Source organism: Crocosphaera chwakensis CCY0110 (genome assembly GCF_000169335.1).
Classification (GTDB): domain Bacteria; phylum Cyanobacteriota; class Cyanobacteriia; order Cyanobacteriales; family Microcystaceae; genus Crocosphaera; species Crocosphaera chwakensis.
Genome location: NZ_AAXW01000015.1, coordinates 57,672 through 115,342, shown reverse-complemented (window position 1 = coordinate 115,342; position 57,671 = coordinate 57,672). Strand labels below are relative to the sequence as shown.

The 57,671-nt window shown below is 36.1% G+C and carries 50 protein-coding genes and 1 pseudogene (2 of these 51 cut by a window edge); 25 read left to right on the top strand and 26 right to left on the bottom strand.

The annotated features are described in order from the left end of the window. Window positions 1-1,174 carry the 3' portion of a class I SAM-dependent methyltransferase gene (locus CY0110_RS27970; protein ID WP_008275703.1) on the top strand. 1,022 nt of this gene lie to the left of the window's left edge, so 1,174 of the gene's 2,196 nt are visible here — the last part of the coding sequence; its start codon lies beyond the left edge, outside the window; its stop codon occupies window positions 1,172-1,174. Here the strand turns inward: CY0110_RS27970 and CY0110_RS11975 are convergent. The 4 genes from CY0110_RS11975 to CY0110_RS11960 form a co-directional block, all read right to left on the bottom strand. Continuing rightward, complete coding sequence (locus tag CY0110_RS11975) at window positions 1,122-2,759, bottom strand: hypothetical protein (RefSeq protein WP_157464570.1); 1,638 nt, start codon at window positions 2,757-2,759, stop codon at window positions 1,122-1,124. The genes CY0110_RS27970 and CY0110_RS11975 overlap by 53 nt on opposite strands. A gap of 301 nt (window positions 2,760-3,060) precedes the next feature. Then, on the bottom strand, window positions 3,061-3,837 hold the full coding sequence (locus tag CY0110_RS11970; RefSeq protein ID WP_008275701.1) for a class I SAM-dependent methyltransferase: 777 nt from the start codon (window positions 3,835-3,837) through the stop codon (window positions 3,061-3,063). Window positions 3,838-3,929: 92 nt separating this feature from the next. Beyond that, complete coding sequence (locus tag CY0110_RS11965) at window positions 3,930-4,523, bottom strand: class I SAM-dependent methyltransferase (RefSeq protein WP_198139150.1); 594 nt, start codon at window positions 4,521-4,523, stop codon at window positions 3,930-3,932. A 110-nt stretch (window positions 4,524-4,633) separates the two neighbouring features. Continuing rightward, window positions 4,634-5,620, bottom strand: a complete 987-nt coding sequence (locus tag CY0110_RS11960) for a glycosyltransferase family 2 protein (RefSeq protein ID WP_008275699.1) — start codon at window positions 5,618-5,620, stop codon at window positions 4,634-4,636. Window positions 5,621-5,931: 311 nt separating this feature from the next. Here CY0110_RS11960 and CY0110_RS11955 point away from each other — a divergent pair, with 311 nt between their 5' ends. The 5 genes from CY0110_RS11955 (at window position 5,932) to CY0110_RS11935 (ending at window position 17,525) form a co-directional block, all read left to right on the top strand. Continuing rightward, window positions 5,932-9,522, top strand: coding sequence for a glycosyltransferase (locus tag CY0110_RS11955; RefSeq protein ID WP_008275698.1), 3,591 nt, complete (start codon window positions 5,932-5,934; stop codon window positions 9,520-9,522). Between the two features lie 352 nt (window positions 9,523-9,874). Then, entirely contained in the window at window positions 9,875-12,886 is a 3,012-nt protein-coding gene (locus CY0110_RS11950; protein WP_008275696.1) for a glycosyltransferase, read from the top strand. Beyond that, window positions 12,883-14,043 carry an FkbM family methyltransferase gene (locus CY0110_RS11945; protein WP_008275695.1) on the top strand — a complete coding sequence of 387 codons (1,161 nt, stop codon included), beginning with the start codon at window positions 12,883-12,885 and terminating at the stop codon, window positions 14,041-14,043. Before CY0110_RS11950 ends, CY0110_RS11945 begins: the two co-directional genes overlap by 4 nt. A 38-nt stretch (window positions 14,044-14,081) precedes the next feature. Further along, window positions 14,082-15,893 carry a hypothetical protein gene (locus CY0110_RS11940; protein ID WP_008275694.1) on the top strand — a complete coding sequence of 604 codons (1,812 nt, stop codon included), beginning with the start codon at window positions 14,082-14,084 and terminating at the stop codon, window positions 15,891-15,893. Between the two features lie 72 nt (window positions 15,894-15,965). Beyond that, window positions 15,966-17,525, top strand: coding sequence for an ArnT family glycosyltransferase (locus CY0110_RS11935; protein WP_008275693.1), 1,560 nt, complete (start codon window positions 15,966-15,968; stop codon window positions 17,523-17,525). Here the strand turns inward: CY0110_RS11935 and CY0110_RS11930 are convergent. Continuing rightward, window positions 17,492-18,377 (bottom strand): annotated as a pseudogene (locus tag CY0110_RS11930) (alpha/beta fold hydrolase). The gene CY0110_RS11935 and the pseudogene CY0110_RS11930 overlap by 34 nt on opposite strands. Before the next feature lie 96 nt (window positions 18,378-18,473). On the opposite strand from CY0110_RS11930, the gene CY0110_RS11925 reads away from it, so the two are divergent. Further along, window positions 18,474-18,941: a CYTH domain-containing protein gene (locus CY0110_RS11925; protein ID WP_008275690.1), complete on the top strand. Its 468-nt coding sequence runs from the start codon at window positions 18,474-18,476 to the stop codon at window positions 18,939-18,941. A gap of 107 nt (window positions 18,942-19,048) precedes the next feature. Here the strand turns inward: CY0110_RS11925 and CY0110_RS11920 are convergent, their stop codons facing one another. The 3 genes from CY0110_RS11920 to CY0110_RS11910 form a co-directional block, all read right to left on the bottom strand. Continuing rightward, a complete protein-coding gene (locus CY0110_RS11920) occupies window positions 19,049-20,242 on the bottom strand; it encodes a GNAT family N-acetyltransferase (protein ID WP_008275689.1) in 1,194 nt (397 codons plus the stop codon). A gap of 130 nt (window positions 20,243-20,372) precedes the next feature. Then, complete coding sequence (locus CY0110_RS11915; protein WP_008275688.1) at window positions 20,373-21,074, bottom strand: Crp/Fnr family transcriptional regulator; 702 nt, start codon at window positions 21,072-21,074, stop codon at window positions 20,373-20,375. Between the two features lie 65 nt (window positions 21,075-21,139). Then, window positions 21,140-21,403 carry a hypothetical protein gene (locus CY0110_RS11910; protein ID WP_035799257.1) on the bottom strand — a complete coding sequence of 88 codons (264 nt, stop codon included), beginning with the start codon at window positions 21,401-21,403 and terminating at the stop codon, window positions 21,140-21,142. Between the two features lie 153 nt (window positions 21,404-21,556). On the opposite strand from CY0110_RS11910, the gene CY0110_RS11905 reads away from it, so the two are divergent. Both CY0110_RS11905 and CY0110_RS11900 read left to right on the top strand, forming a co-directional pair. Continuing rightward, the gene (locus CY0110_RS11905; RefSeq protein WP_008275686.1) at window positions 21,557-22,426 is read left to right on the top strand and encodes a helix-turn-helix transcriptional regulator; all 870 of its coding nucleotides are present in this window, start codon (window positions 21,557-21,559) and stop codon (window positions 22,424-22,426) included. A gap of 137 nt (window positions 22,427-22,563) precedes the next feature. Continuing rightward, the gene (locus tag CY0110_RS11900) at window positions 22,564-23,265 is read left to right on the top strand and encodes a DUF4336 domain-containing protein (RefSeq protein WP_008275685.1); all 702 of its coding nucleotides are present in this window, start codon (window positions 22,564-22,566) and stop codon (window positions 23,263-23,265) included. Between the two features lie 20 nt (window positions 23,266-23,285). On the opposite strand, the gene CY0110_RS11895 is transcribed toward CY0110_RS11900, so the two are convergent. Both CY0110_RS11895 and CY0110_RS11890 read right to left on the bottom strand, forming a co-directional pair. Continuing rightward, entirely contained in the window at window positions 23,286-23,966 is a 681-nt protein-coding gene (locus CY0110_RS11895) for a RibD family protein (RefSeq protein ID WP_008275684.1), read from the bottom strand. 13 nt (window positions 23,967-23,979) lie between these two features. Beyond that, complete coding sequence (locus tag CY0110_RS11890) at window positions 23,980-24,246, bottom strand: (2Fe-2S) ferredoxin domain-containing protein (protein WP_008275683.1); 267 nt, start codon at window positions 24,244-24,246, stop codon at window positions 23,980-23,982. A gap of 119 nt (window positions 24,247-24,365) precedes the next feature. On the opposite strand from CY0110_RS11890, the gene CY0110_RS11885 reads away from it, so the two are divergent. After that, window positions 24,366-24,830 carry a globin family protein gene (locus CY0110_RS11885; protein WP_008275682.1) on the top strand — a complete coding sequence of 155 codons (465 nt, stop codon included), beginning with the start codon at window positions 24,366-24,368 and terminating at the stop codon, window positions 24,828-24,830. Window positions 24,831-24,834: 4 nt separating this feature from the next. Here the strand turns inward: CY0110_RS11885 and CY0110_RS11880 are convergent, their stop codons facing one another. Next, entirely contained in the window at window positions 24,835-25,809 is a 975-nt protein-coding gene (locus CY0110_RS11880) for a cysteine synthase A (RefSeq protein ID WP_008275681.1), read from the bottom strand. Window positions 25,810-26,272: 463 nt separating this feature from the next. Here CY0110_RS11880 and CY0110_RS11875 point away from each other — a divergent pair, with 463 nt between their 5' ends. The 4 genes from CY0110_RS11875 to CY0110_RS11860 all read left to right on the top strand — a co-directional run bounded on the left by CY0110_RS11875 (window position 26,273) and on the right by CY0110_RS11860 (window position 31,287). Further along, window positions 26,273-27,955, top strand: coding sequence for a mechanosensitive ion channel family protein (locus tag CY0110_RS11875; protein WP_232285714.1), 1,683 nt, complete (start codon window positions 26,273-26,275; stop codon window positions 27,953-27,955). Then, window positions 27,933-28,973 carry a tRNA (adenosine(37)-N6)-threonylcarbamoyltransferase complex transferase subunit TsaD gene (gene tsaD / locus CY0110_RS11870; protein ID WP_008275679.1) on the top strand — a complete coding sequence of 347 codons (1,041 nt, stop codon included), beginning with the start codon at window positions 27,933-27,935 and terminating at the stop codon, window positions 28,971-28,973. Before CY0110_RS11875 ends, tsaD begins: the two co-directional genes overlap by 23 nt. A gap of 202 nt (window positions 28,974-29,175) precedes the next feature. Beyond that, complete coding sequence (locus CY0110_RS11865; RefSeq protein ID WP_198139149.1) at window positions 29,176-31,029, top strand: bifunctional metallophosphatase/5'-nucleotidase; 1,854 nt, start codon at window positions 29,176-29,178, stop codon at window positions 31,027-31,029. 18 nt (window positions 31,030-31,047) lie between these two features. Next, on the top strand, window positions 31,048-31,287 hold the full coding sequence (locus CY0110_RS11860) for a response regulator (protein WP_008275677.1): 240 nt from the start codon (window positions 31,048-31,050) through the stop codon (window positions 31,285-31,287). 31 nt (window positions 31,288-31,318) lie between these two features. Here CY0110_RS11860 and CY0110_RS11855 read toward each other — a convergent pair whose 3' ends face one another. Next, window positions 31,319-31,780 carry an SRPBCC family protein gene (locus tag CY0110_RS11855; protein WP_008275676.1) on the bottom strand — a complete coding sequence of 154 codons (462 nt, stop codon included), beginning with the start codon at window positions 31,778-31,780 and terminating at the stop codon, window positions 31,319-31,321. 106 nt (window positions 31,781-31,886) lie between these two features. Here CY0110_RS11855 and CY0110_RS11850 point away from each other — a divergent pair, with 106 nt between their 5' ends. Then, window positions 31,887-32,843: an MDR/zinc-dependent alcohol dehydrogenase-like family protein gene (locus CY0110_RS11850; protein WP_008275675.1), complete on the top strand. Its 957-nt coding sequence runs from the start codon at window positions 31,887-31,889 to the stop codon at window positions 32,841-32,843. Window positions 32,844-32,849: 6 nt separating this feature from the next. Here CY0110_RS11850 and CY0110_RS11845 read toward each other — a convergent pair whose 3' ends face one another. After that, window positions 32,850-33,353 (bottom strand): hypothetical protein, encoded by a 504-nt coding sequence (locus CY0110_RS11845; protein ID WP_008275674.1) that lies wholly within the window; start codon window positions 33,351-33,353, stop codon window positions 32,850-32,852. A 574-nt stretch (window positions 33,354-33,927) separates the two neighbouring features. Here CY0110_RS11845 and CY0110_RS11840 point away from each other — a divergent pair. The 3 genes from CY0110_RS11840 (at window position 33,928) to CY0110_RS11830 (ending at window position 37,393) form a co-directional block, all read left to right on the top strand. Further along, a complete protein-coding gene (locus CY0110_RS11840) occupies window positions 33,928-34,308 on the top strand; it encodes a DUF7682 family zinc-binding protein (protein ID WP_008275673.1) in 381 nt (126 codons plus the stop codon). An 89-nt stretch (window positions 34,309-34,397) separates the two neighbouring features. After that, window positions 34,398-35,576, top strand: coding sequence for a cysteine desulfurase family protein (locus tag CY0110_RS11835; protein ID WP_008275672.1), 1,179 nt, complete (start codon window positions 34,398-34,400; stop codon window positions 35,574-35,576). A 149-nt stretch (window positions 35,577-35,725) separates the two neighbouring features. Next, window positions 35,726-37,393, top strand: a complete 1,668-nt coding sequence (locus CY0110_RS11830) for a choice-of-anchor I family protein (RefSeq protein ID WP_008275671.1) — start codon at window positions 35,726-35,728, stop codon at window positions 37,391-37,393. A gap of 16 nt (window positions 37,394-37,409) precedes the next feature. On the opposite strand, the gene dusA is transcribed toward CY0110_RS11830, so the two are convergent. After that, a complete protein-coding gene (dusA, locus tag CY0110_RS11825) occupies window positions 37,410-38,435 on the bottom strand; it encodes a tRNA dihydrouridine(20/20a) synthase DusA (protein WP_008275670.1) in 1,026 nt (341 codons plus the stop codon). Between the two features lie 53 nt (window positions 38,436-38,488). Between dusA and CY0110_RS11820 the strand changes: the two genes are divergently transcribed. Further along, window positions 38,489-38,941 (top strand): universal stress protein, encoded by a 453-nt coding sequence (locus CY0110_RS11820; RefSeq protein WP_008275669.1) that lies wholly within the window; start codon window positions 38,489-38,491, stop codon window positions 38,939-38,941. A gap of 72 nt (window positions 38,942-39,013) precedes the next feature. Here CY0110_RS11820 and CY0110_RS28580 read toward each other — a convergent pair whose 3' ends face one another. From CY0110_RS28580 to CY0110_RS11805, 3 genes are all read right to left on the bottom strand, one after another. After that, window positions 39,014-39,313 (bottom strand): ChaB family protein, encoded by a 300-nt coding sequence (locus tag CY0110_RS28580; RefSeq protein ID WP_008275668.1) that lies wholly within the window; start codon window positions 39,311-39,313, stop codon window positions 39,014-39,016. Window positions 39,314-39,600: 287 nt separating this feature from the next. Beyond that, a complete protein-coding gene (locus CY0110_RS11810; protein ID WP_008275667.1) occupies window positions 39,601-42,726 on the bottom strand; it encodes an efflux RND transporter permease subunit in 3,126 nt (1,041 codons plus the stop codon). A 56-nt stretch (window positions 42,727-42,782) separates the two neighbouring features. Beyond that, the gene (locus CY0110_RS11805; RefSeq protein ID WP_008275666.1) at window positions 42,783-44,255 is read right to left on the bottom strand and encodes an efflux RND transporter periplasmic adaptor subunit; all 1,473 of its coding nucleotides are present in this window, start codon (window positions 44,253-44,255) and stop codon (window positions 42,783-42,785) included. A 314-nt stretch (window positions 44,256-44,569) separates the two neighbouring features. Here CY0110_RS11805 and CY0110_RS11800 point away from each other — a divergent pair, with 314 nt between their 5' ends. After that, a complete protein-coding gene (locus CY0110_RS11800) occupies window positions 44,570-45,520 on the top strand; it encodes a glycosyltransferase family 2 protein (protein ID WP_008275665.1) in 951 nt (316 codons plus the stop codon). A gap of 4 nt (window positions 45,521-45,524) precedes the next feature. Further along, window positions 45,525-46,118 carry a hormogonium polysaccharide biosynthesis acetyltransferase HpsU gene (gene hpsU, locus CY0110_RS11795; protein ID WP_008275664.1) on the top strand — a complete coding sequence of 198 codons (594 nt, stop codon included), beginning with the start codon at window positions 45,525-45,527 and terminating at the stop codon, window positions 46,116-46,118. 98 nt (window positions 46,119-46,216) lie between these two features. On the opposite strand, the gene CY0110_RS11790 is transcribed toward hpsU, so the two are convergent. After that, window positions 46,217-47,713, bottom strand: a complete 1,497-nt coding sequence (locus CY0110_RS11790; protein WP_008275662.1) for a site-2 protease family protein — start codon at window positions 47,711-47,713, stop codon at window positions 46,217-46,219. Between the two features lie 111 nt (window positions 47,714-47,824). Between CY0110_RS11790 and CY0110_RS11785 the strand changes: the two genes are divergently transcribed. From CY0110_RS11785 to CY0110_RS11770, 4 genes are all read left to right on the top strand, one after another. Further along, window positions 47,825-48,472 carry an MBL fold metallo-hydrolase gene (locus CY0110_RS11785; protein ID WP_008275661.1) on the top strand — a complete coding sequence of 216 codons (648 nt, stop codon included), beginning with the start codon at window positions 47,825-47,827 and terminating at the stop codon, window positions 48,470-48,472. Between the two features lie 101 nt (window positions 48,473-48,573). Beyond that, window positions 48,574-48,942 carry a hypothetical protein gene (locus tag CY0110_RS11780; RefSeq protein ID WP_008275660.1) on the top strand — a complete coding sequence of 123 codons (369 nt, stop codon included), beginning with the start codon at window positions 48,574-48,576 and terminating at the stop codon, window positions 48,940-48,942. A gap of 605 nt (window positions 48,943-49,547) precedes the next feature. Then, window positions 49,548-52,637 (top strand): peptidase domain-containing ABC transporter, encoded by a 3,090-nt coding sequence (locus tag CY0110_RS11775; RefSeq protein WP_008275659.1) that lies wholly within the window; start codon window positions 49,548-49,550, stop codon window positions 52,635-52,637. A 344-nt stretch (window positions 52,638-52,981) separates the two neighbouring features. Then, the gene (locus CY0110_RS11770) at window positions 52,982-53,860 is read left to right on the top strand and encodes a hypothetical protein (protein WP_035799241.1); all 879 of its coding nucleotides are present in this window, start codon (window positions 52,982-52,984) and stop codon (window positions 53,858-53,860) included. Here CY0110_RS11770 and CY0110_RS11765 read toward each other — a convergent pair. From CY0110_RS11765 to CY0110_RS11735, 8 genes are all read right to left on the bottom strand, one after another. Continuing rightward, on the bottom strand, window positions 53,780-54,553 hold the full coding sequence (locus CY0110_RS11765) for a peptidylprolyl isomerase (RefSeq protein ID WP_008275657.1): 774 nt from the start codon (window positions 54,551-54,553) through the stop codon (window positions 53,780-53,782). The genes CY0110_RS11770 and CY0110_RS11765 overlap by 81 nt on opposite strands. Window positions 54,554-54,881: 328 nt before the next feature. Further along, complete coding sequence (locus tag CY0110_RS11760; protein ID WP_008275656.1) at window positions 54,882-55,148, bottom strand: hypothetical protein; 267 nt, start codon at window positions 55,146-55,148, stop codon at window positions 54,882-54,884. Between the two features lie 39 nt (window positions 55,149-55,187). After that, window positions 55,188-55,349 carry a hypothetical protein gene (locus CY0110_RS30410; RefSeq protein ID WP_008275655.1) on the bottom strand — a complete coding sequence of 54 codons (162 nt, stop codon included), beginning with the start codon at window positions 55,347-55,349 and terminating at the stop codon, window positions 55,188-55,190. A 43-nt stretch (window positions 55,350-55,392) separates the two neighbouring features. Next, a complete protein-coding gene (locus CY0110_RS11755; protein WP_008275654.1) occupies window positions 55,393-55,680 on the bottom strand; it encodes a hypothetical protein in 288 nt (95 codons plus the stop codon). A 236-nt stretch (window positions 55,681-55,916) separates the two neighbouring features. Then, the gene (locus CY0110_RS11750; protein WP_008275653.1) at window positions 55,917-56,189 is read right to left on the bottom strand and encodes a hypothetical protein; all 273 of its coding nucleotides are present in this window, start codon (window positions 56,187-56,189) and stop codon (window positions 55,917-55,919) included. Window positions 56,190-56,410: 221 nt separating this feature from the next. After that, window positions 56,411-56,647, bottom strand: a complete 237-nt coding sequence (locus CY0110_RS11745; RefSeq protein WP_008275652.1) for a hypothetical protein — start codon at window positions 56,645-56,647, stop codon at window positions 56,411-56,413. Between the two features lie 283 nt (window positions 56,648-56,930). Next, the gene (locus tag CY0110_RS11740; protein WP_008275651.1) at window positions 56,931-57,320 is read right to left on the bottom strand and encodes a HetP family heterocyst commitment protein; all 390 of its coding nucleotides are present in this window, start codon (window positions 57,318-57,320) and stop codon (window positions 56,931-56,933) included. Between the two features lie 192 nt (window positions 57,321-57,512). Continuing rightward, on the bottom strand, window positions 57,513-57,671 hold the final stretch of the coding sequence (locus CY0110_RS11735; protein ID WP_008275650.1) for an HlyD family efflux transporter periplasmic adaptor subunit. Its footprint extends 1,500 nt past the window's final position; only the last 159 of its 1,659 coding nucleotides appear in the window; its start codon lies beyond the right edge, outside the window — the gene reads right to left on this strand; it ends in the stop codon at window positions 57,513-57,515.

The window sequence follows — 57,671 nt, the reverse complement described above, 5'->3', positions numbered from 1 at the left end:
CTACACTTATGGAGAAAATTTAGTAGAACAAAGTAAAGCAATCAGTTGGATTGTTAATTATATACCTCAGAAATATCTAAATCTGTCAGTTTGCGATCCTTCTTATCCAAAGTTTAGATTAATGAATGGATGGAAAATCCAAGAAGACAATAATAATCAGCGTTGTGTCTATAAAAGAGGAAGGCTATTTTTTAGTAGAGATAAAATAGCTAATCAATTTATTGATATTGAATGTTTGGTTCCTTATTTATCATCTTTTGATTGTCCAAAAATAGACATTAGAATTAATGGAATTTCGGTTGATTCTAAAGAGGTTATTAGGGGAGTTTGGAACAGTTGGCAAATTTCAATTGAAGAAATAAGTACAAATATATTTATTGGAAAAGCTTTTTATCTAGAAATTACTTTAATTACCGATAATAGTCTCACAGAAGGACAAATTTTCTGGGTAAGAAAGATTGATTTTTCAAACGAACAAAAAGGTGCTACCTCAGAAGATGATGAATTATCTTTTTTTGGTATTGAAACATTAGCTTTAACTATCTTTAAAGATTATTTGGAACTTAACTTACTCATTTCTCCAGATTTTTCTCAAGGGATTAAGATAATCAATAGATTGAAAAAGTTTAATATGAAACTTAACTTAGTGATTCCTCAAGGACAAATAAAATTTTATAGTTGGTTACCTAATTGTTTTATTGTTGATACTTACGAGATCAATCCACTAGATGATGGAAACTATATACTCAAAGACGGAAACATATTAGTAGATATTGTGATTGCTTCTAATTTAGACAAATTCTTGTCTGTTTTGAAATTTATTCATAATAATAATAATGTATTTTATGTTATTGATGAAGATGGAACTGCTAACTTATTGGAGTTTCCTCTTGTCAACTTGCCCTCTACCCCTTCTGAAACTTCATCTTTTGAACATCAACAACAACCTATAGAAAACACTCATCCAAAGGAGGTTGAACTAGATATAATTAAAGAATATGATAAACAACTTCAAACATTGTTAGAAGAAATCGAAGCGATGAAAACCAGTAAATTCTGGAAATTGCGATCGCTTTGGTTTAAACTTAAGAATCGCAGACTGAAGTCCAATTCTACAGATACTAATTTTTTTGATAAAAACAAAATATATCTTTATAAGAGAAAACAAAACTAATTTTTCTGTTGTCGATGTTTTTAATAGGACACTTCATATAGCTAAATAGTAAATATCCAACATCCGAATCTTGAATAGCCAACTCCATGCTACTTTTTTGTGTTACTGGGTTAGGGTGAGACAAAGCGTAATACCTATATTTATCTTCCAACTCAGGAATATAACCTAAGAACTGATAATCTGTTGCTATAAATTTTTCAGATTGATTAAGACTTTTATTGGCTACAAAAAAATCCAAGAGTTTTAAATTTAATTCATAATTACCTCGATATAATTTAGCTTGTCCTTGTTGCTTTAAATAGAAATCATTAGTATGGCTAAGGCCGATTTTAAAATATAAAGAGATGAGAATACCTAAAATAAGAAAACCCAGCAAATATTTTTGCTTAAATTTTTTATAAATATTAGTGATAATGTTAACCGTAAAATCATGGCTTTTATTCACCTTAATCAAAAAATAACTGCTGACATTAGCATAGCTTAATATCCTGTTAGTTTTTTTAGAAATTATAGCAAGTAATTGCGCTACGATAAAATATAAATTGGTTCCTGCGGCTAATCCTAGAATACTGTAAATTGGCATTATATTTCTATTATCATAACTATAAAAAGCTGACCATATTAAAGACCAAGGAATAACATAAAACCACATCATTTGATTTAGGCATCTCATTTTTCCACGCCGAGGAATCAAAGATAAAACTACTGACGTTATCAGCAAAGGAGAAGAAAAATCTCTAATAAATGCGGTCAGCATTCTTTTAGGAATAAAAGGTTCTGGATGCAGATATGTAGCTGAAACTAACTGCACCGCAACAGATGAAAAATCTTTGATTATTAAGTATTTAAAAAAATACCACATTCCACCAATTACAATGGCGGGTAAGATCAAGTAGATTAGAGCTTTTACAATAGTATCTTTACTACTTTTGTAAATCTTTAAATAAAAAATTACAACTAAAGAAATAAAAATAAATGCTCCAGTTTGTTTGGTTGCGATTGCCCCCCCTCCTATCACCCCAAGAAGTATTATTTTATTCCTTTCTTCTAAAATAGTGTTTTTTTGAAAAAGGTCTAGGCTAAAGTAACAAGAAAATAAAATTGCACCCAGAATAGAAACAGGAACATCTGCATAACCAGTTCCTGTCCAAATAGAAGATTTTAATAAATAAGCTGAGAATGCTGCACCAAATAGGAGTTCTAATTTGGCCATTGCCAAGCTCGATCCTATAAAGGAAATAACTCCAAATAAGGGAAATAGATTCATTAAGAATCTAGCAACAAACTCAATTTTATTAGTCCCCAAAATTAGATAAGTTATTGACCAATTAGCGGGTAATAATTGAGGATATTCCCACGTTAGAGTAGGGAATTGATTCATTGACCAATCTATTGCCCAACGATTCCAACTTATTACTGGGTCTACACCATAAAAAATCTGAAAGAATCCCCAGATTGGATGCTCAAAACTGTTAGCTAATCTGAGCGTACCAGATATAACGAATATGAGAGCAATAAACAATATATATATCTTGTATTTATGAGGTTGAATTATTAATCTTAATTCTTCTTGTGTAACTGCCAAGACTTTTTTAAGATTATCCAATATGAGATTGGAGCAAATAAAAAAATAGACAATTTCTGCTAAGATAAGAAATAAATAAATGTCTCGTCGAAATATACCAAAAGCTGTTAATAATAAAACCAAGATATAATTGGCGATTAAACTGAGTACAAATATCAGAGATGTATAGAGAAAGATATTCACCCTAAAGTGCCATCTTGAAAAGATAATTATGCCTGGAAGAAAGCAAACTTGTAAGAGAGCGATTGGAGCTAGTAAACCTATACTGTATTCATTTAAAAAATTTATCATTGATTTGTTTTTAATCTAAGCGAAACATTTGTAAACTGATATCAGAAGGTAAAATTTGCAGTAAAGGATTGAGTAATAATAAACTTAACCAGATAATAGCTGAGCTAAAAAGTGAGGTTGTGCGATCATAACGCAATCGTTCCCAAAGTCCTTGAGTTTCAAAGGAAGGTAAGGAAGAACGATGCACCTCAGTAAAGCCAAATTGTCCAGCGAGTTGACATAATTGGGCGGGGGTGAAATAGGCAAGATGGGGAGAAGCAAATTGCTTCTGCCACATTCTCTCCAATGGCGCAGAGAATCCGATTATATCGAGTAGAGTCGCCAGTTGATAGAAAATACCTTTACTGCAAGGTAGGTTGATGACTAAAATACCTCCAGTTTTGAGAAGTTTTTGACAAGAACTCATAGCTTCGGATACATCAGGAAGATGTTCAAAAACATCATTAAAGACAATGACATCAAATTGTTTGCCCTGAGGAATATCTTCAGGAAAAAAGCCATGCCACACAGTCTGGCCCCGTGAGGCTGCCAAAATACTCATGTCTTTATCGGGTTCTAAGCCAAAAACTGTAAAATTCCTCTGAGCAGCTAATTGCAAAAACCAACCATGAGCGCAGCCCACATCCAGTAGGTCTTGATTCAGAGGAGATAGTAGAGTTTCAAGTCGCTCTAGGATCCGTTCAAAATTAGCAATTCTTAGGTGTTTGAGGGCAGTTTCGCGTTTAGCTTCATTGATACTCTCACGAGCTATTTCATTTTGGATATTGGGTTTAAGAGTTGATTGCAAAAAACCACAACGACTACAGCGGAAAAGCCAGGGCTTATTAGTACCCCTGAAGGAGCTATGGCAAATGGGACAAGGTTTCAACATTCGATTATTTATTTGTGAACATTACAAATATAAAAAAGATTGGTATCCATTGAAGGAATGCGGCTAGGATACCATAATGTTTCTACTCGCTCGAAATAATACTCAATAAAAACTTTCAGGTTATTGAATGGGTTGACGTGTTCTCTCGCCATCCAGTAGTCATAAGAAATTCCCTTTTGGTGCGCTTGTGACCGAGGTCCTAACATCCTACCCAAGCGCCACAATAAACCAGGATCGCAGGGCAAAACGATTGATAATACCCCCCCTGAGCGCACGACTCTATCCCATTCTCGTAGGACTTGATGCGGATAGTAGAGATGTTCTAGCACATGGGTAGCAATCAGGCGGTCAAAACTCTCTGAGTCAAATCTCAGTTTGTAAGCATCAGAACTGCAAATTGTAATTCGCTCTCTTAAAGAACTTGGATAGTTACTTTTTGCCTGTTCTAACATAGCCGTACTTTGATCTGTCATGACGTACTCACGGAATTGATGTCTGACATATCTTAGGTGTTGACCAGACCCTGCCCCTATTTCTAAGATACGTTCAAAATAGTTTTTAGAAGTAAAGGGTGCTTCAATTAATTGGTGGCTTTTACGCATAAAGAAAGCTGAAAGGGACTTACCATAATTGAAATCTTCATAATTTTCCGCTAAAAGTTGATGGTAAGCGTTAAAATCAGGATCAGGCTTCATATTTTTCTGCTTTAAGATTATAAAAGAGTTTTAGTGTGTTTATTATAGGCTTTCAGAGATTCTAGCTGAGTGAGTCTTTGCTGTAAAGGAAATTGAGGTAAGGACTGCATATCATAGCTAAAGAAAGCCAGAAGTAACTGGAAACCTAGGATGATAGGTAGTGCTGAAAGCATTACAGTACCTGCACTGGCTGTGGGGAAGGAGATACTCCATTGACTCAATCCGTAGAGTATGCCAAAGATCAGCAATGGTAGGCTCAATAGTAACTCAATGGAGGCAATACTAAAGTTGCGCAAGATGTAATTATAAAAGATTCGCTTACTAAAGTTATGGAGATGGGCAGTAAAAAAGCGTGGCAATTCTCGCCAAGGATTAAGGTTACTTATTTCATCTTCATAGATCGCTGGCATCGGAATATCAATTACTTTAGCTTGAATGATATTAAGCCGAAACAGAAGATCGCTCTCGAAAAAAAAACGTTTGTTAATTTTTCTCCAAGGTACTACAGAAGCTACTTTTCCTTCAATAGCAAAGAACCCATTAGTCGGATCAAAAATATTCCAATAACCAGAAGAAAGTTTTGAAAGGAATGATAAACCAGCATTTCCAATAAGTCGGAAGGTAGGCATAGAGAGCAAACCATCTAAATAGAAAAAGCGATTGCCTTTTGTGTAATCTGCTTCCCCTTGAACAATAGGTTTAACTAAAGCAGGAATGAAGGCAGATTCCATCTGACCATCTCCATCCATCTTTACGATAACTGAGGCTCCATCTATTACTGCCTGTTGGATACCTGCTATGGTCGCTCCACCTACTCCTTGGTTGAAAGACAAAAAGATGACTTGAACTCTTGGATCTATGCTATTGTCTCTAACTACTTGTCCACTGTACTCTGGACAATGATCGTCTACCACATAGATTCTGTCTATTTCCTCTCCAATTCCAGAAATGACACCCAGTATCTGGCGAGAGACGCGAAAACACGGAATAACAACAGCTATCATAGTTTGACTAAAAATAACTCTAAAAAATCACGTCTTAAACAAAAAGATGATTAAGTAGTGGTACAGAAAATTTGTATATCATAGATACATGATAATCGTCAAGGATGCCGAAATAATTTTATACCATTGTCATTGTAGAGTATTTGTTTCGGGAGAGATGACTTTGTGGGTAGTGATTTTCAGGTCGTGAAAATTTTCATGGCGAGTTTAGTATAATCCAAAAAATTCACCAAATAAGTTGACTCAAACTTAATTAAATTCTTAAAATAGTGGTGATATATTACTTAGTTTAATTAAATTTTGAACATCAAATGCTAAAAAAATTTATTATTATTGATCACTCGCTATGTAATCTTCAAGGACATCATTACGAATGTAGTCTATCTGTGGCTGAAGCAGCTTCCAGACAAGGATATGAACCGATAATTATTGCTAATAAAACTTTTCCAAGCTCATTATATCCTGACAATATTAAAGTCATTCCAGCTTTTGAAGTCGATTGGTTTGATAACCCAGTGTCTTCTAAACAAAAAAATAATATATTAGATTTTTTTGAATTTCTAGAAAATCATCCTTTAGAAAAATCATCAGAAAAAATAAATCATAAAATTAAATTTTATTTTAAATATTTAGAACTAACCCAACCTAAATTAAAATTGCTTTTAGAAAAAATAAAAGGAAGTACCGCAAGATTACTTAATTGGATACAACAAGATATTGAATTATTACGTTCTATTCCTTTTTCTAATACCTTATGGGGAATCTTTAAAATTATTTGGGGGTTAGTTCGATATATATTATCTGTATTTTCCAAAAAAATAAATCAAGCATTAATTAAACTATCAACTCCAAAAACCGAAAGCTTCAAAGACAGTTTATCTAAAGTTTTAAAAGCCATCAAACCAACTTCAGAGGATGAAATATTCATTCATACAATCGGTATTCAGCAAGTTGAAGAAGTCTACCATTATTTAACTTCTAGCGACTTATCAAAGATGCCTAGATTTCATATTCTCTTACGTCGAGATATTGATGATCCTTTAGTGGTTTATTCAGAAGGAATGGGATTAAAAGCAATTTTTGATAACTGTTATGACTCTCAATTATGGCCAGATAAAATACAGTTTTATACTGATACTGATGATTTAATTCAACGCTACAATAGTTTAACTAAGGTAAAATTATACAAAATTCCTATTCCTTTTAGGCAAGAAAAATTACAACCAATAATAGAGAAAAGAGACACAGACAAACCCCTTCATCTTGTTTATTTAGGGGACGCAAGACCAGAAAAAGGCTATCATTATTTACCTAATCTTATAGAATCTTTATGGACAGATTATATTCAACCAGGTCAAATTAAAGTAACCATTCAGTCTAATTTTAACATAGAAGGAGGTCAAGGTTTAATTCCCCAAGCTCGTCTAGCTTTAGAAAGATACCCAAACAGTAAAGTAAAGTTAGTAAAAACAGCGATGTCTGCTGATGATTATTATCAACTTTTATCAGAAGCAGATGCTTTAATTTTACCTTATGATCCTAATAGTTATCGCTTCCGAACTTCAGGGGTATTAACCGAAGCTTTAGCAGCAGGAAAACCTGTTATTGTTCCTCAAAATAGTTGGGTAGGAAAACAAGTAGACAAATCAAGAGCAAGTCTTTATGAAAATCTTGATGAAATACCTCAAAAAGTTATTGAAGTTGTCGAAAATTTAGAACAACTTTCAGAGTCAGCTAGAAAATTCTCTAAAAGATGGCTTGAACAAAATTCTCCTGATAGTTTAGTTGAAACTTTACTAGATAGTAAAGACCATAATTATGTTAATTATGTGGAAGAAAATAAATTAGAAATTGATATAAATGAGGAAATACATATTGATAATAGATCGAAATTCCTGCCTAAAATTCTTTTAGTAATAGAAAGTGATTTTTTATTAGATCAAGAAACTATCAATCCTTCATTTCTTAACTATCTTGAATATTTAGGACTGTGTGGTTATCATGTTTATGGATTGTTTTTCACTAATAAACAAGAACGAAAAAAAGAAAATTACGAACCTTTTTATCATCAAGTCTATCCAATCATTAATCGACTTTTTCAAGAATTTTCAGTTAATTTGAAACAAAGATGGATTGTTGATTATGGTTTACCTGATAGGATTCCCTATGATTTTAATAGTAAAGAATATATCAAAGAAGTTTTAGATAATAAAAGTAGTTTCAAAAGAGATTTGATTGAAAGATATAATTTAAGTATTCCATCAGATTTGAGTCAATTACTACAAACTAATCAATTTGATGTTATTTTTCTGAATTCTATTGTTAGTTACAGTATTATTGATCGATTCAATATAACACAATCTTCAATAATTTGTGAAGTTCCTGAAATTGTATCTTATCAATATGCTGTCAATAATCATCGAGATATTGATCAAGAAGAATATCGATTAGAATATCAACTATTAAATCAATGTAATGTCTTGATTTTTCGTCATCAATATGAACTTGAAAAAATCAAAGAAACCATTAATACGCCCGAAAGCTATCTTATTACTTGTGATAAACATTCAGATCAAAGTAATGATTTTCAAATCATGGATAACGTATTTGAATCTTTACTCAAGGATCGAGCTATACGCTTAAAAGGAACAGGTAAAAAAGTAGCTATTTTATATCCTTGGGGAGATATTTTAGAGCGAAAAAGTGGCGCAAGTAAACGGGTTGGATTACTCATTGATTATTTAAAATCACAAGCTTATCAGGTATGGTTATTTACCACAGGAGATGACAAAGATTTTAGAGAAGATGGCGTACATTACACTTACTATGAACAATCTTACCAAGATTATTGTTTAGTTAATAAGCTTTATAAAGATGCCTATGAATCATGGTTTGATGCTCTAAGTTTTGATAGTAAACAACATGATAAAACTTTTGAGAATTCTGAATTATCAGACCATTGGTTACCTTGGATATATTATCAATATCGCTTTGATTCAGGATTTATTAATTGGGTTAAAAAACTAGCAAGATGGGCAGATACAGTTATCTTAGAATATCCCTTTTGGGCTTTAAGTGTTGGAGATATTTGTCATCAATATCAAACTCGATTAATCATCACAGCTCATGATATTTTAGCCCAACAACTTTCTCAAGATAGTTTACTAGGAAAAATTGCTTTATCAGAAGAAATTAAATCTCTAAAAAAAGCTGATTATCTTATTTGCGTTTCTGAAACTGACCAAATTTTTTTAAAGCAATATCAACTATCACCAACGATTATTCCTAACCCTATTAATTTGGAGCAAGATACCTCAAATGACTTATCATTAGAAGTTGATTTACCCAAAATAACTAGCCCTTTTTGTTTATTTGTTGGCAGTCAACATCAACCTAATATAGAAGCTGTAAAAATTATTCAACAAATAGCCAAAGATTTTTTAATTGATTATTCTGATATAGCTTGTCAGTTTGTTATTGTAGGAAGTTGTTGGGAACCTGAAGAGAAGAATAATTTTCTCGCTTTAGGGAAAGTTAGCGATCAAGAACTCTCAGTGTTATATGATAGAGCAAGCCTAATTCTATCGCCCATTCTATCTGGTACAGGAACCTCTTTAAAAACCGTTGAAGCGATGGCTTATGGAAAAGTGGTTATAGGCACAACCATAGCCTTTCGAGGCTATCCTGTAGCGTCTGGGGAACAATGTATTATTTGCGATCGCCTAGATGACTATGGTCATTTAATTGTTAAATGGTTAAAAAATAGTCAAAAAAGAGAAAATATAGAGAAAAATGCGCAAGAATTTGCCAAAAATTATGATTATCGTCGTCTATATTATTCGTATCAACAGCTAATTGAGAAATCGGATAAACTCATTAGGGAACTTCCAGAAATCAGTTAACGTCAGCAACAGCATTGATGTTTAAATTAGATTGTATTTTCTAAGACAAAAAACCTACAGCAGTTCCCCTACTTATGAGGTGCAAAAGTGATCGCTTTGAGGCAGAAGGCAGAAAGAAGGCAGGTGTTAGGTGTCCCTTATGAGTCCGAGAAACGCTATATAATCCCATATTAGTTCTCGTAAACTAATTCTAGGTTAAAGATTAAAGTTACTGACTCGTGACCAAATAAGTTGACAAACTCTCTAGTTGTGCCTAACATTTTACGAATGCCATCATTAGCCTTAATAAAAGAATTAATTGATTCTGTCAAGCAAGGCCCGACTATAATAAAAAGTGATTAATTAGTATCCTATGAAAGTCCTGATTGCTGATTTCGATTTATTTAGTAAGGTTGGCGGTGGTCAAACCTTTTATCGCAGTATCATTAAAAAAAATCCTCAAATTCAGTTCTATTATATAGCTCAAAAAGAGCCATTAAATACCCCCAGACCAAAGAATGCAACGGCTATTCCCTATACAGAGCAATTTTTAATCACTGATTTTAAAAACTTTTTTGAAGTAACCCCTCCTAAATGGGTGGAAAGAGCTTTTGTTCTTGCCAGTAATATTGCAGTCTCAGCACAAAATCAACAATTTGATATTATTGATGTACCAGATTACGAACAATGGGGTATCTTTTTAAGACCGGCCTTAAAACAATATGGCATTAAGTTTAATCGTATTGCCCTTTCAATGCACGGGAAAATATCAAAAACCCTCCGTTTAGATTGGTTTGACTGGGGAAAAGCTAATATTCCTCTTGATTTACAAGAAAAAATGCAGTATGAAACTGCTGATATTCGCTACGGAATTAGTAAAAGTTATCTCGATGAATGGCGCGAGGAAATTGAAGCGTTAGACAGTCATTATTATAATCCCCTTCACTTTTTTGACCTTCCTAGACCAACTCAATGTTTACCCTCGAACCAACCTGCTACCCTGAACTTTATAGGAAGAACTGAAAAACGCAAAGGCCCCGATATTTTTATTGATTTAGCTTGGTGGTTGCCTGAAAATAGCTACAGCAAAGCTCAGATTATAGGGCCTCATAGTTATAATTATGATAATACGAAATCCTCTCAAGCTTATCTACAAGAAATGATACAGCATCGTCAGAGTAATTTGACGATGTGTCCCCCCATGAAACGGGAAGAATTAACAGAATTATTTGCTAGTAAATCCTTAACTTTTCTTCCTTCAAGATACGATACTTTAAATTTAGTTGCTTTAGAATCTCTATTTTCAGGTTGTCCCACAGCTATTGGCAATGGTGCCGGTGTTTGTCGTTTTCTAGAAGAAAACTTTCCTAATGTTCCTTTCATTACCATTGATATTGATGATATTTATGCCAGTCTTCCTAATATTCAAAAGCTTTTAGATAACTATGAAGATTATCGAGAAGAATTAGTCAATCAATTATCTAAAGCTAATTTAGAAGTTACAGATCCTAAGTTAGAAGATATCTATAATAATTCTTCTGTTGCTCACACAGAAACTCAAGAAGAATTAGCCCAATGGTACACGCAATTAATATCTTATTGGGAATCGTGCCAGGTTGGTTTTAGTATCTCAAAGATTCCTGGCGTTAAAGCAGCAAAAACTCAGGTTAAAAAGCAACTTAAACCCACTTATAAACAATTAAAAAATACCCTAGGTCAAGCCAAAGCTCAACTTAAAAAACCCCTTGAAGAAGCCAAAAACGCGCAGACCATAAAATCATTTCAATTATTTGAGCAGTATAAAAACACATTCAAAGCATCAGAATTAAATCAGAAAGATTTAGGAGCTAAAGTTAAACAATTTTGGAAACTCGCTTCCGCTTTTGGAGAAGAAGAACAAGGATTGCGTGATAAACTGAAAAATGGCTACCGAATTGATCGGGTGCGGGCTTGGCGAGAAATTGCCCGTTTAGAAGAATTGCGAGGCAATGAATTAGTCGCTGCTACCTACAAGTTACGGGGTTTAAGACTATTAGATGGCGATCGCTTTGGGGATCTTCCCTATGTTCTGAGAGTGTTACAAGAAAAAGGATTTACTCGTGAAGTCGAAGTAATCGATGCTATGTATGGTAAAACAGGGCAACGGGAAGAAAAGTGTTATGATTTCATCGAAAAAGCTCGACAAGATAATTTACACAACCAAGAATGGGACTACGAAATATTTGATGATCGTCGCGATCGCTCGGATTATAGAGTTAGCATCATTGTTTCTTTATACAATGCAGCCGAAAAATTACCCCTATTCCTAAAAACCCTACAACATCAAACCTTGATGCACTCAGGGGATGGGGAAATTATCTTAGTCGATAGTGGTTCTCCTGGGGATGAATATGAAGTATTTAAACAACTAGCTCCACAGTTAAACTTACCGATTTTATATGTTCGTTCAAAAGCCAGAGAAACCATTCAAACCGCCTGGAATCGAGGGATATCTTTGGCAAAATCCCCTTATTTATCTTTCCTGGGGGTAGATGAAACCATCTTACCCGATGCCTTAGAAACCTTAGCCAATGAGTTAGATAAAAATCTAGATATTGATTGGGTCATTGGCCATAGTGTAGTCACTAACGTCGATAAAAAAGGTAATTGGGTCAACGATATTATGCCCTACAATCGTACCCCCTATAAACAAGATTTAGTCTATCTAGAAACCTGTTATTTATCTTGGGTTGGAGCCTTATATCGTCGTTCCATTCACGATCGCTTTGGTTACTATGATGGTACGTTTCGAGGCGCAGGGGACACAGAATTTAAGAGTCGACTGTTACCCCATATTAAAAGTAAAGTCATTGATCGAACCCTAGGGGTGTTTTGGAATTATCCCGACGAAAGAACCACCCAAAGTCCGGCTGCTGAAATTGAGGATATGAGAGCTTGGTATGTTCATCGAACTTTAGCGGGTGTTCGTTATGCGTTTGCTCATCGCACCCCAGAGGAATTAGAACAATTAATTTACCTCTCCCTAGCCTATCGTAAATCCTATTGTGGTCATACCAGTAGTGATCTCGAATATGCTTATAATTTGAGTCTGTATCTAAAAGAAGTCAATCCTCAATCAAAAGCATTACAGTATTTTAAAGGAATTGAAACCTTATTACAGGCTTATCGTTCTTTAGATTGGATGCCTAAATTATCTCGATTCTCTCCGTTAGAAAAAGTCTTACAAACTCGCAATATAGCCCAACAAATCCAACAAGAGCATTTAACGACCTGGGATGAACAAAAGAGTTTAGGTTTAAAACCAGACTATCGAATTTTTAACGATAATCGCCACGAACAACACGCATTTTTATGGTTAACTAAAGTGGAGACAACAGAATCATGAAACAACTGAAAGAATGGTTCAAAGCCAAACTCAGTAAAGCCTTAGCCCCAGAAATTGACCAACAATTAGGACTGAATCAAAAACTTGAGGACGTTCGATTATATGGTATTTCCCCTTGGTATCAAGGTAACTTTTGGGAACCCCCTGTACAATTAGCCTTGAGAGACTTGTGTCGTCCTGGGGATGTGGTTTTTGATGTGGGGGCTAATTTCGGCGGTTTAACTACCGTTATGTCCCGTATGGTAGGACCAAAAGGGGTGGTTTGCTCTTTTGAAGCAAGTCCTAGAATTGTGGATAAATGTCAGCGCAATATTGTTCTCAGTGGTTGTAGTAATGTGCAGTTATTTCATGCTGCAGTTTATTACAAATCCTACAGTAAAGTTCCTATTTATTTAGGAAGTCATCTCAACGATAGTATTTACGCAGAACAATCCACAGGAACCCAAGGTTATGAGGTTTCAACCATTGCTTTAGATGATTTTGTTGAGCATACAAAATTAGTCCCTAATTTAGTCAAAATGGATATTGAAGGAGCCGAATTTGATGCCATTAAAGGCATGGCTAAAACCATCGAATCTGCTCAACCTCATTTAATTTTAGAAACGCAACCAGAAGATACTCGCTGCTTAGATTTCTTACTCGAAAAAGGGTATATTTCCATTGATTTGAATACTTATCAAACCGTTGAAAATGCGAAAGATTATCCCCCAGGAGTAGGGATAAGAAATAATCTTTATATTCATCAAAAACGTTTATCTCAAGTGTCTTATAATCCTCCTTTTGGTTTTCAGGAAGTTACCACTTTAGACGCATACGCTTTTCAAAGCAAGGAAAACGGTTCTATCGGCTTAAAAACTCCCTTAATTTTGGATAAAGGACGTTATTTAATAGATGTTGCTTTTACAGCGAAAGGAACCGATAACGACTTAACCTGTGGCGTTAAAATAGGCAATCAACCAATTTTTCGTTATCATGCTTACAGTAATTTACTCGCTTCTAGTTATCGTGATTGGGTGATTCATCTTTCTGAAACAGCAAAAATTGATCTTTATTTCGATTTTATTAACGAAACCTTCGATGATACTCTCTCGGTTCAAGGAGCAAAAGTCACTGAAATCACAGACTTTAAAAATGCAAATACTAATCTTTATTTCTAAAATAATTTATTATTATTATTAAAAAGTAATTTAACATTATGCTTATCCCACTCGTTAGTTTTCTTCTAGGACTTGCTTTATTCGGATTTGCTTTTCTCTCCTACACCAATCATCCTAGCCTAAAAACCTTTCCCTCTATATATAAATTGACCAATAAACCCTTATTAATTGGGGGAATTAGTTGTATTGCTATCACCTTAATGTTAGGAGTTGTTGGTTATTTTGGTTATATTGCTGCTCCCTCATTAAGAATTATAAGAATTAGTTTAGGATTTGTAGGAATCCTACTACTTATTTTTGGCGTTTTAAGCAAAAGTAATCTAACAATTAAAAACTACTTATCAAGCATTACAGACAAAAAACAATTATCATCCATTAATGTTACAAAAGTCTTAACTATCTTGTCAACATTAGTTTTAACTTCTATTTTTTTAATTAGCTTTTTTGATGCCAATTATGGAGGGGATGCTTTTATGTATCATATCCCTTTCGCTGCTAGAATTTGGGATATCATCCCTCCAGAACAATTTACTTTTGAAAAAAATATTGAGCATCGTTTTTTAGGATTTCCTTTACTTGCTAATTGGTTACAAGGGTTTTTTTGGAATACATTTCAACGACCAGAAGCAACTAATTTACTGTGTTATTTTAGCTTGTTAACTTTTATTGCCTATTTAAAATTTTATGTAAAAATACCTTTTTATCTTGCTTCTCTTTCTCTGTTAGCGATACCAATGGTTCATATGCACGCAGCGAGAAGTTATATTGATCTACCTGGCAACGTCTGTATTTCTATCCTTATTCTAACCAGTTACTTTTTATATATTAATAAAGTTCAGTTTAATAAACAAACTGCCATCATAATTTTTGTTTCAGCAGCAATGGCAGCTAATATGAAATTCCAATTAATACCAGTAGTTTTCTTGATTTTATGTTTTGTTTTGCCTAAGATTATTCTTCAATCTTGGCAAGCTTATCGCCATGAAAAAGATAAATTAGTTAAAATCTCAAAAACTTTATTCGTCTGCTTTTTAGCTAGTCTAATTATCTTTATTACCCCCATTAAAAATATCATTACTTACGCTAACCCCTTTTATCCCGTTAAAGTAGAAATTGCAGGTATTGTGCTTAATCATAATGAAGCACCTCCTGACTTTATGCACGAAAATCTTAGAAAACTTCCTCCTCATTTGCGTTGGGGAAGATCCCTATTAGAAATTGATGCTTTTGATAGTAGAAGACCTTGGCCTTGGACTCTAGGAATGGACTTTATTTCTTGGGATGAAGAAAGATTTGGTTTAGGAGGTTATTTTGGGGGATATGTTATCTTTAACCTTTTATTATTCATTTATCTATGTTGGCAAAACTTCGATCTTGAGTCTAGAGTAGCTGCAATAATAATGGGTTTAATGACCTTATTTACTCCCTTATTACCCCAAGCTTATGAATTAAGATACTATATGTACTGGATGATGGTTTTTGTTAGTTTAAATTGTTATTTAACCTGTCGTCTAGCTAAACAAAAACCCTCTCAGAAATTGATCAATCCTAGAAATTTAGCTTTAGTAGCTACCGTTTTTATGGTAATTTTTATTACGAAAACTCGCTACTTTTTCACTATTCCTGAGTTCTCTTCTTTCGATAAGCAAGTGCAAAGAACGGATATTATTGATCAGGATATCCTCAAAAGTATTAAAGATGGAGAAGAAGTTTGTATTGTCGGAAAAGCACCTCATCCATTTTTATATACTTCCTATTTTCATCCTCCTTATGAATACTCTGTTAAAGCTGAATTTGATGTACCAGAATTTGTTGAAGAAGGATGCAAAGGGAGAAGAATTCTTAGATAAGCTTTTCCAGATTTTAAACTAAGATATTCTTATGGCTTAAAATTTTTCTTTATATATGTATGCTTTTAACTAATGCTAAAACTCGAAAAACATCCTAGTTTATATCTTATTATTATTTTAATCCTTAGTTTCCTATTAAGAATTATCTTTTTAGGAACTATTCCTAATGGTTTTTTTACTGATGAAGCATCCAATGCTTACGATGCTTATTCAATTCTTCACACCTTAAAAGATCAATATGGAGAGTTTTTACCTTGGTATTTTAAATCAGCTAATGATTACCGTGAAGGACTTTATATGTACCTCATGGTTCCTTTTGTTAAAATATTTGGACTAAACACTTTTGGAGCAAGAATTACCTCTGCTGTCATTGGAACCTTAACGGTTTTTATTGTTTATCATCTCGCTAAAGAGATTTTTAATCAAAGAGTTGGTTTATTATCTGCTTTATTTCTAGCCATATTACCTTGGCACATTCATTTTAGTCGTATCACGTTTCGAGTTATTTTACTTCCTTGCTTATTTTGTTTAAGTTTATTTTTATTTTTTAAAAGTTTTAAGCATCCTAAATGGTTAATTTTTTCAAGTGTATTATTTTCTATTAGTATCTATACCTATAATTCTGCAAGGGTGTTTATTCCTTTATTTTTGTTAGGATTAGCTGCTATCTATTGGGAACATCTTTGGAAACATCGATACTATACATTTTGGGCTTTGATTGTATTTTCTCTCCTATTTATTCCTCAACTGATCTATCAACTATCTCCTGAAGGAATGGCTAGAGCAAATACAGTAGGAATTCAAACAGATTTCAACAAAATTGTTAGTGATTATTTTTCTTATTTTAGTCCCAAATTTTTATTTTTTGAAGGTGATCCGAGTCCTCGTCATAAAATAAACAATGTGGCCGGACTTTATTCATTTCAAATTCCATTACTTTTATTAGGTTTATTACTTCTACTTAAAGAAAAAACATCGTCTAAATGGGTATTATATTTATGGTTAATCTTGTATCCTATTCCTGCTGCTTTTATTTCTCCAGAGAGTGCTGTTAGAACTTTAGCCGTCACTCCATTATTTGCCATTATTTCTGGTTATGCTGTTACTCAAATAATTGAATTTTTTAAAGGGATATGGAAACAAATTGTTACATTTTTGTTGGCCGCAGTCATATTTGCTAATTTACTTATTTACTCTCAGCGATATATATTTGAATATCCCTACTGGCATACTGATGTTTGGTTATCAACTTTAGGAGAAACTATTAGCTACGCTGATCAAACTTCTAATGAATGTATTATTTATAGCAGTAATGTTTATGGAACTTATGCTTATATTATGATCCCATTTTTTACCCAAATGCCTCCTAGTCAGTATCATCAATTTGGGGTAGATATTGCTGAAAGTAAGTTAGATATGGGAAGATGGAAAATTCAAGACTTAGAGCAATTAGAAACATTAAATACTGACTGTCTTTATGTTCTTTATGGCGATGGTAATACGGATATCCCTTTAGGAAAAGATGGAGAAATTTTAGAAAGAAAAGGTTACAGAGAAAAATTTATTCATTCTTTTAAAGATATTAATAATGTTCAATATTATCGTTTAGTTGAAATTGAGAAGAAGTCATGAAGATATTGATAGGTTTCTTCGGGACATTCTTCAGGAAGAAAATGCCCGCAATTGAATGCTTTTCCCTGAACATTAATTGCTCTTTTTTTCCAGCTATTAAAAACATCATATTTCTTTTCAATTACCCCTTTACTTCCCCATAAAACCAACAAAGGACATTCTATTTTTTTATCCATATCTTTACGATCATGTTCTAAATCAATCGTTGCAGATGCACGATAATCTTCACAAGTTCCGTGAACTGTGTTTGGATCACGAAAACATCTTAAATATTCTTCCATTACTTCTGAAGTAAAGGGTGATTTATTTTTACTCCAACTTTGTAGACAATGAGTTAAAAAAAAGTCGGGATTATTATTAATTAACGTTTCAGCAAACGGAAAAGGTTGAATTAGAAAAAACCAATGATAATAAGCAGTCGCAAATTCTTGGTCGGTTTCAGTGTACATTTGATAAGTTGGTGCAATATCTAATAAAGCTAATTTTTTGACTTTATTGGGATAGTCTAACGTTAAACGGTGAGCAACTCTTCCCCCCGCGATCGTGTCCTACTAAGTAGAATTGATCATAACCTAATTGTGTCATGACTTCTATTTGATCCTGTGCCATCACTCGCTTAGAATAATTATAATGGTTAGCCATTCCTATCGGTTTATCGCTGTCTCCATAACCTCGCAAATCAGGTATGATTATTGTAAACTCTTCAGCCAATTGTGAAGCAATTTTATGCCACATAACATGGGTTTGAGGATAACCATGTAATAATAAGATTGGGTATCCTTCTCCCCCTTTAACCAGATTAATTTTAACCTCTGAGGTTTGTATAACGAGGTTTTGAAAATTAGCCAACATTAACATGATATTAGTTTTGAGCTTAAGTTTAATATTAGGTCAAAGCAGTTGAAAAAAGTTTAAACTATTAATATTCTTTACTTTGATTTGATAATTATGGCTATTGAAATTGAACGTAAATTTTTAGTAATTAATGATGACTGGCGTTCTTTAGGAATAGGAAAAGTATATAAACAAGGTTATATTTCAACTGCCGATAAAATGACGACGATTCGAGTTAGAATTATTGGCGATGATGCTTATCTTACCATTAAAAGTAAAACAGAAGGAATCAGTCGCCATGAATTTGAATATTCTATTCCTTTAGAAGATGCAGAAATCATGTTAAAGACTTTATGCGATCGCCCATTGATTGAGAAGGTTCGCTACACAGTCAATCTCAAAAATTTGATTTGGGAAATTGATGAATTTAAAGGGGAAAATGAAGGATTGATTATAGCAGAAGTTGAATTAGAAAGTGAAAATCAAGTGATCGATATTCCTCACTGGGTTGGCGAAGAAGTTAGCAATGATGCAAGATATTATAATGTTAACTTGGCTAAATATCCCTACCTAAAATGGTAAATAATAATAGATTTTTGGCTTCTTCTATTAAATTGCATATAATCAATTATTTTTACCTGTTGCTTATCAAAACCAACTAACTTTCAACAAGGTACAAGATATGATTTTTACACATCTTTTAATTCTATTTCTCGTTTGCTAAAAGGTAAATCTTGATTAATTGCATCAATTTCTTCTTGTTCCATTTCATTAATTTGTGGAATATAATTACGGAGAATTTGAGTCATTTTCTGGTCATAAAATCGGTGTAAACTATAATTAGGAGTAGCAGGAAAACCCCGTCTTCTTTTATGTCTTCCTCCAGCACCTGGATCGAACATTTTAATCCCTTCTTTTATCGCCCATTCTATCGGTTGATAATAGCAAGCTTCAAAATGGAGACAATCATAGTCTTCAAATGATCCCCAATAACGACCATATAAATTATCATCTTTTCTAATACAAAAAGATAATCCTACGGGTTTATAATCATCATAATCTGTATAAGCTGCAGCTACAACAACCCGATGGGAATAATTAGGATATAGTTGTTCAAAAAACTTACGAGTTAAATATTTACTACCCCAATAAAACTTTTCACAAGTATTATTATAAAAGCGATAAATCATCGGATATAAATGATGAGGAATATCATCCCCTGTTAAAACTTTCATAGTCAAATTAGCTTTATTAACTGCTTTTCTTTCTCGTTTAATATTGCGCCTTTGATTGGCATTAAACTGTTTTAAGTAGTCATCAAAATTACTAAAATTGGGATTAGCCCAAATATAACTATGGTGTAACCAACTACTAAAACCACAATTTTCAAGGATGGGTTTCCAATCAGGATCAACAAATAAGAAATGACACCCTGATAGCTTATTTTGGGCGCAAAAACGATCAATTGCTGTTACCATCATCTCTGTAATTTCTGCTTCATCTTCCTGAGGAGAAATTAAAAAACGATAACCAACCGCAGGGGTAAAAGGTGTCATTCCCAAGAGTTTAGGATAATAAGAAACACCCAAACGATGGGATAAGTCAGCCCATTGATGATCAAAAACAAATTCCCCATAACTATGACCTTTAATATATAAAGGGGCAGCACCAATTAAATCTTTATCTCGCCATATTGTTAAATGACAAGGTTGCCATCCTGCCCGTGGAATAGCACTTTTAGAGGTTTCAATATTATTGAGCCATTCCCACTCTAAAAAAGGAGTTTTTAAGGGAGTTGCAAGTTCATCCCAAACCTGTTTAGGAATTTCAGAAATTTTTTCTATCCAACTAACAGAGTATCGAGGTTGTACTTGTTTAAACATAGGTTAAGGGCTGTGAGAAAACTTTCTATCTAGGATAATGAATTTTTACTGAGATGACAGCCTAAACTTCTTATCCTATAACTTCTTAAAATAGTTAAATCTCGTTACTAACTTAAAGTCAAGGATTTTATCATTGCTCACTGATTGCTGCTAATTTTTTCCAATCTCGAACAATAATGGTTCCGCCTCTTTGATAAATTACGATTCCTTTGAGTTTTTTAAACAATCGTACGCATTCTTCATAAGTAATGCCAATACTGCGAGCAATTTGATAATAGGGTAGTTTAATATTTAGGCGATCGCCTTGTTCATCTAAATGAGTGCCATCGCGATCGCTATAATATTGGAGCAATTTCACTAAACGCACCATTGCGCGTTCAGAAATTAATCCATGTACTGTATTGTGAAGTTGTTGTAAACGTTGGTTAAATACTTCGAGTATCCCTAAACTAATTTCTGGCGACTGAGAAATGACTTGTAATAAAGCTTGGCGATCAATGGTTAATATTTGCGATTCGACTTGAGAGATTACCGTCGCCGGGGCAATTCCATTACCAAAAATGGCGGGTGCAGCAAAAAGTTCACCTGGGGGAATCAGACGCACTATGGTTTCTTTACCGTTATCGGCAGTCTTTTTAATTTCTAGTCTGCCTCTGATTAAACCGTGGAGTTGTGGAGGAATGCGATCGCCTTCGTGCATCACGATTTCATTTTGCTGATATTCTTTGAGGTAACTGCAGGGGATGAGACTTTCTAATTGGGCGATCGCTAAATCTTGAAAAATTGAAAGTTGTTGTAATTGAGCTAATGAAGAGTAACCTTTAACTAACATCGATTGGAAAATAATCCTAGCAATAGACTCCTAAAAAAACAAAGAATTAGAATGATCAAACTTTTTTAGGGAGTTGGACAACAAAATTGCTCAATATTAATCATAGCTTCACCATGATTCGGAATCCAAGCGATCCACTCCCAGTTTGATATTTGACAAAGTATCAATGCTTCCTCATGACACAGAGCATTCAATGATTCTGGTTTTAATAGTTGCACCCATGTACCTGACTGGGGTTGGGGTATCGCTGTTCTTCCTTGAGTCCGATTAAGAGGAATCGAACACCATTGCACTGTCAATTCTGACTGACTTGATTTTTGGAGATTCATAATTTCTTTCTCGTTACTTTTTAGTAACTTCATTCATAGATTTACAAATATTTCTGTATATTAAGCTACAAAAAATTTGGCTTCTTGGTCAAGTTAACGTTTCATAACTTAACGCAGGTAAACTATTATTATTGTTTAGATTTATTTAATTTCGTGCCACCAGAATATCCCTTCCCAACTAATGAAGAACAAATCAAACACTTTCGTCTCCTATCTAGCGAAACAGCAGGATGGAATAATTTAGGCTTAGTATACGAACTAGAACCAGCAGGAGAAATACCTGAAGGAGTATCCCAGGATCATTCTATAGTTATTTGCTTGGGAGGTTGTCAGGCAAATTTTAACCTGGATAGCAAGCAACATCAAGAAGAATATAGTGCAGGAGATATTTTAATTTTTCCGGCAGGGGAACTTTTGCCTAGAATTAGGGTAGATCGTCAAGTACCAATATTAGAATTATTGTTACCTCACGATACTTTAATTAACACAATTTGTGAAACGATACCCTTTCAAATAACCTTGCGATCGCATTTCAAACTCCGCGATCCTCTCATTCAACAGATCGCATTAGCATTAAAAGCAGAATTGGAAACAGCAAATTCTGATAGCAAACTATATGCAGATTCGATGGCGACAGCACTTGCTGTCCATTTAATGCGTCACTATGGTTCTCGTAACCTCAATATTAAAGAATATAGAGCAGGATTGCCAGTTCACAAATTAAGTCAAACTTTGGAGTATATAGACACTCATCTAGATAGGGATTTGACTTTAACAAAACTAGCTAACCTGGTACAAATTAGTCCTCATTATTTCTCTAGCTTATTTAAACAATCCATCGGCTTAACACCCCATCAGTACGTCACGAAATGTCGTCTTGAACAAGCCAAAATACTCTTAAAGCGATCGCCATTATCAATTGTGGAAATATGTCATCAAGTAGGATTTCAAAATCAGAGTCACTTTACCAGATTGTTTCGCCAGCATTTTAAAATCACTCCCAAAACTTACAGGAATTTGTAACTGTTAATTATTACTTATTGCATAATCGCAAAAATTAATTGGAAGATTTGCATATTTTTTAGAACAATCGGCAATACAGATACAGTACCAGCCATCTAAGCTTAACTTAATGCAATTAATAGGTTAGATAATCAATAATGTTGAAACAAGTAGATCACTGTATCTGGGTTGCCGAACAACCTTTAAAATTTTTAGGATTAGAAGTTGGAACAAGAATGACTGTCATTTTACAATTGGATAGTTCTTTGTTACTTATTTCTCCAATTGAAATTAATTCCGATCTTAAACAAACCTTAGATAATTTAGGTACAGTTAAATATATTATTGCTCCCAATCTTTTTCATCATTTATATTTAGAACATTCTCAGCAATTGTACCCTCAAGCTAAAATCATTGCACCCCCAGGAATTGAAACGAAACAACCAAATTTAGAGATTGCACTTACTTTCGATCAAGACCTAATTAATTTCAATGGCGAACTAGAATACACTCCCTTTCAAGGATTTCAAGGTTTTATTCCGCCTAAAATTGTTAAGGTAAATGAGATAGTTTTTTTTCATCCGAATAGTAAAACCTTAATTATTACTGATAGCGCGTTTAACTTTGATTGCAACTTTCCTTTTACCACACAATTAGCCAGTAGAATAATCGGTAGCTATCAATCTCTTAAACCTTCGTGGTTAGAAAAAATTGCGATACGAGATAAAGAAACAACTCGTAAAGCTATCAATAAAATATTAGCTTGGGATTTCCAACGGGTAATTATGGCTCATGGCAATATTGTAGAAGAAAATGCTAAAGAAAAATTAACAGTAGGTTATCAATGGTTAGTTAGCTAAAAATAGAAAAAATATGAAAACTATACAGATAATACCTTATAGTGTAAAAAGATTTCGTGTTCTATTTGTTCTAAGCTTAATAATTCTAATTTTTGACCATGAGAGGATAAAAACCCGATTCCTTCTACTGGAGTGGGCGCTGTTTTTCCTCCTAAAATATAAGGACAAACAGTTAACCATAATTCATCGATTAAATTCTGCTCTAAAAAATTAGCTACCAGTTCCCCTCCTCCCAAAATTGCTATATGATTTAACCCTAGTTCTTTTAAAGTTTTAAAGGCTTCCACTAAGTTGATTTTTCCTGCTTCTATTTCAGCGCAGGTCAACACTTTTTCAAATTTTGAAGTATTATTATGAATACCTGCTGATGTGGTGATTAACCAATGTGGGACGGATTGAGAAAAAAAGCGTAAATTATTAGCAATTTTTCCTGAAGCAGAAATGACAACATTAATTGGTTGACTCGGTTTATTTTTCTGTTTTCGATTTGCTAGTAATTCAGAATCTTTGACCATTTTAGTTGTTCCAAAAGCTCTTAAAGTTCCTGCACCAAATAAAACACCATCCACTAAAGAAATTTGTTTTTCTAGATGATTTTGATCAATATCTGAGCTAAACCTAGCTGCATTGCGTTGAAAATCAGCAATTTTTCCATCAGCTGTCATTGCTAAAATGACTGTTGTTTTGGGTCTATTTTCCATCTATATCTTTAAATCAATGTTTATTAGCTAAAAAGAGAAGTGAGACATCTTTTGCTGAAACCCGTTGGTATAATTTTTTTTCGGGTAAAATAACGATATTTGGTCCATTTCCACATTGTCCTAAACAACCACAAGGGATAATTTGGACATCGGGAGGGGTTTGAGACTCGAAGGCCATTAATAGTTGTTTTGAACCATCTTTGCGACAACAACGGCCTTGACAGACTAAAATCGTGCGATCGCTAAATACGGAACTCGAACTGATAACTTTATTATTCATAGTACAGAAATTACGGTTGTTAAAGAAAATAATCAAGCCAAAATGTTAATAATTCTTACAAATCAGGGAAACATAAAGGTAACTTTTTGTAACTGATAATCTAAAGGATTGGACCACTGATGTTAACTCAACTAAAAAAACTTGCTCAAGAATGTGATGATCGCTACGCTAGTGACACAGAATTAAAATTTCTGACAGATTATTTAGAAGAAATTGACCAACGTATTAACACATACGATAAAATACGTAATATTGAAAATAAACTCATTGAACAAATAGACATTAAAGCTAAATCTGTTGACCCTAACGCATTCGATAAATGTGGGAAAGATGTCTCATCTATTTGTGAACGAGATCGAAAACATACTATGCGTTTTCTAGCAACAGCTATGTTATTCAACGAACCAGATAAATTACGAAATACGCTTTTATGGCAAAGTATCATCATGAGAGCTTTTAAGGATGAAAACTCATCTAAGCTAACCTACGAAATAATGGCAGAAGTAATGAATGAAGAATTTAATGATGAGGAAGTGAAATTAGTTAATCCTGTTTTACAACTTGTTCAAATGATGCTGAATTAAATAATTAGTTTACAGATAATCCTTTAGAGGCTAACCATTTTTTGTCATAAATACGAGACTGATACCGAGAACCACCATCACATAAAACTGTAACAATAGTGTGGCCCGGACCCATTTCTTTGGCTAAAGCGACGGCTGCACCCACATTAATGCCCACAGAACCCCCCATAAATAAGCCATCTTGGTACAATAACTGGTAAATAACCCTTAACGCCTCGTGGTCATCGATTTGAATGGCATCATCAATGGGAACCCCTTCCATATTCGCTGTAATGCGACTATTGCCAATGCCTTCAGTAATGGAACTGCCTTCAGGGTTAATTTCTCCAGTTTTGACATAGCTATATAAGCCACTGCCCATAGGATCAGCTACGATACATTTAATATCAGGATTTTTTTCTTTAAAAAATAACGCTCCACCCGCGTAGGTTCCGCCGGTTCCTGTAGCTGATACCCAAGCATCCACTTTTCCATCCGTTTGTTGCCAAATTTCGGGTCCGGTGGTTTCGTAGTGTGCCTGTCGGTTCGCTAAATTATCAAATTGATTCGCCCAAATTGCATTATCTAATTCTTCAGCGACTCTTCCTGAGACTTTGACATAATTATTAGGATCTTTGTATGGAACCGCAGGAACCGTGCGAACTTCAGCCCCCAAGGTTCTTAATAGATCAATTTTCTCTTGAGACTGAGTTTCGGGAATAATAATGAGGCATTTGTAACCTTTGGCATTACAAATATGCGCTAGGCCAATGCCTGTATTGCCGGCAGTTCCTTCCACTACCGTTCCCCCAGGTTTAAGGAGTCCTTTTTCTTCTGCGTCTTTAATAATGTATAAAGCAGCCCTATCTTTTACAGAACCCCCAGGGTTAAGAAATTCTGCCTTGCCTAAAATATTACAGCCTGTTTCTTCACTAAAGCTTTTCAGTCGAATGAGGGGCGTATTGCCAACAGTACCAACAAAGCCTTCTTTAATATCCATAGTTTAGGGTAATTCGATGGGCAGGTGCATTCCCCAAAAAAGTAGGGGTTGAATTGATTGAGTTTGGTGTAATTATCACCAAGGATTGATCAACTATTCTAATTTTATCGTAAAATGCCGGCTTCAAAACCCCTGTTACATTAAAAAACCTCACCAATCAATAATTATCTTTATTTTAAGCTTTTTATCTATTTATTCAGAAAGTAGATATTAGTGAAAATAGTGCAATGATAAATAAAATTCTTTCATTTGATTGACTTATATAAACCTATCCTAGAAAATATGATCAGTTATAACAAAATAAAATTTTTCATCAGTTATGATATGAATAACCATTAAACTAACTCATAGAAATATTAGCTAATCTTTAACCTATATTTACTTAATCTATATGTTTTATTGGAGCAAAAACCGAAATTTCATAACTTCCTTAATTTCTTATCTTTTAACAATTTTAATTGCTTTGACTTCTGTTGGTTTTGTCACTCCAATTTTAGGACAAGAAAAGCCAACCGCTCCCATTATGTTAGAAGGGAGAACGCTTTTTTATGTCAGTGAGTCAGGACAATATACGGCAGAGCAAAGGGCAAAAGAAGCCAATAGTCAGTTAGGAAAAATCTTTACAGAGGGTGAATCTCCTATTTCAGTTGGAATTGACACTAATCAAGATGTTCCTATTATTACTATTAATGATCGCTATTTTTTATCTGTAACTTCTAATGATGTTCCTGTGGGAAAAAGCTTACAAGGACAAGCTTTGGCTTGGAAAAATACTCTAGAAATTGCGATTAGCAAATCAGAATACGAAAGAAAACCACAATATTATATTAAAGCCATTATTATTGCGATCGCCATTCTTTTCTTAGCCTTTATTTTATCTTGGAAATTAGGAGCTATTTGGCAGCGTTGGTTAAAACCTCTCACGACAACAAAAACTGATCCGAATCCCTTAACATCAACCACTTCTAATCAGCCATTAACAGTCACTCCTACTGAATCTTCTTTTAATTTTCAGTTAGTCGGATTGTTAGTTTTATTAACTGTTATTCGTGGCATTATTTGGATTATTGCCCTGGGTTATATTAGTCGTTTATTTCCTCAAACTCGTCAATGGAGTGATTTCGTTATTGAAATTTTACAAGTTAGTTTAATTACTGATGTTTTTCCTTTGGGAAATCAAAAATATTCGGTACTTGACTTTTTTATTTTAATCGGTTTATTAGGGGGGGTAATCACTCTAACTCGGACAGTTAGTCGTGTACTAAAATCTAAGTTACTTAGTGCCACAGGACTCAATCGCGCTGTACAAGATACCACAGCTTTAATTGTTAACTATACCCTGATATTTTTAGGTACTATTGTTGTTTTACAAGTGTGGGGATTAGACTTAAGTTCTTTAACAGTTTTTGCTAGTGTGTTAGGGGTAGGAGTTGGTTTAGGACTTCAAGGAATTGCGAAAGAATTTGTCAGTGGATTAGTGTTAATTTTTGAGCGTCCGATACAAGTTGGAGATTTTGTAGAAGTAGATGGATTGATGGGAACAGTAGAACGAATTAGTGTCAGAAGTACAGAAATAAGAACACTCGATCAAATTTCTGTTATCTTGCCCAATTCTCGTTTTTTAGAATCAGAAGTGATTAACTGGAACCATTCGAGTTCTATTTCTCGCTTAAAAATTCCTGTAGGAGTTGCCTATGGTTCTAATTTAGAAGCGGTTAAAAAAGTTTTAATTGATACGGCTAAAAATCACCGAGATATTTTATCAATGCCATCTCCTCAAGTCTTTTTTTCTGAGTTTGGTGATAGTTCTTTAAATTTTACTTTATTAGTTTGGATTAGTAAACCTTATAAACAATTCCAAATTAAAAGTGATCTATACTTCAATATTGATAGTAAATTTAGAGAAGAAGATATCGAAATTCCTTTTCCTCAAAGAGATGTACATTTTCGTTCAAGTGATAGACCTCCACAAAATCTTTCTCCTGAACTTATCAACTCTTTAACAACTTTATCTAATAGTTTAGCAATGTGGCTCGAAACAAATTCTAATCATCATACTATTCAAGATAAAAATAAAGAGATACAATCAAAAAAGATGACAAAAAAAGATAATTCACAAACTTATGACAACGATACTAGGAATTGAAACCAGTTGTGATGAAACTGCGGTAGCTATTGTTAATGATCAAAGAATTTGTAGTAGTGTTGTTGCTTCTCAAATTGACTTACATAAACGTTATGGTGGCGTTGTTCCTGAAGAAGCTTCCCGTCAACATCTTTTGACCATTAATCCTTGTATTGAAGAATCCTTACAATTAGCAAAATTAAGCTGGAATGATATCGATGGTATTGCTGCAACCGTTGCCCCTGGATTAATTGGAGCTTTAATGGTAGGAGAAACAGCAGCTAAAAGTTTAGCAATGATTCATCAAAAACCCTTCTTAGGAATTCACCATTTAGAAGGTCATATTTATGCAACTTATTTGAGTGAACCTGATTGGAAACCCCCCTTTTTATGCTTATTAGTGTCAGGGGGTCATACCAGTCTTATTCATGTTAAAGATTGTGGTATTTATGAACAATTAGGAACCACTCGTGATGACGCAGCAGGGGAAGCATTTGACAAAGTAGCCAGATTATTAAATTTAGGCTATCCGGGTGGTCCTATTATTGATAAGTTAGCCACTCAAGGAAACCCCAAACGATTTCTTTTACCAGAGGGAAAAGTATCTTTACCTCAAGGGGGTTATCATCCCTATGATTCTAGTTTTAGTGGCTTAAAAACAGCAGTTTTACGATTAGTAGAAAAACTTAAACAAGAAAATACTGAACCCTTACCCATCACTGATCTTGCAGCAAGTTTTCAAGCAACCGTTGCTCGTTCATTAACTAAAAAAACCATTACCTGCGCCTTAGATCATAATATTAGTCATATTGCTGTTGGGGGTGGGGTTGCTGCTAATAGTGGACTTAGACATCATCTTCAAGAAGCAGCTAAAAAACACAATTTAACCGTTCATTTTCCCCCTCTAAAGCTCTGTACCGATAATGCTGCTATGATTGCTTGTGCTGCTTGTGATCACCTAAAACGAGGTCATATTTCTTCGTGGAATTTAGGAGTACAATCTCGTTTACCGATTACAGAAGTTATGACACTTTACTAATCGATAAAGAATTAGATAGAAATATGAAAAGCAACAGTTTTAAGAGATTGTTTTTAGTTTATTGAATAATAGTTTTTAGAACAAGTTATTAAAAATGTTATCATACTAAACTATTCACAAAAAAATGATAACTGATAAGCGCTCAGTAATGGCTAAATCCCCATTTTTTCAAAGTCGCCGTACATTTGTCAAAAACAGTCTTATGGCTAGTTCCACTTTTTTGAGTATTGATGCCCTAGGAGCGATCGCCAAAACTCCCAATAAACAAGTTTTCTCTATTCTCCATACCAATGATTTACACTCTAACGTCGTTGGGGTTGGGCCATTGCGTGACTATACACCTTTGACCTTGAGAGACGACCAAACCAAAGGGGGATATTCTCGTCTTGCGGCATTGATTACACAACGCAAAGCAGAATTACAAAAACTAGGGCCAGTGTTAGTTCTTGATGCTGGCGATTTTAGCATGGGAACAGCTGTCGCAGCAGCTTGTCGAGAATTAGGGGCAGAATTACAATTGATGGGGCGAATGGGCTATGATGCCACTACCTTTGGCAACCATGAGTTTGATCTTGGCCCCGATGGTTTGGGGAAAGCGATTACCAAAGCTCACTCAGGGGGTAAAATTCCCGCCATATTAGCAGCTAATACCGATATTACGGCACAATCAGAGCGATTACTGGATTTACAACGGTTAGCTCAAGAAGGGGTCATTAAACCCTATAAAATTATCGAACGGGGGGGCTTGCGTTTTGGCATTTTTGGCATCATTGGTTATGATGCTTTCAAATATACTGCAGATTCAGAGGGAATAATCTTTACTGACCCCATCAAAACAACCCAAACCTTGGTGCAACAGTTAAAACAACAAGAAAAGGTTGATGTTGCTATTGCACTTTCTCATGGCGGTTTAGTACGAGGAAAAAGCGGTAAATTTGATCAAGGGGAGGATCTCGACTTATTAAAGGCGATACCAGACTTAGATATTGTTATTGGGGGTCATACCCATACTGAACTATTAGACCCTTTATTAGTGGGCGATCGCCCTGCGGTACAAACAGGAAAATATGGCGAAAATTTGGGAGAATTGATTATAAGTCTGGAAAATAACAAAATAAAGGTAGAATCTTACCGCTTGATTCCTATTGACGATACAATTCAAGGTGATAAGGCGATTCAAGCTCAGGTTAAACATTTTTTGCAGGAAGCTGGCAAAGTTGCTTTTGCCTCACGGGGTTACGAAACAACCCAACCGTTAGTAACTATCTCAGAAGATTGGCCGATGAATTATACTGATGTAGAGTCAGGAACCCCATTAGCCAATGTGGTAACTGATGCACTGCGACAAGCTACAGGCAGCCAGATCGCTTTTACGGCTAATGGTTTAATTCGAGCAGGTTTAATTAAGGGAAATGCAGGGGGTGTTCAGACCGTTTATGATGTGTTTGCCTTAGCCCCTTTAGGTAGTGGTATTATTGATTCAACGGCAGGTAGTGCCTTAGTGACGGGATATTTTACCGCAGCAGAGTTAAAAAATATCTTAGAATTTTTCTTAATTGATGATCCGAATCATCCTGGGGAATATTTTCCCAGAATTTCGGGTTTAAGAGCTTATTATGACCCCAAACGTCCCCGTTTTGAGAAAGTTACTGCCTTGGAATTAGGAGATTTTGATCAGGGTTATCATCCCATTGACGTTGAGAGTCCGACTCTTTACAGTTTTACCACCAGCTTGTATGCAGGTGTGATTATCGCTGCTATTCCAAAACTCACTAAAGGTGCATTATCCCTACAACCCAAAAAAGCCGATGGTTCTCCCCTGATCAGTCGCATAGAAGCGATCGCAGATCCGAGAAACTCTACTAGCCCTTATGTTTTATCAAATCAAACCAATTTAGATACATCCATGACTGCGGTTGATGCTTCAAAAGAAGAGATCAAAGAATGGCAAGGAATTATGGATTATTTTGTTAGTTTACCCGATAAAAACCCAGAGGGAATTTCAGTTTTAGTTAAAAGCGACCGGGTTAAGGAGGTACGAGTGATCAAAATTTGATAACGTTAGTTTAGGTGATTGCCAAATCAAGGAGGAATTGACCTCGTTATTTCTGACATAGAAATGCCTCATATTAACGGGTTTGAATTGCTAAAAACCATCCGTTTCAACCCAGATTTTTCTTTTATTCCTGTTATAATGGTTACATCTTGTACTGGTCAACACTATCGGCAACAAGGAGCAGACTTAGGGGCTAATGCTTATTTAGGTAAGCCTATTTTACAAAAAGTTTATTCAAAACCTTTGAATCTTTTTTAACTGTCAACTAACCTATTAATTCAATATCATTTTAACTACATTCTAACTGATAAATCTCTTCCGCTACTCGTTTTAATCGTCTTAATTGTGCTTTCATATCTTTTTTTGTCCAGGAAGCAGCAAACTGATTAAACCCCCAATTAATCAAAGGATTAGGAACATCAAACTCAAAACGATTAATTAATTTTGTACCTTTACTAATAGGTTGACATTCCCAGCGATCGCGTCCTTTAAAAAATCCAGTAAATTGCCAAACAATTAACCCAGGTTCCCGTTCAACCACATGACTAATTAAGGTTGGATTAATAGGCGGAATTTTAATAATAAAACGACTTCTTCCCCCAATGTCCGTATTCCATTCTCGAATCGGTTCGCACTTTAAAGCCGGGTTTAACCAACGGTGCATTAATTCTAAATCTGTAATGCAACGTTCAACCATAGTTGCACTTGCTTTAATTAAAATGGTTTGTTCAAAAATTTGGGGTGAGGACATAAGTAAAATAAACTTGAAAAACAAGTCAGTTATTAAATAACCCTTTGTTAATTATGTGCTGTTACATTGTACCATCACCATAGAAGACACTCTAAAACATAGAATTATGAAAGGACTTTGGTTAGAAAATCAACAATTACAATTAAAAAGCGATTTACCTATTCCTGAACCCAATAAAGATGAAGCGTTGGTCAAAGTACTACAAGCTGGTATTTGTAATACTGATTTAGAATTGTTGCGAGGTTATTATCCATATCAAGGGATTTTAGGACATGAGTTTGTCGGCGTGGTTGAACAAGGTCCCGAAAATCTGATTAATCAAAGGGTTGTAGGAGAAATTAATGCCGTTTGTGGTCACTGCCGTTTTTGTCGAGGGAATTCTCCTAGCCATTGCGAAAATCGTAGCGTTTTAGGTATTGTCAACCGTAACGGAGCGTTTGCAGATTATTTAACCTTACCTGTTAACAATTTACACCGAGTTCCTGATAGCGTTAGTAACGATGTGGCCACCTTTACTGAACCTCTGGCCGCTGCTTTAGAAATTCAGCAACAAATATCAATTGATTCAACTCAACGGGTTTTAGTGGTGGGAGATGGTAAATTGGGCCAATTAGTGGCTCAAACGTTAGCCTTAACTGGATGTGATTTATGGGTTATTGGTCGTCACAGAGAAAAATTAGCCAATCTTGCTGCTAGAGGGATTCAAACTGCCTTAGAGACAGATATTAAAGAAAGAAGTTTTGATATTGCGGTAGAATGCACTGGAAATCCTCAAGGGTTTGGTTTCGCCCGTCGTTCTCTCTATCCCCGTGGAATTTTAGTCTTAAAAAGTACCTATGCAGGTAAATTAACCCTAGATGCTTCTGCATTAGTGGTCGATGAAATTACTGTTATTGGTTCCCGTTGTGGCCCGTTTGCTCCTGCCTTGAAACTATTAGAACAAGGACAAGTTAATGTTAAACCATTAATACAAGGGCGTTATTCTCTAGAAGAAGGAATTAAAGCCTTTGAAACGGCACAAAAACGAGGAATTTTGAAAGTTTTAGTCGAGATTAATCACTAATTTTAATTATGAACAAGTGTCAAGAATTTTCTGATCGCTCAAACTAATATCATCAAGACGATAAAAGCCTTGTAAGCTAATGTCAGGCCATTGACCATTACTAGCGACCGTAGAAGGAACTTGCAAGGCAACAGAGTAATCATTACGAGTGCCATCATAAGGATGAATAACAGACATCATCATTTGGTTGCCCTCAAACTTCCCTGTAAAACAACTAAACTCTGAATGTGGCATATATAAAGCCCCCTTGATCTCTCCCTGATGGACCTGAAACACCATATACTCCTGTCCAATTTCATCAGGTTGATGGGAACTACCATATAAATAAGTCCCGTTAGGTAGCTTATTGTTTGTTATCGTTTGTGCGAATAATTCTCCTTGATGTCTATTTATCTCTCTGTCACTAGCAAGGCTTGGCCGACTATTGAGAATACCTAACCCAGAAATGACACTCAATGATAATAAAGAAAGAGGAGTGAGTAATGTTAAAACTGATTTATTAAATAACATAATTTGTCTCTTAAAAATCCCTAAATTGCTGGTTTATTCATCTCTACTGTAGCCCTCAAAAAAAAGAACTACATCACCTAAAAAGGCGATTTTTTTTGTTGCAGATAAACTTAACTTATGAGAAAAACAAGCTGATGAATTAATTAATTCAAGCAACCCTTCTTATTTTTGATTGAAACTTATATAAAAGTTTATTTAAAACCAACGAATAATAATTTCCCACTTTTATACAAGCTCACCTGTGTCCCTAAAGCCTTTAAAGTCAATTAGGATATACAGAAGAATCAAAATATTCCTCACAACCACCTTTATTGTGCAATCACTTTCTAATGGCCGTCAAGAATTTTCTTAAGTTTTAAGAAGTGGGACAGTATTTAATTTGATCTTTACCCGATGAGTTCTTTGATGAATTAAAATTTGTTGTTTTTATGGTTTTGTCTTAGTGCTTTAGTATTAATGTAGAGGATTAAGTTAAAGTTGTTGCGTTTTTTCAAGTTATTTGGCTAGAGATCATACCACCCTGTATTCTGGATATATGGCACGATCGCAAGCTTTTCATCGATAACAGTTTATTATGTCGAGACGAAAAAAGAATTTTCCCTGTGGTCATAAAGGATATGGCAAACTTTGTCATCGTTGCGTCCAAGAACAAACGGCCATAGAACAAAAACAACAAGAAAAAAATGCTTGGGAAGAAACCTTTAATAAAGATCCCATCAATTTAAGACCCTTCCCAAAAAATGTCGTTCTTAAAGCTCGTCAAATTCTCAAAGGACTGGCTAATCAGCAAGACTATCGCCTTTTTCACGGAAAACGACTACGACACGATCGCTTTATTATTAGCATTCCTGTGACTCGACATTATCGCTTAATTTGTCGGGATCATGGCAATTTCTTAACCCCAGAAGCAGTTGTTTCCCATGAAGATTATAATGTATGTAAGCCAGGGCATTAATTTAATATAGATTGCTTCAATTATCTATTTTTATCTTCTTGTCTAAGATTACCCACTGCCTGACCTGAAAACTCTTAGTTTATACCATAATGCAAATTTACCTAGATTATAGTGCCACGACTCCCCCTCGTTCAGAGGTGGTTGCTTACGTTAACAAATTGTTAACAGAGCAATGGGGCAACCCCTCTAGTCTGCATCAATGGGGACAAAGGGCTGCTATGATCATAGAAACCGCTAGAGTGCAAGTCGGTTCTTTAATTAATGCGACTGATCCTGAGTCAATTATCTTCACATCAGGGGGAACAGAAGCAGACAATTTTGCTATTTTCGGCATCACGAGACAATATAGCACACCGCAACATTTAATTATTTCTAGTCTTGAACATCCGGCCATTAATGAACCGGTCAGTTGTTTAGAAACACAAGGATGGGATGTAACTCGTTTACCGGTTGATCGCCAGGGTAGAATTAATCCTCTCGACTTAAAAACTGCTATTCGCTCTAATACGGTGCTGATTTCCGTTATTTATGGTCAAAGTGAAGTGGGAACGGTACAACCCATTGAAGAATTGGCCAATATTGCCAATGACCATAACATCCTCTTTCATACTGACGCAGTACAAACCGCAGGAAGACTCTCCATTGATGTGCAACGATTACCCATTGATTTATTATCCATGTCGGCACATAAAATTTATGGCATTCAAGGAGCCGGCGCTTTATATGTGCGTCCAGGGGTCAATATTGAACCCTTACTCTTAGGTGGTGGTCAAGAAAGTAAAAAACGCTCAGGAACCCAAGCAGTAGCTGTGATTGGTGGATTTGGACTGGCGGCCGAATTAGCAGCAAAGGAAATGAGCGCAGAAAGCGATCGCTTAATGGGATTACGCGATCACCTGTTTGATTTAATGGCTGATTGTCCTTATGTCATTCCCACAGGAGATAGATTATACCGTCTTCCTCATCATGTTAGTTTTATTGTTAACGATCCTTTCCAAACCGTTGAAACAGAAAAAATAACTGGTAAGATGATTGTCCGTCAAATGAATTTAGCAGGAATTGCTATTAGTGCTGGTTCAGCTTGTCATAGTGGAACATTAAGCCCCAGTTCTATTTTATTAGCGATGGGTTACTCTCAACAAGAAGCCATAAAGGGGATTCGCTTAACGTTAGGACGACACACAACCCTAGAAGATATTGATTGGACAGCGATGGTATTAAAACAAGTTTTAAATCGCTTAATGCCACAATTGGCTATGGCTAGATGATTAATTAATAATGTCATTGAATACTAAAACCAAATTCTTTAAGGTTAATTTGAGATTAACAGCAGGTTATTAAAGAAAGAAAGATTTATTGAGAAGATTCTGTTATAAATAACGAGAAATCATTAAAAAATGAACTGTTATTTGTTCCCATGACTCTTTTTAAAAATCTACAAACCCTAATCACCGCATCTATTATTCTTGGGTCATTCTTTACCTTTTCCCAGTCCGCACAGGGTATGAAACTTTCTTTGAATCTTTTAGGAACCTATGAAACCGGCATTTTTGATGAAGGTGCAGCCGAAATTCCAGCTTATGATCCCATCAGTCGTCGAGTGTTTGTCGTCAATGGATTTGCTAATGAAATAACGGTTTTAGATATTAATAATCCAAGAAATCCTATTGCTTTATCTCCCATCAGTTTAACGGGAGGAGGAGTTAATAGTGTAGCGGTTAACAATGGTGTTGTAGCGGTAGCAGAACAAGCAAGCACCGTAACCGATCCAGGAATGGTATCTTTCTATAACACCGATGGACTCTTCTTAAACAGCGTTATGGTGGGTGCTTTACCCGATATGTTGGCCTTTACCCCAGATGGTAGCAAGGTTTTAGTGGCAAATGAAGGAGAACCTAGCGATGATTATTTAACTGATCCAGAAGGTTCGGTGAGTATTATTGATATTAGTGGTGGCATTAACTCTCTCAGTCAATCCAATGTTATTACAGCCGGTTTTCAAGCATTTAATGCTAGTCAACAGCAATTAATCGATGCAGGGGTTCGTATTTTTGGATCGGGTGCAACTGTAGCGCAAGATTTAGAACCGGAATACATTACCATTTCAGAGGACTCAACCACTGCTTGGGTAGCGTTACAAGAAAACAATGCTCTAGGTGTTTTAGACATAATTGACGGAGAATTTGATGAGATTATTCCCCTTGGGTTTAAGAATCATTCTTTAGGAAATAATTCCTTAGATGCAAGTAACGAAGATGGAGTCATTAATCTTCAAACCTATGATAATGTTTTTGGGATGTATCAACCGGATGCGATCGCTTCTTATACTGTTGCTGGTCAAACTTATATCGTGACGGCCAACGAAGGAGACTCAAGGGATTACGATGGATTTAGTGAAGAAGATAGAGTTGCAGATATTATCCTCGATCCCGATGCTTTTCCTAATGCAACTGAACTTCAGCAAGACGAAGTTTTAGGTCGTTTGAATATTACGAATACCCTAGGTGATACAGATGGAGACGGAGATTTTGATGAACTTTATGCCTATGGTGCGCGTTCTTTTAGCATTTGGGATGAAGAGGGTAATTTAGTTTTTGATAGTGGCAATCAATTTGAGGTTCTCCTAGCTCAACTTTTACCCGAATATTTCAATGCGAGTAATGATAACAATACCTTCGATAATCGTAGTGATGATAAAGGACCCGAACCTGAAGCGGTAACCATTGGAAGAATAGGCGATCGCATCTTTGCCTTTATTGGTTTAGAAAGAATTGGCGGTATTATGATTTATGACATCACCAATCCTAACAATCCTACTTTTGTCAGCTATACCAATAATCGAGACTTTACCCAAGATGTGACGACTTCTGCTGCTGGAGATTTGGGGCCTGAAGGGGTCTTATTGATTAACTCTGAAGATAGTCCCACTAATTCACCTTTATTAGTGGTTGCGAACGAAGTCAGTGGCACCACCAGTATTTTTAGTGTTTCTCAAGTTCCTGAACCTAGTTCCATGTTAGGGTTAATTACTGTTGGTTTAATGGGAAGTTTTCGACTATTAAAACGTAGAAAAAATCTAAACTAGAAGCATAAGTTTCTAGTTACCTGAAAGACTCGAAATAGAGGGGTAGAGATAATTCTGCCTCTCTCGAAACTTTTTTCAACGCTTCAACAATCACTTTAGAATCTGCATCGGGTAAATGAGCATTTTCGCTAATGTGTCGTTTCCACGCTTTTGTCCCTGGAATACCTGAAAAAATAGCTAATAAATGTCGACTAATTTTATGGAGTTTATGGCCACGACTTACCCAATCATCGATATAAGGTAACATTTTTTCGATAATTTCATGGCGAGTCAACTGAATTATCTTGTCCTGATAAATATCTCGATCAACGGTGGCGAATAAATAGGGATTATCATAAGCAGCGCGGCCAATCATCACAGCATCAACTAATTCTAAATGATTTCGCACTTGTTCAAGATTGGTAATTCCTCCATTTATCTCAATAAAAAGGTGAGGAAATTCTTGTTTAAGACGATAAACCGCTTCGTATCTTAAAGGGGGAATATTACGGTTTTCTTTGGGACTTAAGCCTTTTAACCAAGCTTTTCTTGCGTGTACGGTAAAGCGTTGACATCCTGCGTCAGAAACCACCTTTACAAATTGTGCCATGTTTTCATAACTATCTTGGTCATCGATACCAATTCGGTGCTTAACGGTAACAGGAATAGTAACGGCTTTTTGCATCTTCTCAACACATTGGGCTACCAAGTCAGGGTTAGCCATTAAGCAGGCCCCAAAATGTCCACTTTGAACGCGATCGCTCGGACAGCCGACATTCAAATTAACTTCATCATAACCCCAATCTTCGGCAATGATTGCACATTCCGCTAATTCGTGGGGTTTATCGCCTCCCAGTTGCAAGGATAGGGGTTTTTCTTCTGGAGAAAAGTCCAATAATTTTGAGCGATCGCCGTGTTTAATGGCCGCAGTGACAATCATTTCTGTATAAAGTAAGGTATGGCGGGTTATCTGTCGCATAAAGTAGCGAAAATGGCGATCAGTATAATCCATCATCGGTGCTACACTTAAGGGGTTCATTGAATTCGTTTGATTATCATTCATTATTCGTCTGACCAATAACTGGTAACTGGTCACTACTTTAATAGTTTACTATTATGAGTTTATTCGTTGGCGATCGCATTTTGGTTCCGATTGATTTTTCTCAAGATTCTTTTAATGCTCTTGATAAAACTTTAAATTTCATTAAAGATCCAAATAAAATAACGGTTATTAATATTTTGTTGCCTTTAGAATCTGTTGATCCGGGTGTTATTTGGTCAACCTTAAATGATGATACTCGTCAGAGTAATGTTAAGAATGCTTTTTATGAACGTTATCCTAAATCTTTAGTTGATAACTTAAATTTAGTGGTAAAAATAGGCAATCCTAGCCTAGAAATTGTTGATTATGCTAAAAAAAATAACATTGATCTAATTGTCATTGCTTCTCATGGACGCACTGGTTTAAATCGTTTTTTATTGGGTTCAGTGACAGAAAAAGTTGTCCGTTTAGCTCAATGTCCTGTGTTAGTTTGGCGTGATTATCATCACGATGGAGATATTACTTAAAAGTTATAAAATTCGAGGGTAAATCAAACAGATAATACCCTCGAAAATTCAACACATTTTTAAGTTGTAAATTTAGCCACCGCGCATGGTTCCTGCGTTGTTTTCTCGGTTACCAATAGGATCGCTAGTGTCTTTTTCTGTGCCGACAATATTTCCACGATCAGCCATAGAATTTCCCTTAGATACCCAATTGCCATTCTCGTCTTGTTGATAGCGATTATTGACTGAATTCCAAGCTACCTTAGTCGCATTTTCTTCGTCGAGACCGTCTTCAAAACTAGCATTATAAGCGGTCATGAATAGTTGCTGTCCATACTCAGGCAATTTATCCGTAATTTCTGCTGGTAATTCTTCTAAGCGTGCGTATGTCATAATTCAAATTTCCTTCTAACTATTTCTTATGCTTGTTTGATTTTATTAAAGCAAAAAATCCATCAATACAAATCATTCTTTGGTTCCATTTAGTTAACTAAGTTCAATTCAATAAATTAATTCAACTATGTCTAAAGACTTAAATTTAGCAATACTCACATCTTGCACCAAGAAAAGTTGATATGAGGAGCGATGCTTGAAAGCCTTATCTGATGGGGATGGGCATAAGTTCTCTAAATTAAGAATAGGTAGAAGGGTTTAATAGTATTAAACCCCTACGTTAGAATTTATGATGATTTTTTAGGTAAGAATTTTTCGGTAGTCATTTTAATCACAATATACAGAATAGGCACTACAAATAAACTTAAGAAAGACGCTACTAACATTCCTCCAAAAACCGCCGTTCCTAAAGACTGACGACTTCCTGAACCGGCACCGGTTGCTACTACTAAGGGAAAAATTCCTAATAAAGTAGAAACGGCAGTCATTAAAATGGGTCTTAAGCGTTCTTGTGCTGCTTCTATCGTTGCTTTAACTAAAGGTAAACCCTCATCTCTTAATTGGTTCGCAAACTCCACAATTAAAATCGCATTTTTACTAGCTAAACCAATTAACATGACTAAACCAATTTGACAATAAACATCGTTAGCAAATCCCCTTAATAATTGTGCCGTTAATGCTCCTAAAATAGCCAAAGGAACCGCCAAAATAATAATAAAAGGATCGATATAGTTTTCGTATTGTGCAGCTAAGACTAAGAACACGAATAACAACCCTAAACCAAAAATAACAGGTGCAAGACCGGCTGAGTCAAGTTCTTCAAGGGAAGTCCCAGACCATTCATAACCAAACCCTGGGGGAAGCACTTGTTCTGAGACAGTTTCCATCGCTTCTAGAGCGGTTCCCGAACCCACCCCCGGCGCTGGACTGCCATTAATTTCTACGGAACGATAAAGGTTGTAATGACTAATGGTTTGGGCCCCAGTGGTGGAGGTTAGGGTCACTAAATTAGATAAGGGAACCATTTGATCGGTTTGAGATCGCACATATAATTGATTAATATCTTGAGGATCAGCACGAAATTCCTGATCTGCTTGCACATAAACCCGATAGGTGCGCTGTTGTAACGTAAAATCGTTCACATAGCGAGATCCTAAAGCCGTTTGGAGAGTGCTAAAAATATCGTCGATGGAAACTTGTAATGCTTGGGCTTTATTACGGTTGACTTCAATGACAAATTGAGGGGTATCGGCCGAAAAGCGACTAAATGCCTGACCAATAGCAGGATTTTGGTTAGCGGGACCTAATAATTGACCCATTACCTGCACTAACTTATTAATATCTTCGCTTCCCTGTTGATCTTGCAATTGATAAACAAAACCCCCAAAGTTGCTTAAACCCCGAATAGCTGGAGGGTTAACCGGAAAAATATTCGCTTCCGGTATTTGACTAAATTTACCCCATAGTTTACCAATAATCGCTTGCGCCGAATGTTGAGGACCGGGACGTTCTTTAAAGGGTTTGAGAGGGCTAAAAATTACCCCTTGGTTGGCACTACTACCCCCAAACGCGAACCCACCCACTGCAAAAGTAGCTTGAACGTCAGGTTCTTCTAAAATAACGTTTTCTACCTGTCGCATCACCTCGCTGGTATATTGCAAAGAAACCCCTTGAGGAGCTTGAATAATGGTGATGAAATAGCCTTGGTCTTCTTCTGGGGTAAAAGCAGTGGGAACCTTGGTATATAGCCATGCTGTAACCAATAATAAGACCACGAAGACACCCACTACCACCAGACGCAGATTAGAGAGGGTATGAAGCGATCGCCGATATTGTGCTTTTACCCAATCTAAAAAGTGGTTAAATTGATTAAAAATAGTTCCTAAAAAGCCGGGTAATTGTTGTCCCTTTTCTAATAATAAAGCGCATAAAGAAGGTGTTAGCGTTAAGGCTAAAAAGGTAGAAATAACAATAGAAAAAGCAATTGTTAAAGCAAATTGTCGATATAAAGCACCTGTAGTTCCTGGAAAAAATGCTACCGGAATAAACACTGCCATTAACACTAAAGAAGTGGCAATAACTGCCGATGACAGTTCTCCCATGGCCTTGCTTGCTGCTGCTTGAGGGGACATATCTTCATCTTCTATGTAGCGGTTAATTTGTTCAACAACAATGATGGCATCATCTACGACCATCCCGGTTGCTAGGGTTAAACCAAAGAGAGTTAAACTATTAATTGAAAAATCAAACAGTTTAATAAAGGCAAATGTTCCAACTAGGGCTAAAGGAATAGTTAAAGCAGGAATTAAGGTAGTTCTCCAATTTTGTAAAAAGATTAAAATAACAATAATAACTAATCCTACCGCCATGATAAGAGTTTTGACCACTTCTGATAAAGATTCTTCTACAAATTGAGTGGTATCAAAAGCAACTACATATTGTAAATCAGGGGGAAAAAATTCCGAAAGGCGATCCATTTCTTGCTCAACTTTTTTGGCCACTTCTAACGCATTTGATCCTGTTCGTTGGTAGATTCCCATCCCAACCGCTTCTTGTCCTCGAAACCTAAGAAAAGAACTATAATCTTCCGCCCCTAATTCTGCCCTTCCTACATCTTTAAAGTAAACTAAACCACCATTTTCATCAGTTTTTAATAAGAGATTTTCAAACTCTTTAGGCTCTTTTAATTGACTAATTGCCCGTAAATCAAACTGAAATTGTTGACCTTCTGGTGCTGGTTCTGCCCCAATTTTTCCGGCACCCACTTGTAAATTTTGTTCTGATAAAGCATTAACCACATCTTGAGTTGTCAACCCTCGACTGGCTAGTTTATTGGGGTCTAACCAAAGACGCATAGCATAACGACGCTCCCCAAAAATGCGGACATTTCCTACCCCATCAAGACGTTTTAAGGCATCTACTAAATATTGATCAGCGTAGTTACTCAAAAAGACATTATCATACCGATTGTTATCACTATATAAGCCAATTCCTAACAGTAAACTATCGGATTGTCTGCTGACTTGAACTCCAGTTCTTTGTACTGCATCGGGTAACTGCGATTGCACGACAGATACTTGATTTTGTACGTCAACAGCAGCTAAATCGGGGTCTCTCGAAGAATCGAAGGTAACCGTAATACTACTGGTTCCACTATTACTGCTACTTGAACTAATATATTTAAGTCCTTCAACGCCATTAATTTGTCGTTCTAAAATATTAGTCACAGCATTTTCTACTACTTCCGCACTCGCACCATTATAAGTCGATTCAACTTGAACCCTAGTCGGAGCAATTTCAGGAAACTGATCCAGAGGCAAATTAAATAAACTAATTAATCCTACTAATAAAATTAGTAAGGCACACACAGAGGAAAAAACGGGGCGTTTAATGAAAAAATCAACAAAATTCATTACCTAAACCTTCTGATTATTGATAATTTTGGTAAGGACTTAATAATATTAAGCACCTACGGAGTTTTAACTTCTGCAATAGGCGCACCGTCTTTTAACTGTAAAATGCCAGCAGTGACTATTTTTTCTCCTGGCTGCAATCCACTAATTACTTGATAGTTATTACCTTGAATTTCCCCTAATTCCACCTGTCTTTGTTCTGCAATTAATTCGGCTGCATTTTCTTGGTTCGATTCATTGGGTTGAGCGACAAACACAAAGGTTTGCCCTCCTAAGCGAGACACTGCTGTAGTTGGAACTAATAAGCCTTGGCCTTGTTGCCAGATGATTCTAGCTTGAATAAATTGACGGTTTAATAAAGAGCGATTATTACCTTCAAAAGTCGCTTTTGCTAACACTAATTGAGAGTCAGCAGTGACATTAGGAGAAATAAAACTAATATTTCCTGTGGCGATCGCTTTTCCTTGGTTATCAAGAATTTGTACTGGTAAACCCAACCGTAAGCGGGAAGCATCTTCTAAGGGAATGGATAAATTGAGTTCTAAAAGATTATTTTGGGTTAAGGTGGTTAAGGTATCCCCTTGATCCACATAGTCCCCTGCTTCTACAGGAATATCTCCCACAATGCCAGAAATAGGAGCAACAATACGGGTTTTACTGACATTCACTTCGGCGGTACGCACTTGAGCGATGGCTTCTGCTACATCGGCTCTTGCTTGAGCGATAACTTCTTGACGAGGGCCAGTTTGTAATCTTCGCAGGTTTTGTTCTTCCCTTTCGACGGCAGCTTGTAGCTCATCAACATTAGTGAGACGACTCTTTTTCAATTGGGATAAACGGCGTTGAGCCTGTTCTAACTCAGCAGAGGCACTACGAGCTTCTGTAACGTATTCTTGATATTCGTCGGTGGAAATAGCCCCTTCTTGTTCGAGGTTTTCGTAACGGCCTACCCGTTGCTTCGCTAACTCCGCACTAGCTTGGGCTGAATTAACTTGAGCTTGAGCTTGAGCAATTTCTTCTAGACTACCACCGGTCTGAGCATTGTTTAAACGAGCTTTAGCCTCCCGTAAACGAGCTTTAGCCTCTTGTATATCTTCGACACGGTTTCCAGCTTCTAATTCGGCTAAACGGGCTTTTCTGCTAGCCAGTTGTGCTTGAGCTTCTAATAATTCCGCTTGCCAATCATTGTTATCGAGTTGGACCATTAATTGTCCCTTGCCGACGCGATCGCCGTCTTGAACTAAAATTTCGTTAATACGGCCTTGAATTTCTGGCCTTAGTATTACTGAGTCTTGGGCTTCGAGGGTTCCCACCACCTCGGAAACTGTTTTGACAACCCCAGGCTGAAGGGTATCTAATTTAACGGATGTAGGGGGAGTTTGTTGGGCTAATGCTGATGATGATTGATTTTTACTCTGGTGAGTCAACCACCAAGTTACACCAGATCCCGTAGCGGTTATTAAAATTAAAATGCCCAAAACAAGTGGCAAACGCCCTATCTGGGTCTTTTTTTCTTTTTTTTCGGACATTTTGTTAACTTTCCTGTTAGAATTTTCCTTAGAAGACAGAAGTTGTTCTGTGTCAAACATTGATCCTCAGTTTCAATTTTGTCTTTTTTTTTACTTTGTTGTCTTTATATTTCTTAATATAACAATGATTGAAACCCTTATACGTGGTTGACTCCTAAAAGCAGTTTTCATTTGCATACATTAAACATTAAAATGCGAATACTCCCTACACTCACTTAACTGAAATTTTGATACACTCGATTGAAACCTGCTGTAAAGACTCCCCGTGATTTCCTATTACCTATAATATTGATAAAAATTAACCCTTAACCAGAATGTCTAAAATGACGGCTAAAGTCCCTGTTTCTGTCCTCATTCCCGCTTTGAATGAAGAACTTAATTTACCTGCTTGTTTAGAAAGTGTTGCTAGAGCGGATGAAATCTTTGTAGTTGACTCTCAAAGTAGCGATCGCTCTATCGAGATCAGTAAGCAATATGGAGCCAATGTGGTTCAATTTCATTTTAATGGACGTTGGCCGAAAAAGAAAAATTGGTCTTTAGAGAATTTACCTTTTCGCAATGAATGGGTTTTAATTGTTGATTGTGATGAACGTATTACTCCTGAATTATGGGACGAAATAGAACAAGCTATTAAAGACAAAAATTTCAATGGCTATTATCTTAATCGTAAAGTCTTTTTCTTAGGTAAATGGATTCGTTACGGTGGTAAATATCCCGACTGGAATTTACGTTTATTTCGCCACAAATTAGGACGTTATGAAAACTTAAATACAGAAGACATTCCTAATACGGGAGATAATGAAGTTCATGAACACGTTATTTTACAAGGAAATGTAGGCTATCTTAAAGAAGATATGCTGCATATTGATTTCCGTGATATTTATCATTGGTTGCAAAGACATAACCGTTATTCTAATTGGGAAGCCAGAGTATATTATAACTTATTAGCAGGACAAGATGATAATGGAACTATTGGGGCTAACCTGTTTGGAGATGCAGTGCAAAGAAAAAGATTTCTCAAAAAGATATGGGTAAGACTTCCTTTTAAACCCTTATTGAGATTTGTGTTATTCTATTTTATTCGTTTAGGTTTTTTAGATGGCCAGGCTGGTTATATTTATGGTCGTTTGCTCAGTCAATACGAGTATCAAATCGGGGTAAAACTTTATGAATTACGACAATTTGGCGGACAATTAAATGTTAATACTAATCCTCAAATGACTGATTCAAAAACAAACTCAGAACCGGTAAAAGTTAAGTTATAAAATAATGGAATTAGAGTCTAATTCTGCTCCCATTACTGATGATCAACCTTGGGTTGATTTAAGTCAGTATAACCAATCTTGGTATGATCGGGGTCGTCCTGGCTGGTATGTCCTACTATGGTGGTTGATACAATCGGTTGCCTTTCCCTTAAGTTTACACAATGCTAATGGCTTTCGTTGTTCGCTATTGCGTCGTTTTGGAGCTACCATTGGCAAAAGAGTTATTATTCGTCCGACAGCCCGTTTTACCTATCCTTGGAAGGTTAGCATTGGGGACTATAGTTGGATTGGGGATGATGTGGTTTTTTATAGTTTAGAAGCGATAAAAATTGGGTCTCATAGTGTTATTTCTCAGAAGTGTTATTTATGTACAGGAAGCCACGATTTTAAAGATAAAACCTTTAATTTAATGGTTAAACCTATTGTCATTGGTAACGGGGTTTGGATAGCGACCGATTGTTTTATTGCCCCTGGGGTTGAGATTGGTTCTAATGCCGTTATTGGGGCTAGAAGCAGCGTTTTTAAGGATATTCCTGTTGCTATGGTAGCTTTTGGAAGTCCTTGCAAAGTTCATTATTCTAGAAATATGAACCCATGAAAATCGCCCATTATCATCAAGGAAATTTGACCGATAAAAGTCAACTAAATAAAGGTCGTTTATTCACGATTTATCTATCCTCCAAGGACAAAAGAGCTTTAAATCTGTAACCAATGACTAATAGCACCGGGAACAGGGAGTAAAATAAGTATCAATAAAACCAAAGAAAATAAACCAACAAAATCCCGTATATCATCTAATTCTGTCACATCATTAAGAGCGGGTTGATCCATAATCGGCATTAAAAATAATAAAATTGCCCAAATCAAAAATTCTGGACGAATCATGGCTAAAACTAACATAAAAATGCGAGTAACTTGACCGACAATAACTGCAGTTTTCTGCCCGAACATAGCATGAACAATATGACCCCCATCTAACTGGCCGACAGGAATTAAATTCAGTGCTGTGACTATTAATCCGATATAACCAGCCACTGCTAAAGGATGAAGATGAAGGGCTTTTCCTGCCATGAAACTACTCCCTAAAACCACTTTAACTAAAATAGCAAATAGGAAAGAAAATCGAGGATCGAGAGCTTCAACGTTCAGTAAAGAAGCATTTTCAGCCGTCGGCATCGGCACAATTTCTGATAGAGAAATTCCCCATAATAAAAGAGGAAGGGTAACAATAAAACCCCCTAATGGACCGGCAACTCCCACATCAAATAAAGCTTTGCGATGGGGAACAGGAGATTTCATTTGAATAAATGCACCAAAGGTTCCCAAGAAAAAAGGAATCGGAATAAAATAGGGTAATGTCGTGGCAATTTTGTAGCGAACAGCCGTCAAATAATGGCTAAATTCGTGAACGCCTAAAATCGTAATTAAACCTAAACTGTAGGGTAATCCTTGTAATAAGACACTGGGATCATTATTGATAGTTTCTGTAGCAACTCCTGCGATGGAAATCGTTCCTACAAGGGTTGTGGTTAATAGGGTTAATAATAGTAATCCTAGGGCAAATAAGGGTCGTTTTAATTTTTCTTCGCTTTTATTATTGTCAGTTTCACTTTTTGACCAGGGATTAGGAACTAAAGCAAAAAAGGGCTTTCCTTGTAATCCTTCTTGGAAGAGAATTAAGAAGCGATCGCCAAATACTTGTTCAATATTTTTTTTAATAGAATTATAGGCTTTTTCTGGGGCTGTGCGTAGTTTTCCTCGGCAGAGAATGGCTTGAGGACGATAATCTAAATTTTGTAAATAATAGACTCCCCAAGGAAAACAATCCCGTAAGGATTTTTCTTCTGTTGCTGTGATAGGACGAACTTTTTCAGTTTCTTGAGTTGGTTTTTCTAACGCTTGAAGTTGGGGAGGTGAGTCTTGAGTAATTTCTTTAGGTTGGTCGGAAGATGGAATTCTCCCTAGTCCAATTAACCAGAAATAGATAGGGAGACAAATGGCCAGAGGGATAATGATCCAAAGAGGAGGAATCGGTTTATCTTCTCCATTTATTTCATACCATGTTGTCCAGACGACCGCCGGCATCATCATCACTAACCAGATAATCCAAATAGGTGTGCGAGTAATGGGAGCAACGGTTTTTTTAACGAGATAGTATGTAATTGCGCCTAAAATAATTAATAGTAACCACATATTGACAGTTGAACTTGTATTAAGGATGGTTCTTCCTAGGGATAATTAACCAATTGAGGAATAATAAAGGGGTAGCATCTATTTTCTATTGTAGAGAAGTTGTCACCATAAATGAATTTAAACACCATTAAAAGTCCGAAACCTCCCCGTATGTTATTAGAAGGTTTATTTTCCTTTGCTCCAAACCGAGAGATTTTAGGGGGAACCTCTTATTTCATTGTAGAAAAGTCTGGTAACATCTTGATCGATTGTCCTGCTTACCACGATGATTATCTTCAGTTTATCCAAGAACTGGGAGGAGTCAAAGGTCTGTTTGTGACCCATCGTGGGGGTATTAGTCCTTCTCTAAAATTATGGCAGAAGGCGTTAGACTGTGACATTATTATCCAAGAACAAGAAGCTTATCTTTTACCTACCATACCAGTTAAGTCTTTTGAAAGGGAAATGGCGATCGCTCAAACCCTAACGGCTTTATGGACTCCTGGTCATTCTACGGGGTCATCCTGTCTTTACTGGCAACAACATGGGGGGGTATTATTCACCGGACGACATCTACTTCCTGAGAAAAATGGAAATCCCGTTCCCCTGAAATTAGAGAAAACTTTTCATTGGGGCCGTCAACTGCAAAGTGTTGCTTATTTATGCGATCGGTTTTCCCCTGATACGCTTCATTATATCTGCCCTGGAGCTAATACAGGTTTCCTACGAGGGAAAGGGTTCATTGATCATGCCTATGAACGACTTTCTCAAGTTGGCTAAATGATGTTTTTGTTCTATTTTTGAAATTTTTTAATATTTTTTGATAAACTGTAACATATAGAAATATTTTTCTCATAAAAGCGTTAGGAGAGCAAATTCCAATGGCAGGATTTTTTGGATTATTTAGCGGACGTAAAGCAAAATTTGTTGATGAACCCGATAACACATCAGCCCAACCCCAGAAAAAAGAAGCATTTTTCTTAGATAATGATTCAGCAAAAAGCCTAGGTGACACGGAGTTTATGCGTAAACCCATCACGATTAGACGTACCTTTGCTAAAGGGGGTGAACTGGTTCAAGATATCTCTTCTTTAGAAAAGAAAAAAGCAGGAACAAACAACACAAGTCCTTCTAATCAAGGGAATAAGACTACTACCTCTTCAGGAACAGCCTCTATTAATACAGAACGTCGTAAAGCTGATAGTAGCATGGATATGTTCCGTAACATGGCTCGTAGTATGAAGAAATAAATCTTCTCATTTTTTTAAAAAAACTTAGCTTGAAATCTGCTCAGGGCTTAATATTATTAAGCCCTTTTTTTTATCAAAAAAATTAGATCGTTACTTCAAATAGACCATTTATAGCGTAAATCAACTAAGAATTTGGTCTAAGTCTTCTTATGTTTAGCTTTTTTGTCCCAATGCCTGTTATCATTGTATGATAATTCATTGGTCTAGTTCTAAAGCGTCTTCACTTGAATCGCAACTTATGCTATGGCTGCTAATTTTAGCAGTGCATTAGTGATGGCTTATTAACTTATAATCTCCTAACCAGCTTTACCTCAACTGTTTTGTAAAGACTACCGAGGGTTATAGATTCAGTATTTCAATGTTTTTGTGTGTAAACTTTAACGTTATACATGAAGTTATACACTGCGATAACACTATTTTGTTAATTTTGATTTTAAATGAGAATAGAGACACCTTACTCATTTGAATTCATTCAAATAACTCTAGTATTAATTAAAAGTTTCCTAACTATAGACAAATGCTTAGTGATGTTAAGTTTCTGTTAACAATTGAACACTAGGCATCTGAAACACCATTTATGTTCATTATTAGACGATTCCAAAAAAATGAATGTTAACAACAATACCCTAAATAAGCAAGAACCTTGGCAGAAAATATTAGACACTCTTGAAACAATTTACCCAACCAAAGCATTAGGGTTGGACTTAGCTAAGACGTTTGAAATCTTAGAGTGTCAATTTGGAGATGAAATTAATACCTTTCCTAAAGGTTCTGAAAATAATAGACACAATCAAGACATTGAGCAAAATGTTTATATTGTTTGTCAAGGTCAAGTTAGGTTAGTCAGTTTTCAGAAAACTAAACAGAGAAATGTCTCAATTCAATTACTCCAAGAAGGGGACATTTTTGGGGGAGATGGGTTAGGTGATCAGAGGAATTGGCCTTATAGTGCGATCGCTGTGGGTTCAGTCCCTGTGCAGGTGGCTAAAATTTCATCTGTTCAACTACAATCCTATTTAGAAAAGCTACCAGAACTGAAAAACCATCTAACTACTATTGCCCAACAAAGACAAACCTTAATCTTTTTTAAGCTCTTTACTAACCTAGGAAGCCTTTCGAGTCTCAGACTACAACAACTATTACCTTATATCCACCATCAACGAATTCAAGCAGGAGAAAACCTGGCATCCTGGGTAAGACAACAACCCAGTCGCTTGTGGTTGTGTCAAGGAGTTATTAAAAATGTTGGCCTAGAAATAGGTCATTCATTTGGGTATCCTGAAACCATTCCTTCAACTTGGGTGGCTCAAACTGATCTTGAAGTCTATCAAATTCTCCAACAGGACTGGGATACTGTTAGGGCGATCGCCCCTAGCTTACCCTCGTCATCGAAGACTTCCTCAAAGATCCCAACCCCCACGGTTACAAAAAAATCAGCTCAACCTGTTCCTCCTGCAACTGCTTCTATTCCTGAGCCACTCCCTATTCCTCCCAACCCAGAATCATCAACGGTTGAATTTCCCAAACCCTTAAAAAAGCGCAAAGGATTATGGCAAAACTACCCCTTTATTGAACAACAGAGTTCAGCCGACTGTGGTGCCACCTGTTTAGCTATGATTAGTCAATATTGGGGAAAAAGGCTCAATCTCAACTTTTTGCGAGACTTAGCAGGGGTTGGGCGTTCTGGAGCCTCTTTAAAAAATTTGGGGAAGGCTGCTGAAAAATTAGGTTATCAAGCCAGGCCGGTACGAGCTAGTTTAAACCGTTTAATCGAAGAAAAAAATCCTTGGATCGCCCATTGGCAAGGGGATCACTATGTGGTGGTCTATCGAGTCAAAGGCGATCGCCTTCTCATTGCCGATCCAGCCCAGGGCAAACGTCTAATCCCTCGCCAAGAATTTATCGCAGGATGGACAGGCTACGGTTTATTACTCGATCCCACCGAACAGTTAAATCAAGTTCCCACCGAAAAACGTTCTTTGGGAAGATTCGTAAGATTACTCTTACCTTATCGAAACTTAGGCATACAGATTATTCTAGCCTCTTTGCTTATTCAGATTTTTGGCCTAGTCACCCCTTTATTTACCCAGATTATCCTCGATAAAGTGGTGGTTAACAAGAGTCTGACCACTTTAAATGTGTTTGCTCTGGGGGTTCTTTTATTTGGTATTTGGAGTGTTTTATTATCGGGGGTTAGACAGTATCTACTCAGCTATCTATCTAACCGTTTGGACTTGACGATGATTGGTGGTTTCATTAATCATGCCTTACTCCTTCCCCTGAAATTTTTTGAATCTCGTCATGTGGGGGATATCATTACACGGGTCAATGAAAATCAAAAAATCCAGCGATTTTTACTGAATCAGGTGGTGTTAGCCTGGTTAGATTTTTTAATGGGATTCGTCTATTTAGGGTTGATGCTTTATTACAATTGGCAACTGACCCTATTAATTGTGGCCTTAATCCCTCCGATTATGTTGTTAACCCTGGGAGCAACCCCTTTATTGCGGAAAGTTTCGAGGGATGTGTTTAATCGTTCGGCCGAACAAAATTCAGCCTTAGTCGAAACCATTACAGGAGTGGCTACGGTTAAAGCCACCGCAACAGAAAAAGAACTACGCTGGCGTTGGGAAGACCGTTTAACTAATTATCTTAATGCTCGATTTCGCAGTCAAAAATTAGGAATTAACTTACAAGCCGGCAGTGGCTTAATTAACTCCCTTGGCAGTACCGCACTCCTTTGGTATGGGGCGACGTTGGTGATTCAAGATCAACTGACCATTGGTCAATTTGTGGCCTTTAATATGATGATTGGCAAAGTGATCAACCCCGTTCTTTCTTTAGCCAATTTGTGGGATGAATTGCAAGAAGTGTTGATTTCTGTTGAACGACTCAATGATATTTTTGACAGCCAACCCGAAGAAATACCCGGTCAACCCAGGTTGCAGTTACCCCCCTTGAAAGGGCATATCAAATTTGATAACGTTACCTTTCGGTATAATCCTGACGAGGAACGCAACACCTTACAGAATATTTCCTTTGAAGTGCAGCCAGGACAAACCATTGCCATTGTAGGGCGTAGTGGCTCAGGAAAAACCACCTTAGTAAAGTTGCTTCAGGGACTGTATCCCCCAGAGTCAGGAACCATTTACATCGATGAACATGATTTGACCCATATCTCTCCCCAATCCTTACGGAGTCAATTAGGGGTAGTTCCTCAAGAATGTTTTTTATTCTCTGGGACAATTTTTGAGAATATTACCCTATACCGCCCTGAATTTACTTTAGAACAAGTGGTAAAGGCAGCCCAACTAGCAGAAGCCCACGCTTTCATCCAGAGTATGCCATTAGGATACAACACCAAGGTTGGGGAACGGGGAATGAATCTGTCAGGGGGGCAACGACAGCGTATTGCCATTGCCCGTGCTTTATTAGGAAAACCCCCGATTCTTATTTTAGATGAGGCAACCAGTTCTCTTGATACCGAATCGGAACGCAGATTTCAAGCAAACCTCAGTCGTCTTTCCCGCGATCGCACCACGTTTATTATTGCTCATCGTCTTTCAACAGTTCGCAACGCTGATTGCATCCTTGTCTTAGATAAGGGAATTTTAGTTGAACACGGAACCCATGAAGCGTTAATGGCAGATCCAGGCATTTATGCTCATTTAGCGGAGCAACAACTCAATCTTTAACTTTTCTTGGAGGTAAGCAGAAGAGCAAGGAGCAGGGAGAGGGATTTTCTGCTTTCTCCCCCGCCTCCAAAAGCATCCACAGGGATTTCATTGCTAACTTGCATACTTCCACGTTAACTAACCTTGTGTAATACCAAATCCGATTGAGATACCCCCTTTTAAAATTAATAGCTTAAAGCTTTAAAACCCTTCTGCCTCCTGCTCTCTGCCTTCTGCCTCTTCTAGAAGATAAGATAGGTTTGAGAACCGGATTTGGTATAACATTTGTATCCTTGCCTATCTTAATCGAGTAGTCTATCTATGACCTACCGAGTTTCCTATCACTTTTCTCCTCACCAAAGCTGATGAAAAAAATTACAACAATTCCTAAAACACTACAAATTGTAATTACACCGTTAATAACAGTTAGCTCAATAATAGTAGTCTTACCAAGTTATGCTGCCACTTTTGCCAGTATTGCCCAAATCGACTTAGTGCTTAATGAATTTAATCAATTTCCTCTCGGAGTAGGTGTTATCAATGATGTTAACGCTATTGCTATTGCTGACGAAGGATTTGCTCAAAATCAAATTGACAGGAACACAATTTTTTTTGCTGAAGATAACATAGTATTCGCCAATGGGAATTTACGAACCATCAGCTTTGGTACAGGTTCGGAATACATTGTGAAAACTGATCTATCGTCGATTTTATTCGGTCGATTTCCTATCCCTGCAGGTAATTGGTTTGAGTTTAGGGCAGAAGGTTCTCTATATTCAGATACTTTTGTAGAAACTTGGCCAGTGGGGAATGCCAGTACCTTTGGTCGTATGTCCTTAACTGTTTTTGATCGTGGGAACCAACGTAGTTGGCCACTGGTTAACCTTGTCAGTATTATCAATACAAATCAAGATCCCAAATTAAATCGGGATTTTTTTCAGGCTTATATCAGTCCTAATTTTGGTTTAATGAATTATGATCAACAAGTCTTATTTACACAAGGCAATCAAGAAACTACTCGCGTTAATTTTACAGGAGTATTTCAGCAATTCTTTGAAGAAGAAACAGAATTGGATTTAGTTGTAGTGATTGAATCTTGTACTGCTGGTTCTAATGAGGTGGAGAGGTGTCGAACGGTACCTGAACCATCAAACCAATTAGCCTTAATCTTCTTGGTGTTCTTTAAGAGTATTTGGGGTTTGTTCTCCAGAATTATGAAGCAAATAATTCAATTCACTCGATAGCCATTGGTCAAACATTTTGTTGATAATTTGTTCATAAATTTCTTCGGTTAATTGGGCTTTAATAAATCTTTCAACCATGATAATATGATAGCCTTGTTCAGTTTTGAATGGAGGAATCACCTCCCCTGGATTAGCTGCAAATATCACGGGTGAAAGTTCTGGCTTCATATTAAAACGATAAACTTTTCCTTCATAACCACACTGTAATCGGCGTTTTTCATCAATATCATAGAGATGAGCTGCTTGATAGAAGCTCATCTCCTCTTCTTCTATTTGATAGAAAATTTCTAAAGCCAATTTTTCATAAGGCACGATAATTTGGTAAAGCAAAACTTGATCGAAATTAAACCAACTTTGTTGAAATGTCTTTTCAACTTCTTTATCGAAAAGGTTTTGAGCTAGTTTTTTACGCAATAAAGTGTCTTGAATCCCCGCTTCCCAGTCATCAGGAGTAATCAGTTCCCCATTTAACCAAGCGAGAGTATCAACGGCTTTTTCCAGTCGTTTTTCACGGCGGATGTTATCAGCTTCTGCTTGAATTTCTTCTTCTGTAATGGTTAGGTCTCTTTGCTGAGATGCTTGTTCAATGATCCTTTGTTGAAGAATTTGTTGGCAAATTTCTTTGAATTTTAGATTCTTTTTTAGATAGTCAATAACCTCTTCAACGTCTATTAATGTGGTGGAATTAGTCATCATAATGTAATTGAATAATATTTCCCTCACTTGATTGTATAAAACTTGATACAACCTAAGGATGTCTCAACAAACTGACTCGGAAGAAATTGATCGAGTAAAGAGTAGAAAGGGTAACGGGGGAGAGAGTAAAAGCTCCGTCTCAAAAAGCCTCTGATCTCCCCATACCTACTATCCTTCACCCCCTGAAAAATCAAGGGACTATCAAACTAAGTCGACAATGAAGAGCATCCCCCTATGGATAGATCGATGAAAAAGTAGTAGGATTCTCAAGCATGGTGCAAGGATGCTCTTGTTGACTAGGGTAGTTCATCCCTCATTTAATCATTTAAAATGAGAATAGCCCTGAATCTGAGGATACTCCCGTATCTATCTCGATTGTAATGTTCTTACCAAGGGCTAGGGCAATAGCAGCACCAAACCCTGCCCCTGCTTCACCTGATAAGTCACCAATGATAGATGATTGGCTAAAATCAAACGCTACACGAAAGAAGCCAGAACTAGGATTACTAAAACTAAAACTACCTCTAATTTCTTCATTTTCGAGGATTCCTTCCTCGTGAAAATCTAAGTCTGTGATTCTTAATTGACTCATTAAATTACTCCTTGAAACTCAGTAATAGGACTGAAAAAATTAGGGTGTTATTGCAACAGTATAGGTAAATGACCAAGTAAACACTCGATTACTTGCTTCTGCTTTAGCCGAAGCAAAAGCCTCTATACCAATAAAACCACCTTGAATGGTTGGATGGGATTTTCTAACATTTTCTAGATGTTCTAGATCAGCAATTTTCATAATTGTCTCCTTTGAATGCGACATAAACGATAAACAAATAGAATTAACCGAATGAAAATTGGATTAAGCTAAATTTTCCAGAAGAAATGCGAGAAGTTCCTACAGAAGTTGATAAATACTCTTGTTGAATATCAGCAGCAGAGCCAACTCCTCCTAATGTCAAGTAATCAACATTATTCATATTGAAGGAAAAACCAACCCCTGTATTTAGCGCACTATCTAGTAAGGTTGAAGTTAGTTGTGAGGTAGCTACTAGACGCTCAAAAAATGCTCCTTCAATATTCTCTACTTCAGAAACGGAATTGATATGATCTAAATCGGTAATAATCATTGCTTTAAGTTCCTTAAAAAAAGTTGGTTAATTCAAGTTATTCTTCTGGCAATACAACTGAACAATTTTTCAATGTATTGGTCGTTTTACAACTTAGTAGAATAACTTTGTCTGTGATTTTAAAGATACATCCAAAAAAGAAAAGAGTGTTGCCACAATGGCAATAATTATTCCTCATGACAACACTTTAAGATTTCAATATTTTAAAAGTTTTGAGAGTTCCTCGATTCTTTTAATTACTCCGAGATTGAAGCAATAGATGAAGATGAACTTGAAACAAAACCTTCTGCAACTTGTTCTGTCGTTTGACTAAAATTTAAGAGTTCTGTCTTAGCAGATCGAATCCCATTGGCTCTAGCACCAAAAGAAACTGTAGATAACAAAACTCGTTTACCATCTAGAAACTTGTCTTCTGAGAACATCTGAGTGGGAATAAATTCCCTAAAACTTCCCAAAAGTTCAATATTTTGATCAAGTTGCTCTTCATAGTCCAAATTAGTAATAATCATTGGTCATCTCCTTTTTACTACAAGCCTAAACAACTGAAGACACTCTAGAGATTTTTTTCATGATGAATAAAATCTCTAGAGGTCTTTGGAAGGCATTTTGTAAGAAACTAGGGACACTTTAGACTTTTAGTTGAGTATTAAACATAGCTAAAAGTTTATTTTTAATCTATATAGTATCCCTAGCATTGTATTTCTAAAAAACTTAGAAACGATAACCTGACTTATACTTCTCCCCAAGAACCAGATTGGGATGTAGCAGAAGATGTTTTGCTTCCAATATCTGCAGAAGAATCAGTGTCAGTATAGGTGCTGCTTTGAGAAAAACCACGCCCGAAAGAGGTAGCAAAAGCATCAGCTAAACCTTTAGCTGAAGGAGCTCCAAAGTCAACGCTTAAGAAACCACCTTTAACTTCGTTAGCTTCAACGGTTTCGAGATAGGTCATATTAGAGATTTTCATGGGTTTTTCCTCGTTAATTTACTTCAGAATTTGTTTTAGGAAGTTTTGTTTTTCTTCCTATATTTAAGATAACTAATTAAACAAAGAATGTGTTGCCAATTTGGCAGTTTACCTATTTTTTCAATATGTATATAAAAAAAGAAAACAACCTTACTGTTAATTTTCAAATTTACAGTAAGATTGATTTTTAAACAACAGGAAAGAGAGGTCGACAAACAATATTAGTCAGCCCTTTCAGTTCCAATTATGCAATGTAGTTTTAAAGATAAAAATCTAATTAACTTTAATGATTCCAGAAAAAAATTGACCAGATACTGCTCTGGTTACATCCTAGACCCCCTAAACTATTCGATTCTGACTCATCCAAAGATTCTACATAACTGAGATTACTAATTTTTGTTGAGGTTCGATGTTTTGTTACAGAATTTTTTGGAGATGGTTTAATAGTTTTCTGTTGTTCACTATCTCGTTTTTTTAGACGGTTATCTTTGATTAAACGATTATAGGTACGATAGGGAATATAATGGAGCGGATTATAACCTGCCGTTTGTAAAATTAAGACACAAGCCCAGGAATATTTTCCCGCTAAAATGGCATCAACAATTTCTTCAAATTGTTGTTCGGTCATACTTTTAGTTACCTGGTTTTTTTGCTGATACAAAGATTGAGACATGATAAAAAATCCTCTTAAACTTTCGTAAATGAGTAGTCAAAAAAATGAAAAATTAAAGTTGGGAACTGGTAATAAGTACCTGAACAAAAATAAACGTTACTACGAAGTAAGCAGGGGAAAAATGAGGGTAGGGAGCAACGGGAGCAGAAAGAGGGGTAGACAGCTTGTTTACATTTCTATCGAAAACTGCTGTTAAAGCTTAATTCCATCCTTTTGCATTTTTTTGATGGGGTCCAGTACAACATCAATAATGCGACGACGGCGAATAATAATATCTGCTGTCACAGTTTGTCCGGGTTTAAAGGAAATCATTTCTTGATTTTTCAGAATATGATCCCGTTCCAGCTCGAT

Coding starts and splice junctions, on each gene's coding strand:
- CY0110_RS11965 (WP_198139150.1), bottom strand. CDS start 4,523: ATGCGTAAAAGCCACCAATTAATTGAAGCACCCTTTACTTCTAAAAAC.
- CY0110_RS11960 (WP_008275699.1), bottom strand. CDS start 5,620: ATGATAGCTGTTGTTATTCCGTGTTTTCGCGTCTCTCGCCAGATACTG.
- CY0110_RS11955 (WP_008275698.1), top strand. CDS start 5,932: ATGCTAAAAAAATTTATTATTATTGATCACTCGCTATGTAATCTTCAA.
- CY0110_RS11950 (WP_008275696.1), top strand. CDS start 9,875: ATGAAAGTCCTGATTGCTGATTTCGATTTATTTAGTAAGGTTGGCGGT.
- CY0110_RS11945 (WP_008275695.1), top strand. CDS start 12,883: ATGAAACAACTGAAAGAATGGTTCAAAGCCAAACTCAGTAAAGCCTTA.
- CY0110_RS11940 (WP_008275694.1), top strand. CDS start 14,082: ATGCTTATCCCACTCGTTAGTTTTCTTCTAGGACTTGCTTTATTCGGA.
- CY0110_RS11935 (WP_008275693.1), top strand. CDS start 15,966: ATGCTAAAACTCGAAAAACATCCTAGTTTATATCTTATTATTATTTTA.
- CY0110_RS11925 (WP_008275690.1), top strand. CDS start 18,474: ATGGCTATTGAAATTGAACGTAAATTTTTAGTAATTAATGATGACTGG.
- CY0110_RS11920 (WP_008275689.1), bottom strand. CDS start 20,242: ATGTTTAAACAAGTACAACCTCGATACTCTGTTAGTTGGATAGAAAAA.
- CY0110_RS11915 (WP_008275688.1), bottom strand. CDS start 21,074: ATGTTAGTTAAAGGTTACTCTTCATTAGCTCAATTACAACAACTTTCA.
- CY0110_RS11910 (WP_035799257.1), bottom strand. CDS start 21,403: ATGAATCTCCAAAAATCAAGTCAGTCAGAATTGACAGTGCAATGGTGT.
- CY0110_RS11900 (WP_008275685.1), top strand. CDS start 22,564: ATGTTGAAACAAGTAGATCACTGTATCTGGGTTGCCGAACAACCTTTA.
- CY0110_RS11895 (WP_008275684.1), bottom strand. CDS start 23,966: ATGGAAAATAGACCCAAAACAACAGTCATTTTAGCAATGACAGCTGAT.
- CY0110_RS11890 (WP_008275683.1), bottom strand. CDS start 24,246: ATGAATAATAAAGTTATCAGTTCGAGTTCCGTATTTAGCGATCGCACG.
- CY0110_RS11885 (WP_008275682.1), top strand. CDS start 24,366: ATGTTAACTCAACTAAAAAAACTTGCTCAAGAATGTGATGATCGCTAC.
- CY0110_RS11880 (WP_008275681.1), bottom strand. CDS start 25,809: ATGGATATTAAAGAAGGCTTTGTTGGTACTGTTGGCAATACGCCCCTC.
- tsaD (WP_008275679.1), top strand. CDS start 27,933: ATGACAACGATACTAGGAATTGAAACCAGTTGTGATGAAACTGCGGTA.
- CY0110_RS11865 (WP_198139149.1), top strand. CDS start 29,176: ATGGCTAGTTCCACTTTTTTGAGTATTGATGCCCTAGGAGCGATCGCC.
- CY0110_RS11855 (WP_008275676.1), bottom strand. CDS start 31,780: ATGTCCTCACCCCAAATTTTTGAACAAACCATTTTAATTAAAGCAAGT.
- CY0110_RS11850 (WP_008275675.1), top strand. CDS start 31,887: ATGAAAGGACTTTGGTTAGAAAATCAACAATTACAATTAAAAAGCGAT.
- CY0110_RS11845 (WP_008275674.1), bottom strand. CDS start 33,353: ATGTTATTTAATAAATCAGTTTTAACATTACTCACTCCTCTTTCTTTA.
- CY0110_RS11840 (WP_008275673.1), top strand. CDS start 33,928: ATGTCGAGACGAAAAAAGAATTTTCCCTGTGGTCATAAAGGATATGGC.
- CY0110_RS11835 (WP_008275672.1), top strand. CDS start 34,398: ATGCAAATTTACCTAGATTATAGTGCCACGACTCCCCCTCGTTCAGAG.
- CY0110_RS11830 (WP_008275671.1), top strand. CDS start 35,726: ATGACTCTTTTTAAAAATCTACAAACCCTAATCACCGCATCTATTATT.
- dusA (WP_008275670.1), bottom strand. CDS start 38,435: ATGAATGATAATCAAACGAATTCAATGAACCCCTTAAGTGTAGCACCG.
- CY0110_RS11820 (WP_008275669.1), top strand. CDS start 38,489: ATGAGTTTATTCGTTGGCGATCGCATTTTGGTTCCGATTGATTTTTCT.
- CY0110_RS28580 (WP_008275668.1), bottom strand. CDS start 39,313: ATGACATACGCACGCTTAGAAGAATTACCAGCAGAAATTACGGATAAA.
- CY0110_RS11810 (WP_008275667.1), bottom strand. CDS start 42,726: ATGAATTTTGTTGATTTTTTCATTAAACGCCCCGTTTTTTCCTCTGTG.
- CY0110_RS11805 (WP_008275666.1), bottom strand. CDS start 44,255: ATGTCCGAAAAAAAAGAAAAAAAGACCCAGATAGGGCGTTTGCCACTT.
- CY0110_RS11800 (WP_008275665.1), top strand. CDS start 44,570: ATGTCTAAAATGACGGCTAAAGTCCCTGTTTCTGTCCTCATTCCCGCT.
- hpsU (WP_008275664.1), top strand. CDS start 45,525: ATGGAATTAGAGTCTAATTCTGCTCCCATTACTGATGATCAACCTTGG.
- CY0110_RS11790 (WP_008275662.1), bottom strand. CDS start 47,713: ATGTGGTTACTATTAATTATTTTAGGCGCAATTACATACTATCTCGTT.
- CY0110_RS11785 (WP_008275661.1), top strand. CDS start 47,825: ATGAATTTAAACACCATTAAAAGTCCGAAACCTCCCCGTATGTTATTA.
- CY0110_RS11780 (WP_008275660.1), top strand. CDS start 48,574: ATGGCAGGATTTTTTGGATTATTTAGCGGACGTAAAGCAAAATTTGTT.
- CY0110_RS11775 (WP_008275659.1), top strand. CDS start 49,548: ATGAATGTTAACAACAATACCCTAAATAAGCAAGAACCTTGGCAGAAA.
- CY0110_RS11770 (WP_035799241.1), top strand. CDS start 52,982: ATGAAAAAAATTACAACAATTCCTAAAACACTACAAATTGTAATTACA.
- CY0110_RS11765 (WP_008275657.1), bottom strand. CDS start 54,553: ATGACTAATTCCACCACATTAATAGACGTTGAAGAGGTTATTGACTAT.
- CY0110_RS11760 (WP_008275656.1), bottom strand. CDS start 55,148: ATGAGTCAATTAAGAATCACAGACTTAGATTTTCACGAGGAAGGAATC.
- CY0110_RS30410 (WP_008275655.1), bottom strand. CDS start 55,349: ATGAAAATTGCTGATCTAGAACATCTAGAAAATGTTAGAAAATCCCAT.
- CY0110_RS11755 (WP_008275654.1), bottom strand. CDS start 55,680: ATGATTATTACCGATTTAGATCATATCAATTCCGTTTCTGAAGTAGAG.
- CY0110_RS11750 (WP_008275653.1), bottom strand. CDS start 56,189: ATGATTATTACTAATTTGGACTATGAAGAGCAACTTGATCAAAATATT.
- CY0110_RS11745 (WP_008275652.1), bottom strand. CDS start 56,647: ATGAAAATCTCTAATATGACCTATCTCGAAACCGTTGAAGCTAACGAA.
- CY0110_RS11740 (WP_008275651.1), bottom strand. CDS start 57,320: ATGTCTCAATCTTTGTATCAGCAAAAAAACCAGGTAACTAAAAGTATG.